The organism is Mixta calida, from assembly GCF_002953215.1.
Classification (GTDB): Bacteria; Pseudomonadota; Gammaproteobacteria; order Enterobacterales; family Enterobacteriaceae; genus Mixta; species Mixta calida.
On record NZ_CP026378.1, the window covers coordinates 2,056,729 to 2,113,007 of the forward strand.

Annotated in this window: 54 protein-coding genes, 3 tRNA genes, 1 other RNA gene and 1 pseudogene (1 of these 59 running past the window's edge); 37 read left to right on the forward strand and 22 right to left on the reverse strand. The window is 56.0% G+C overall.

From position 1 onward, the window contains the following. Nucleotides 1-125: the 3' end of a hypothetical protein gene (locus C2E16_RS09740; RefSeq protein ID WP_104951485.1), read on the forward strand. It extends 130 nt beyond the left edge of the window; only the last 125 of its 255 coding nucleotides appear in the window; the start codon falls outside the window, past its left edge; it ends in the stop codon at nt 123-125. After that, nucleotides 118-273, forward strand: coding sequence for a hypothetical protein (locus C2E16_RS20820; RefSeq protein ID WP_156462397.1), 156 nt, complete (start codon nt 118-120; stop codon nt 271-273). Before C2E16_RS09740 ends, C2E16_RS20820 begins: the two co-directional genes overlap by 8 nt. 498 nt (nt 274-771) lie before the next feature. Here the strand turns inward: C2E16_RS20820 and C2E16_RS09745 are convergent, their stop codons facing one another. Together C2E16_RS09745 and C2E16_RS09750 are read right to left on the reverse strand one after the other, a co-directional pair. Beyond that, the gene (locus C2E16_RS09745) at nt 772-1,764 is read right to left on the reverse strand and encodes a zinc-dependent alcohol dehydrogenase family protein (protein ID WP_038626371.1); all 993 of its coding nucleotides are present in this window, start codon (nt 1,762-1,764) and stop codon (nt 772-774) included. Between the two features lie 138 nt (nt 1,765-1,902). Then, nucleotides 1,903-2,814 (reverse strand): LysR family transcriptional regulator, encoded by a 912-nt coding sequence (locus C2E16_RS09750; protein WP_084970244.1) that lies wholly within the window; start codon nt 2,812-2,814, stop codon nt 1,903-1,905. A 548-nt stretch (nt 2,815-3,362) separates the two neighbouring features. Here C2E16_RS09750 and thrS point away from each other — a divergent pair. The 14 genes from thrS to C2E16_RS09820 all read left to right on the forward strand — a co-directional run bounded on the left by thrS (nt 3,363) and on the right by C2E16_RS09820 (nt 16,757). Beyond that, nucleotides 3,363-5,291: a threonine--tRNA ligase gene (thrS, locus tag C2E16_RS09755; protein WP_038626367.1), complete on the forward strand. Its 1,929-nt coding sequence runs from the start codon at nt 3,363-3,365 to the stop codon at nt 5,289-5,291. A gap of 3 nt (nt 5,292-5,294) precedes the next feature. Beyond that, nucleotides 5,295-5,837, forward strand: coding sequence for a translation initiation factor IF-3 (infC, locus tag C2E16_RS09760; RefSeq protein WP_038626364.1), 543 nt, complete (start codon nt 5,295-5,297; stop codon nt 5,835-5,837). A 97-nt stretch (nt 5,838-5,934) separates the two neighbouring features. Further along, complete coding sequence (rpmI, locus tag C2E16_RS09765; RefSeq protein ID WP_038626362.1) at nt 5,935-6,132, forward strand: 50S ribosomal protein L35; 198 nt, start codon at nt 5,935-5,937, stop codon at nt 6,130-6,132. Between the two features lie 40 nt (nt 6,133-6,172). Beyond that, nucleotides 6,173-6,529: a 50S ribosomal protein L20 gene (gene rplT, locus C2E16_RS09770; protein WP_038626360.1), complete on the forward strand. Its 357-nt coding sequence runs from the start codon at nt 6,173-6,175 to the stop codon at nt 6,527-6,529. Nucleotides 6,530-6,841: 312 nt separating this feature from the next. Then, complete coding sequence (pheS, locus tag C2E16_RS09775; RefSeq protein WP_038626358.1) at nt 6,842-7,825, forward strand: phenylalanine--tRNA ligase subunit alpha; 984 nt, start codon at nt 6,842-6,844, stop codon at nt 7,823-7,825. 14 nt (nt 7,826-7,839) lie between these two features. Beyond that, nucleotides 7,840-10,227, forward strand: a complete 2,388-nt coding sequence (gene pheT / locus C2E16_RS09780; RefSeq protein WP_038626356.1) for a phenylalanine--tRNA ligase subunit beta — start codon at nt 7,840-7,842, stop codon at nt 10,225-10,227. Nucleotides 10,228-10,231: 4 nt separating this feature from the next. After that, entirely contained in the window at nt 10,232-10,531 is a 300-nt protein-coding gene (ihfA, locus tag C2E16_RS09785; protein WP_038626354.1) for an integration host factor subunit alpha, read from the forward strand. Nucleotides 10,532-10,724: 193 nt separating this feature from the next. Next, nucleotides 10,725-11,162: a DUF2502 domain-containing protein gene (locus C2E16_RS09790; protein WP_084970245.1), complete on the forward strand. Its 438-nt coding sequence runs from the start codon at nt 10,725-10,727 to the stop codon at nt 11,160-11,162. A 109-nt stretch (nt 11,163-11,271) separates the two neighbouring features. Further along, a complete protein-coding gene (gene btuC / locus C2E16_RS09795) occupies nt 11,272-12,255 on the forward strand; it encodes a vitamin B12 ABC transporter permease BtuC (protein ID WP_038626352.1) in 984 nt (327 codons plus the stop codon). Between the two features lie 35 nt (nt 12,256-12,290). After that, a complete protein-coding gene (locus C2E16_RS09800; protein WP_038626350.1) occupies nt 12,291-12,836 on the forward strand; it encodes a glutathione peroxidase in 546 nt (181 codons plus the stop codon). Then, the gene (gene btuD / locus C2E16_RS09805) at nt 12,836-13,585 is read left to right on the forward strand and encodes a vitamin B12 ABC transporter ATP-binding protein BtuD (RefSeq protein WP_084970246.1); all 750 of its coding nucleotides are present in this window, start codon (nt 12,836-12,838) and stop codon (nt 13,583-13,585) included. Before C2E16_RS09800 ends, btuD begins: the two co-directional genes overlap by 1 nt. Nucleotides 13,586-13,657: 72 nt before the next feature. Beyond that, a complete protein-coding gene (locus tag C2E16_RS09810) occupies nt 13,658-14,119 on the forward strand; it encodes a C40 family peptidase (RefSeq protein WP_038626349.1) in 462 nt (153 codons plus the stop codon). A 381-nt stretch (nt 14,120-14,500) separates the two neighbouring features. Then, the gene (locus tag C2E16_RS09815) at nt 14,501-15,241 is read left to right on the forward strand and encodes an EAL domain-containing protein (RefSeq protein ID WP_038626347.1); all 741 of its coding nucleotides are present in this window, start codon (nt 14,501-14,503) and stop codon (nt 15,239-15,241) included. 76 nt (nt 15,242-15,317) lie between these two features. Then, nucleotides 15,318-16,757, forward strand: a complete 1,440-nt coding sequence (locus C2E16_RS09820; RefSeq protein ID WP_084970247.1) for a protein adenylyltransferase SelO — start codon at nt 15,318-15,320, stop codon at nt 16,755-16,757. A gap of 144 nt (nt 16,758-16,901) precedes the next feature. Here C2E16_RS09820 and C2E16_RS09825 read toward each other — a convergent pair whose 3' ends face one another. Continuing rightward, entirely contained in the window at nt 16,902-17,948 is a 1,047-nt protein-coding gene (locus tag C2E16_RS09825; protein WP_084970248.1) for a 3-deoxy-7-phosphoheptulonate synthase, read from the reverse strand. Between the two features lie 192 nt (nt 17,949-18,140). Then, on the reverse strand, nt 18,141-18,968 hold the full coding sequence (ppsR, locus tag C2E16_RS09830; RefSeq protein ID WP_081981793.1) for a posphoenolpyruvate synthetase regulatory kinase/phosphorylase PpsR: 828 nt from the start codon (nt 18,966-18,968) through the stop codon (nt 18,141-18,143). Nucleotides 18,969-19,453: 485 nt separating this feature from the next. Here ppsR and ppsA point away from each other — a divergent pair, with 485 nt between their 5' ends. Continuing rightward, on the forward strand, nt 19,454-21,826 hold the full coding sequence (gene ppsA, locus C2E16_RS09835) for a phosphoenolpyruvate synthase (protein WP_084970249.1): 2,373 nt from the start codon (nt 19,454-19,456) through the stop codon (nt 21,824-21,826). 67 nt (nt 21,827-21,893) lie between these two features. On the opposite strand, the gene rprA is transcribed toward ppsA, so the two are convergent. Both rprA and ydiK read right to left on the reverse strand, forming a co-directional pair. Then, nucleotides 21,894-22,003, reverse strand: an RNA gene (gene rprA, locus C2E16_RS09840) — antisense sRNA RprA. Between the two features lie 249 nt (nt 22,004-22,252). Beyond that, nucleotides 22,253-23,383 (reverse strand): AI-2E family transporter YdiK, encoded by a 1,131-nt coding sequence (ydiK, locus tag C2E16_RS09845; RefSeq protein WP_038626336.1) that lies wholly within the window; start codon nt 23,381-23,383, stop codon nt 22,253-22,255. A 218-nt stretch (nt 23,384-23,601) separates the two neighbouring features. On the opposite strand from ydiK, the gene ydiJ reads away from it, so the two are divergent. Together ydiJ and C2E16_RS09855 are read left to right on the forward strand one after the other, a co-directional pair. Beyond that, nucleotides 23,602-26,658 carry a D-2-hydroxyglutarate dehydrogenase YdiJ gene (gene ydiJ, locus C2E16_RS09850; protein WP_084970250.1) on the forward strand — a complete coding sequence of 1,019 codons (3,057 nt, stop codon included), beginning with the start codon at nt 23,602-23,604 and terminating at the stop codon, nt 26,656-26,658. Beyond that, nucleotides 26,655-27,080, forward strand: coding sequence for a hotdog fold thioesterase (locus tag C2E16_RS09855; RefSeq protein WP_038626332.1), 426 nt, complete (start codon nt 26,655-26,657; stop codon nt 27,078-27,080). Before ydiJ ends, C2E16_RS09855 begins: the two co-directional genes overlap by 4 nt. Before the next feature lie 33 nt (nt 27,081-27,113). Here the strand turns inward: C2E16_RS09855 and C2E16_RS09860 are convergent, their stop codons facing one another. After that, nucleotides 27,114-27,518: a hypothetical protein gene (locus C2E16_RS09860; RefSeq protein WP_038626330.1), complete on the reverse strand. Its 405-nt coding sequence runs from the start codon at nt 27,516-27,518 to the stop codon at nt 27,114-27,116. A gap of 391 nt (nt 27,519-27,909) precedes the next feature. On the opposite strand from C2E16_RS09860, the gene sufA reads away from it, so the two are divergent. From sufA to C2E16_RS09895, 7 genes are all read left to right on the forward strand, one after another. After that, the gene (gene sufA / locus C2E16_RS09865; RefSeq protein ID WP_084970251.1) at nt 27,910-28,284 is read left to right on the forward strand and encodes a Fe-S cluster assembly scaffold SufA; all 375 of its coding nucleotides are present in this window, start codon (nt 27,910-27,912) and stop codon (nt 28,282-28,284) included. A gap of 7 nt (nt 28,285-28,291) precedes the next feature. Then, entirely contained in the window at nt 28,292-29,788 is a 1,497-nt protein-coding gene (gene sufB, locus C2E16_RS09870) for a Fe-S cluster assembly protein SufB (protein WP_038626326.1), read from the forward strand. Nucleotides 29,789-29,836: 48 nt separating this feature from the next. Continuing rightward, on the forward strand, nt 29,837-30,583 hold the full coding sequence (sufC, locus tag C2E16_RS09875; RefSeq protein WP_038626323.1) for a Fe-S cluster assembly ATPase SufC: 747 nt from the start codon (nt 29,837-29,839) through the stop codon (nt 30,581-30,583). Then, the gene (sufD, locus tag C2E16_RS09880) at nt 30,558-31,838 is read left to right on the forward strand and encodes a Fe-S cluster assembly protein SufD (RefSeq protein WP_038626321.1); all 1,281 of its coding nucleotides are present in this window, start codon (nt 30,558-30,560) and stop codon (nt 31,836-31,838) included. The genes sufC and sufD overlap by 26 nt, the downstream gene beginning before the upstream one ends. Beyond that, entirely contained in the window at nt 31,835-33,058 is a 1,224-nt protein-coding gene (gene sufS, locus C2E16_RS09885) for a cysteine desulfurase SufS (protein ID WP_038626319.1), read from the forward strand. Before sufD ends, sufS begins: the two co-directional genes overlap by 4 nt. 28 nt (nt 33,059-33,086) lie before the next feature. Further along, nucleotides 33,087-33,503, forward strand: coding sequence for a cysteine desulfuration protein SufE (gene sufE / locus C2E16_RS09890; protein ID WP_038626317.1), 417 nt, complete (start codon nt 33,087-33,089; stop codon nt 33,501-33,503). A gap of 67 nt (nt 33,504-33,570) precedes the next feature. Continuing rightward, a complete protein-coding gene (locus C2E16_RS09895; protein ID WP_038626315.1) occupies nt 33,571-34,605 on the forward strand; it encodes a L,D-transpeptidase family protein in 1,035 nt (344 codons plus the stop codon). Nucleotides 34,606-34,746: 141 nt separating this feature from the next. On the opposite strand, the gene C2E16_RS09900 is transcribed toward C2E16_RS09895, so the two are convergent. The 6 genes and pseudogenes from C2E16_RS09900 to mdtK all read right to left on the reverse strand — a co-directional run bounded on the left by C2E16_RS09900 (nt 34,747) and on the right by mdtK (nt 39,043). Next, on the reverse strand, nt 34,747-34,983 hold the full coding sequence (locus C2E16_RS09900; protein WP_002908860.1) for a major outer membrane lipoprotein: 237 nt from the start codon (nt 34,981-34,983) through the stop codon (nt 34,747-34,749). A gap of 299 nt (nt 34,984-35,282) precedes the next feature. Continuing rightward, nucleotides 35,283-36,694: pseudogene (gene pykF, locus C2E16_RS09905) on the reverse strand (pyruvate kinase PykF). 587 nt (nt 36,695-37,281) lie between these two features. After that, a tRNA-Val gene (locus tag C2E16_RS09910) sits at nt 37,282-37,358 on the reverse strand. A gap of 14 nt (nt 37,359-37,372) precedes the next feature. Beyond that, nucleotides 37,373-37,449, reverse strand: a tRNA-Val gene (locus C2E16_RS09915). Nucleotides 37,450-37,453: 4 nt separating this feature from the next. Continuing rightward, nucleotides 37,454-37,530: transfer RNA gene (locus C2E16_RS09920), tRNA-Val, on the reverse strand. A 139-nt stretch (nt 37,531-37,669) separates the two neighbouring features. Continuing rightward, on the reverse strand, nt 37,670-39,043 hold the full coding sequence (mdtK, locus tag C2E16_RS09925; RefSeq protein WP_038626309.1) for an MdtK family multidrug efflux MATE transporter: 1,374 nt from the start codon (nt 39,041-39,043) through the stop codon (nt 37,670-37,672). Nucleotides 39,044-39,268: 225 nt separating this feature from the next. Here mdtK and C2E16_RS09930 point away from each other — a divergent pair, with 225 nt between their 5' ends. Beyond that, a complete protein-coding gene (locus tag C2E16_RS09930; RefSeq protein ID WP_038626307.1) occupies nt 39,269-39,928 on the forward strand; it encodes a riboflavin synthase in 660 nt (219 codons plus the stop codon). 68 nt (nt 39,929-39,996) lie between these two features. Here the strand turns inward: C2E16_RS09930 and cfa are convergent, their stop codons facing one another. Further along, nucleotides 39,997-41,145 (reverse strand): cyclopropane fatty acyl phospholipid synthase, encoded by a 1,149-nt coding sequence (gene cfa, locus C2E16_RS09935; RefSeq protein WP_038626305.1) that lies wholly within the window; start codon nt 41,143-41,145, stop codon nt 39,997-39,999. A gap of 303 nt (nt 41,146-41,448) precedes the next feature. Further along, on the reverse strand, nt 41,449-42,633 hold the full coding sequence (gene punC / locus C2E16_RS09940; protein ID WP_038626303.1) for a purine nucleoside transporter PunC: 1,185 nt from the start codon (nt 42,631-42,633) through the stop codon (nt 41,449-41,451). A gap of 111 nt (nt 42,634-42,744) precedes the next feature. Here punC and punR point away from each other — a divergent pair, with 111 nt between their 5' ends. Beyond that, nucleotides 42,745-43,680 carry a DNA-binding transcriptional activator PunR gene (gene punR, locus C2E16_RS09945; protein ID WP_038626301.1) on the forward strand — a complete coding sequence of 312 codons (936 nt, stop codon included), beginning with the start codon at nt 42,745-42,747 and terminating at the stop codon, nt 43,678-43,680. Between the two features lie 49 nt (nt 43,681-43,729). Here the strand turns inward: punR and purR are convergent, their stop codons facing one another. Then, nucleotides 43,730-44,755 (reverse strand): HTH-type transcriptional repressor PurR, encoded by a 1,026-nt coding sequence (purR, locus tag C2E16_RS09950; protein WP_038626300.1) that lies wholly within the window; start codon nt 44,753-44,755, stop codon nt 43,730-43,732. Between the two features lie 284 nt (nt 44,756-45,039). On the opposite strand from purR, the gene cydH reads away from it, so the two are divergent. Then, entirely contained in the window at nt 45,040-45,129 is a 90-nt protein-coding gene (cydH, locus tag C2E16_RS21410) for a cytochrome bd-I oxidase subunit CydH (protein WP_103790931.1), read from the forward strand. 60 nt (nt 45,130-45,189) lie between these two features. On the opposite strand, the gene C2E16_RS09960 is transcribed toward cydH, so the two are convergent. Further along, on the reverse strand, nt 45,190-46,011 hold the full coding sequence (locus tag C2E16_RS09960) for a C40 family peptidase (protein ID WP_038626298.1): 822 nt from the start codon (nt 46,009-46,011) through the stop codon (nt 45,190-45,192). 356 nt (nt 46,012-46,367) lie between these two features. Between C2E16_RS09960 and C2E16_RS09965 the strand changes: the two genes are divergently transcribed. Then, the gene (locus tag C2E16_RS09965) at nt 46,368-46,703 is read left to right on the forward strand and encodes a Grx4 family monothiol glutaredoxin (RefSeq protein WP_174705330.1); all 336 of its coding nucleotides are present in this window, start codon (nt 46,368-46,370) and stop codon (nt 46,701-46,703) included. A gap of 64 nt (nt 46,704-46,767) precedes the next feature. Here C2E16_RS09965 and rnt read toward each other — a convergent pair whose 3' ends face one another. The 4 genes from rnt to eptA form a co-directional block, all read right to left on the reverse strand. Further along, entirely contained in the window at nt 46,768-47,448 is a 681-nt protein-coding gene (rnt, locus tag C2E16_RS09970) for a ribonuclease T (RefSeq protein WP_038626294.1), read from the reverse strand. Nucleotides 47,449-47,548: 100 nt separating this feature from the next. Further along, nucleotides 47,549-47,956, reverse strand: a complete 408-nt coding sequence (gloA, locus tag C2E16_RS09975; RefSeq protein WP_038626292.1) for a lactoylglutathione lyase — start codon at nt 47,954-47,956, stop codon at nt 47,549-47,551. A gap of 122 nt (nt 47,957-48,078) precedes the next feature. Further along, nucleotides 48,079-48,672: a TetR/AcrR family transcriptional regulator gene (locus C2E16_RS09980; RefSeq protein WP_038626291.1), complete on the reverse strand. Its 594-nt coding sequence runs from the start codon at nt 48,670-48,672 to the stop codon at nt 48,079-48,081. A gap of 38 nt (nt 48,673-48,710) precedes the next feature. After that, nucleotides 48,711-50,345, reverse strand: coding sequence for a phosphoethanolamine transferase EptA (eptA, locus tag C2E16_RS09985; protein WP_084971204.1), 1,635 nt, complete (start codon nt 50,343-50,345; stop codon nt 48,711-48,713). A gap of 207 nt (nt 50,346-50,552) precedes the next feature. Between eptA and C2E16_RS09990 the strand changes: the two genes are divergently transcribed. The 4 genes from C2E16_RS09990 (at nt 50,553) to slyA (ending at nt 53,282) form a co-directional block, all read left to right on the forward strand. Then, on the forward strand, nt 50,553-50,792 hold the full coding sequence (locus tag C2E16_RS09990) for a DUF1289 domain-containing protein (RefSeq protein WP_038626289.1): 240 nt from the start codon (nt 50,553-50,555) through the stop codon (nt 50,790-50,792). A gap of 72 nt (nt 50,793-50,864) precedes the next feature. Next, nucleotides 50,865-51,761, forward strand: a complete 897-nt coding sequence (locus C2E16_RS09995; protein WP_038626287.1) for an aldo/keto reductase — start codon at nt 50,865-50,867, stop codon at nt 51,759-51,761. An 89-nt stretch (nt 51,762-51,850) separates the two neighbouring features. Beyond that, nucleotides 51,851-52,372 (forward strand): superoxide dismutase family protein, encoded by a 522-nt coding sequence (gene sodC, locus C2E16_RS10000; RefSeq protein ID WP_038626286.1) that lies wholly within the window; start codon nt 51,851-51,853, stop codon nt 52,370-52,372. 466 nt (nt 52,373-52,838) lie between these two features. Beyond that, on the forward strand, nt 52,839-53,282 hold the full coding sequence (slyA, locus tag C2E16_RS10005; RefSeq protein WP_162287233.1) for a transcriptional regulator SlyA: 444 nt from the start codon (nt 52,839-52,841) through the stop codon (nt 53,280-53,282). A gap of 54 nt (nt 53,283-53,336) precedes the next feature. Here slyA and slyB read toward each other — a convergent pair whose 3' ends face one another. Continuing rightward, nucleotides 53,337-53,804 carry an outer membrane lipoprotein SlyB gene (gene slyB / locus C2E16_RS10010; RefSeq protein ID WP_038626284.1) on the reverse strand — a complete coding sequence of 156 codons (468 nt, stop codon included), beginning with the start codon at nt 53,802-53,804 and terminating at the stop codon, nt 53,337-53,339. A 286-nt stretch (nt 53,805-54,090) separates the two neighbouring features. On the opposite strand from slyB, the gene anmK reads away from it, so the two are divergent. The 3 genes from anmK to pdxH all read left to right on the forward strand — a co-directional run bounded on the left by anmK (nt 54,091) and on the right by pdxH (nt 56,263). Continuing rightward, a complete protein-coding gene (anmK, locus tag C2E16_RS10015; RefSeq protein WP_038626282.1) occupies nt 54,091-55,209 on the forward strand; it encodes an anhydro-N-acetylmuramic acid kinase in 1,119 nt (372 codons plus the stop codon). Nucleotides 55,210-55,231: 22 nt separating this feature from the next. Continuing rightward, a complete protein-coding gene (locus tag C2E16_RS10020; RefSeq protein WP_038626280.1) occupies nt 55,232-55,540 on the forward strand; it encodes an MliC family protein in 309 nt (102 codons plus the stop codon). A gap of 66 nt (nt 55,541-55,606) precedes the next feature. Next, the gene (pdxH, locus tag C2E16_RS10025; protein WP_038630001.1) at nt 55,607-56,263 is read left to right on the forward strand and encodes a pyridoxamine 5'-phosphate oxidase; all 657 of its coding nucleotides are present in this window, start codon (nt 55,607-55,609) and stop codon (nt 56,261-56,263) included. Nucleotides 56,264-56,279: the final 16 nt, after the last annotated feature.

Sequence of the window (56,279 nt, forward strand, 5' to 3'; positions counted from 1 at the left end):
CGATAACCAGAAAACAGGCGGATAATATAAAGGTGGCCAAAAATGTGGAAACGTCTAACGCTAATCTTAATGACGCTGCTGCTCGCGACAAGCTGCGCCAGTCGAAATACAACCTCGATGATTGATCGCGCCAGCGTGGACTCGTCCTGCACGCTGTTTCAGCCGATTTACACGCACGGCAACGATGCGCAGGTGATGGACGCGCGTACGGTGCGCGCCATTAATACCCATAACGAACTATGGGATCGGCTGTGCAGCGATAAAAAGCAGTAGGCGATCCTTTACTGAATATTCTGGCGGCCCGCAACAGCGGGCCGTTTTTTTATTATTTTGCTATTTAAATACGAAGACTTCCCTGGCGAGCGGGGCGATGTTATCGGTATCGCCATAGATCGCCACGGTGATGCAGTTCAGTCACTCGTGATAAGAAGGATGACCTCCTCTCGCCTCGTCCTGAGCAATTAAGCGTCAATACCGACCCATCCAGCGCCAAAGTATGAGCCCAGGCGCAAAGCGTAAATCCTAAAAATACGCTTTCCATGATAAGGCAGCGCCTTGTTTAACACTCGGTCTCAGGCTGAATATTGCACCGTGTCATGCTGTAAGTTTGAGTAATGGTGATTTATATGGTTAAGGAGGCGGAGCGTAGAGGATCGGGAGCCGATAATATGGCCGCCGAATCCCGGTCAGGCCATAAAGAGTGTTAAAAAGATCACAAAGCAGATATTCGGAAGAGATCTCTTTCTCGCCAATGAGGCATCAAGAGAAATATTACTCCACGGTTACAATGATTTTTCCTGTCTGTCCATTTGCTTCCATGTAGCGATGCGCTTCTGCAATCTCTTCGAACCTGAAGGTTTTATCGATTACCGGTTTCAGTTTGCCAGAACGCAGGCCTTCTGTGACGAAGGACTTCGCACGCGCCATTTTTTCCACGTCGGTGGTAATTTCGAACAGCTCATAGCCGCGTAGCGTGAGGTGTTTACCGAGAATGTCGAATACCGGCACAAGCATGTCTCGGCTGTCGAGCGCACCATACTGGAAGAATATGCCTTGCGGCGCCATGGTTTGAGTCAACTTCGCCACGTCCGGGCCACCAACAGGATCAAAAACAATGTGGGCACCTTCGCCATTCGTTGCCCGGTTGATTTCAGCCACCATATCCTGTTCCGCAGTAGCAATAACGTGAGCAGCCCCTGCCTTCAGCAGCATGTCGCGTTTTTCGCTGGTACGGGTCAGGGCAACAGGTTTAGCACCCAGCATGTTTGCGATCTGAATGGCGGCCAGGCCAACGCTGCTTGATGCTGCGCGGATAACCACATTCTGACCAGCCTGCAGGTTACCGTACTCAACCAGCGCGCCATAAGCCGTTACGTACATCATCCAGCTTGCGGCGGCTTCTTCAAAAGACAAATTGTCAGGGTGTTTCACCACCGCGTGCACCGGGGCGTTAACCAACTCACCGTACATGGCGTATTCGTTAAACATGAATGAAGGGATCACGCTGACCAGGTCCCCTTTGGCAAAATTTTCGCTATTCTCACCGACAGCTTCAACCACGCCAGCAGCTTCATAACCCAGGCGCGCCGGGAATTCAGGTTCAATCACATACTGGCCATTGCGATACATAATTTCTGCGCGATTAAGACCTATTGCATGTACGCGGATTTGAACTTCTCCAGCAGCCGGTGCCGGCACTTGCACATCAATAATTTCCAGAACCTCCGGGCCACCGGTGCGGTTAAAAGTAACAATTTTAGACATATTTAGACCTCGTCAGTTAGCGGTATACCTTACGATAGCGTAGAAGGTTTACTCGATTCGTCTGCGAATAAACTACGTCGTTGTGACCTGAGTAAAAACAGGCGCAGAGGAACTTCAGTGTTATTCATTTGATAACAATCAGTCGGTTTCAGCCGATTTGCTGGCAAAAATTTCACTGAACCAGTCGATAAAGACGCGTACCTGGGGGGGAAGATAGCGCCTGTCCGGGTACATCACAGAGACGGGTTTGGAAACGGAAGGATACTGCGTCAGGATTTCTTCGAGCTTACCGGAAGCAATATGCGGGGCAAGGGCATGACAGGAGGCCTGAATAATACCCAAACCGGCCAGACCGCAGGACAACAGAACATCTGAGTTATCTACCAGCATGCTGCTGGCAGGGCGTAGGGAAACCACCACACCCTCTTCGATAAACTTCCATTCCATCACATCACGACTGTGATCGCTGAAAAAGTTAACTGCCCGGTGCCGCTCCAGGTCTGCCAGCGTCTCTGGTCGTCCGTACCGTTGAAGATAGGAAGGTGCAGCGCAGGTGACCATTCTGATTTCGCCAAGACGTCTGGAAATAAAGCTTGATTCCTGCAACTCGCCCAGACGCACCACGCAGTCCACACCTTCAGTGATCAGATCGCTTTTTTTATCCGATGAAACCAGCACGACTTCAATATCGGGATAGAGCGACTGGAACTGTGCCAGATGGGGAATAATGATGGCATGAGCCAGCGAAAGCGGAACATCAAGCCGGAGCTGCCCACGCGGTGGTAGAGTCAGTGAAAAGTTGGCCATCATGCCATCAACTTCAGCCAGAACCTGTTTGGCTCGCTGGTAAAATTCGTCACTTTTAGCCGTAATGCTTAGCTTGCGGGTAGTACGGTGAAGGAGTTTTACTCCGAGGTCGTCCTCGAGTTGCTGTATCGCTTTACTCACAGCAGGGCGGTGCAACTGCAGGATATCAGCGGCTTTAGTAAAGCTGCCTTGATCAACAACCTGTATAAAAATATTTATATATTCAATCATGTTAGAACGCATAACACCACCTGATTCCCTAATCTGCCTGCCGCGCGCCGGTCCGTTTTATCATACGGATTTATTTATCACGTGAGTTAGCGACCTTTACGCGATGCCCTGCAGCAGCCAATTTACGCGCCAGATGCGCCGATGTTTCCTGTGCCGATGATGCCAGTCTTTATAATAAACATCTCGCTTATAGGGTATGACACACCGCTTATTCAGGCGCGGGGTGGGAAAGCGCAGTGAGCAACAGATTATTACGGTTGAGGAAGAGGCAACAGAAGGCGATGCGCTAAGCGAAGTAAATATGACCGGGGAAATGACAGGCGTTTACGCTAATGATGCCTTTGTCAGGTATCCGCCTGTTTTACATCCATCTTTAAGCGTGTAAGATGTTCACTCTTCAACAGTTACCCGGCTCGGTCACTTTTGAACAGGTGTACCATGGCGTGTACCAAATTAGCAATTGTGGGTTAGTTTGGTCGGGTAAGCTACTGAAAACTCTCTTAAACCAATGTTTGCATGTAATCTTTCGTGTGGGTTACCACTGCATTTAAGGATATGAAATGCCTGTAATTACTCTTCCTGACGGCAGTCAACGCAGCTACGATCGCGCCATTAGCGTAATGGAGATCGCGCAGGATATCGGTCCGGGTCTGGCGAAAGCCTGCATCGCGGGTCGCGTTAACGGCGAGCTGGTGGACGCGGTCGATCCGATCGCGGAAGATGCGTCCGTCGCGATCATTACCGCTAAAGATGAAGCCGGTCTGGAAATTATTCGCCACTCCTGCGCGCATCTTCTCGGCCATGCGATGAAACAGCTTTGGCCGAACGCCAAAATGGCGATTGGTCCGGTTATCGATAACGGCTTCTATTACGACGTCGACCTCGATCACACCCTGACGCAGGAAGATCTCGATCGCCTGGAAAAGCGTATGCATGAGCTGGCCGAAACCAACTATGACGTCGTCAAGAAAAAGGTCAGCTGGCAGGAAGCGCGCGATGTGTTCGCCGAGCGCGGCGAAAACTACAAAACCACCATTCTGGATGAGAACATCAGCCACGACGATCGTCCCGGCCTCTATCATCATGAAGAATATGTGGATATGTGCCGCGGCCCGCACGTGCCGAACATGCGTTTCTGCCACCATTTTAAGCTGCAGAAAATCGCGGGCGCCTACTGGCGCGGCGACAGCAGCAACAAAATGCTGCAGCGCATCTACGGCACCGCCTGGGCGGACAAAAAGCAGCTGAACGCCTATCTGCAGCGTCTGGAAGAGGCCGCCAAGCGCGACCACCGCAAGATCGGCAAGCAGCTCGATCTTTACCACATGCAGGAAGAAGCGCCAGGTATGGTGTTCTGGCATAACGACGGCTGGACCATCTTCCGCGAGCTGGAAACCTTCGTCCGCAGCAAGCTGAAAGAGTATCAGTACCAGGAAGTGAAAGGTCCGTTCATGATGGACCGCGTGCTGTGGGAAAAAACCGGCCACTGGGAAAACTACAAAGAGGCGATGTTCACCACCGCTTCCGAAAACCGTGAATACTGCATCAAGCCGATGAACTGTCCCGGCCACGTGCAGATTTTCAATCAGGGACTAAAATCATACCGCGACCTGCCGTTACGCATGGCGGAGTTCGGCAGCTGCCACCGTAACGAGCCGTCAGGCGCGTTGCACGGTCTGATGCGCGTACGCGGCTTTACTCAGGACGACGCTCACATCTTCTGTACGGAAGAGCAGGTGCGCGCTGAAGTCAACAGCTGCATCAAAATGGTGTACGACATGTACAGCACCTTCGGTTTCGAGAAAATCGTGGTGAAACTGTCTACCCGTCCTGAAAAACGCATCGGCAGCGATGAGCTATGGGATCGCGCTGAGGCGGATCTCGCCGCCGCGCTGGCGGAGAACGACATTCCGTTCGAGTACCAGCCGGGCGAGGGCGCGTTCTACGGTCCGAAAATTGAGTTTACCCTGCATGACTGCCTGGATCGTCCGTGGCAGTGCGGCACCGTTCAGCTCGACTTCTCTTTGCCGAGCCGTCTGAGCGCTTCGTATGTGGGTGAAAATAACGAACGTCAGGTGCCGGTGATGATTCACCGTGCTATTCTGGGTTCAATGGAACGCTTTATCGGTATTCTCACTGAAGAATACGCCGGTTTTTATCCAACCTGGCTGGCGCCGGTACAAGCGGTGGTGATGAATATCACCGACGGGCAGTCTGATTATGTCAACGAATTAACGCGAAAATTACAGAATGCGGGCATTCGTGTAAAAGCAGACTTGAGAAACGAGAAGATTGGCTTTAAAATTCGCGAGCACACATTGCGTCGCGTCCCTTATATGCTGGTCTGCGGTGATAAAGAGGTAGAAGCCGGTAAAGTGGCTGTACGTACCCGCCGCGGTAAAGACCTCGGGTCCATGGACGTAGATGTGCTGATCGAGAAGCTGCAGCAAGAAATACGCAGCCGCAATCTTCATCAATTGGAGGAATAAGGTATTAAAGGCGGAAAACGAGTTCAACCGACGCGTCCCAACCGTATTAACGGTGAAATCCGTGCTACCGAGGTGCGTCTGACTGGCGTCGAAGGCGAGCAGCTTGGTATTGTTAGTTTACGCGAAGCTATTGAAAAAGCTGAAGAAGCAGGTGTTGATTTAGTTGAAATCAGCCCTAACGCCGAACCGCCGGTTTGTCGTATAATGGATTACGGCAAGTTCCTCTATGAAAAGAGCAAGTCTTCTAAAGAACAGAAGAAGAAGCAGAAAGTTATCCAGGTGAAGGAAATTAAATTCCGCCCTGGTACCGATGAAGGCGACTATCAGGTCAAACTACGCAACCTGATTCGTTTTCTGGAAGAAGGCGATAAAGCCAAAATCACGCTGCGTTTCCGCGGTCGTGAAATGGCGCACCAACAGATCGGTATGGAAGTGCTTAACCGCGTGAAAGAAGATCTGAGTGAACTGGCAGTGGTCGAATCCTTCCCTTCGAAGATCGAAGGCCGCCAGATGATCATGGTGCTCGCACCCAAGAAGAAACAGTAGGCTTTCAAGTAATAGCGTCGCGCAGCGTTCGCGCTGTGCGGCTGTTATTCGCCTGTCTGGTTCATTTTATTAACAATGCGAAGTGGATATTTTATAAATGCCTAAGATTAAAACTGTCCGTGGCGCGGCTAAACGCTTTAAAAAAACCGGTAAAGGTGGATTTAAGCACAAGCACGCTAACCTGCGTCATATCCTGACCAAAAAATCAACCAAGCGTAAACGTCACCTGCGCCCGAAAGCCATGGTGTCTAAAGGCGATCTGGGTCTGGTCATTGCCTGCCTGCCGTACGCATAAGTTATTTTTTTAAATCAGAATATAGAACAGGAGAGCTAACATGGCTCGTGTAAAACGTGGTGTCATTGCTCGCGCACGTCACAAAAAAATCTTAAAACAAGCTAAAGGCTACTACGGTGCGCGTTCACGCGTTTACCGCGTTGCCTTCCAGGCTGTTATCAAAGCTGGTCAGTATGCTTACCGCGACCGTCGTCAGCGTAAGCGTCAGTTCCGTCAGCTGTGGATTGCGCGTATCAACGCAGCAGCGCGTCAGAACGGCATTTCTTACAGCCGTTTCATCAATGGCCTGAAAAAAGCGTCCATTGAAATTGACCGTAAAATCCTGGCTGACATCGCCGTATTCGACAAAGTGGCATTCTCTGCACTGGTTGAAAAAGCGAAATCAGCTCTGGCGTAAGTCAGATGGAAGAGGGAGCTTGCTCCCTCTTTTATTATCTGTAACCACAGCAAAAGATTGACTTTTCCGCCTGCTGGCATTTCAATAGAGCCGTCTGACGCAAGCGACAAGGTAAACCAAGCATGTACGCTATTTTCCGTTTCTTTTTTTACTTTAGCACCTGAATTCCGGGGGCTTGTGCGCAAAGAAAAGAAACGACAAATCGCGCTGAAAGCCTCCCTCGTGGAGGCTTTTTTGTTTTAAGCCGAACTGATATGGACTTCTGGTCCCCACCTGAAACAGCCCGGCCTTAGGCTGGAAGAAGAGGAAACAATGTCCCATCTCGCAGAGCTGGTTGCCAACGCCAGGGCAGCCATTGAACATGCGCAGGACGTTGCGGCGTTAGACAACGTCCGCGTGGAATACCTGGGCAAAAAAGGGCATCTGACCCTGCAGATGACAACCCTGCGCGAACTGCCGGCGGAAGAACGCCCGGCGGCTGGCGCGGTAATCAATGAAGCCAAACAGCAGGTGCAGGAAGCGTTGAACGCGCGTAAGCACGCGCTGGAGTCGGCGGCGCTGAACGCGCGTCTGGCGGCGGAAACCATCGACGTTTCCCTGCCGGGACGCCGCGTGGAAAACGGCGGCCTGCATCCGGTCACCCGCACCATCGACCGTATCGAAGCTTTCTTTGGCGAGCTGGGCTTTGCCGTTGTGACCGGGCCGGAAATTGAAGATGACTATCACAACTTCGACGCGCTGAATATTCCGGGACACCACCCGGCGCGCGCCGATCACGACACCTTCTGGTTCGACGCGACGCGCCTGCTGCGCACGCAGACCTCTGGCGTGCAGATCCGCACCATGAAAAATCAGCAGCCGCCGATTCGCATTATCGCGCCGGGCCGCGTCTACCGTAACGATTACGATCAGACCCACACCCCGATGTTCCATCAGATGGAAGGGCTGATTGTCGATAAGAACATCAGCTTTACCAACCTGAAAGGCACGCTGCACGATTTCCTGCGCAACTTCTTTGAAGAAGATCTGCAGATCCGCTTCCGTCCCTCCTATTTTCCGTTCACCGAGCCGTCCGCGGAAGTGGACGTGATGGGCAAAAACGGCAAATGGCTGGAAGTACTGGGTTGCGGCATGGTGCATCCGAACGTACTGCGCAACGTCGGCATTGATCCAGAAGTCTACTCCGGCTTCGCCTTTGGTATGGGCATGGAGCGTCTGACCATGCTGCGTTACGGCGTGACCGATCTGCGCGCTTTCTTCGAAAACGATCTTCGTTTCCTCAAACAGTTTAAATAAGGGCAGGTTATCCAATGAAATTCAGTGAACTCTGGTTACGCGAATGGGTAAACCCGGCTCTTGACAGCGCGGCCCTGGCGGAACAAATCACCATGGCGGGCCTGGAAGTCGACGGCATCGAGCCTGTCGCAGGCGCGTTCCACGGCGTAGTGGTAGGCGAAGTAGTGGAATGCGGCCAGCATCCTAACGCTGACAAGCTGCGCGTAACCAAAGTCAACGTCGGCGGCGATCGCCTGCTGGATATCGTTTGCGGCGCGCCAAACTGCCGTCAGGGGCTGAAAGTGGCGGTCGCCACCGTCGGCGCGGTGCTGCCGGGCGATTTTAAAATCAAAGCGGCTAAGCTGCGCGGCGAGCCGTCGGAAGGGATGCTTTGCTCCTTCTCTGAACTGGCCATCAGCGACGATCACGACGGCATTATCGAGCTGCCGGCAGATGCGCCGATCGGCGCCGATATCCGTGAATACCTGAAGCTCGACGATAACAGCATTGAAATCAGCATCACGCCGAACCGCGCCGATTGTTTTGGCATTATCGGCGTGGCGCGTGACGTTGCAGTGCTGAACGGCCTGCCGCTCACCGCGCCGGAAATCGCGGCGGTGCCGGCCACTATCAACGATACGCTGCCGGTGCGTGTAGACGCCACCGACGCCTGTCCGCGCTATCTGAGCCGCGTTGTAAAGGGCATCAACGTCAAGGCTGCGACGCCGCTGTGGATGAAAGAGAAGCTGCGTCGCTGCGGCATTCGCTCTATCGATCCGGTGGTTGACGTGACCAACTACGTGCTGCTGGAGCTGGGGCAGCCGATGCACGCCTTCGATCTCGATCGCATCGACGGCGGTATCGTGGTGCGCATGGCGCAGCAGGATGAAACCCTGACGCTGCTGGACGGCAATGAAGTGAAACTTGGCGACGACACGCTGGTGATCGCCGACCATCATAAAGCGCTGGCGATGGGCGGCATTTTCGGCGGCGAGCATTCCGGCGTCAACGAAGAGACCCGCAACGTGCTGCTGGAGTGCGCCTGGTTCGCGCCGCTGGCGATTACCGGTCGTGCCCGTCGTCACGGCCTGCATACCGATGCGTCGCACCGCTACGAGCGCGGCGTCGACCCGGCGCTGCAGCAACTGGCCATGGAGCGCGCGACGCGCCTGCTGCTGGATATTTGCGGCGGCGAAGCGGGCCCGGTAGTGGACAACAGCGTGCAGGAAAAACTGCCGGCGCAGGCGACCATTACGCTGCGTCGTGAAAAGCTGGATCGTCTGATCGGCCACCATATCGACGACCGTCAGGTAACCGACATCTTGCAGCGTCTGGGTTGCGATGTCAGCGTTGGCGAAGGCGAGTGGCGCGCGGTTGCGCCGAGCTGGCGTTTCGATATGGCCATCGAAGAAGATTTGATTGAAGAAGTGGCGCGCGTTTACGGCTACAACAACATTCCTGACGTGCCGGTGAAAGCCGACCTGGTGATGACGCAGCATCGCGAAGCGGATCTCTCCCTGAAGCGCGTAAAGGCGATGCTGGTGGATAAAGGCTATCAGGAAGCGATCACCTACAGCTTTGTCGACCCGAAAGTACAGGCGCTGCTGCATCCGGGCGAAGAGGCGCTGATCCTGCCAAGCCCGATCTCCAGCGATATGTCCGCCATGCGTCTGTCGCTGTGGACCGGCCTGCTCTCTGCGGTGGTCTACAACCAGAACCGTCAGCAGGGCCGTGTGCGCCTGTTTGAAAGCGGCCTGCGCTTTGTGCCGGATACGCAAGCAGATTTGGGCATCCGACAGGATGTTATGCTGGCAGGCGTACTGAGCGGCAACCGCTACGAAGAGCACTGGGACCTGGCGCGTCAGACGGTCGACTTCTATGATTTAAAAGGTGATTTAGAAGCGGTGCTGGAGTTGACCGGCAAGCTGGACGCAATCGAGTTCCGCGCAGAAGCGAATCCAGCTCTGCATCCAGGCCAGAGCGCAGCGATTTATTTACAGGGCGAGCGCATCGGTTACATCGGCGTGGTGCATCCGGAACTGGAGCGCAAGCTGGATCTCAATGGCCGCACCTTAGTATTTGAACTGCTTTGGAATAAGGTCGCAAACCGCGTCCTGCCTGACGCGCGCGAAATTTCTCGCTTCCCGGCGAACCGCCGCGACATCGCCGTTGTGGTGGCTGAAACGGTTCCTGCAGCAGATATCATTGCGGAGTGTAAGAAAGTTGGCGCAAATCAGATAGTTGGCGTAAACTTGTTTGACGTGTACCGCGGTAAGGGTGTAAACGAAGGGTTTAAGAGCCTTGCGATTAGCCTGATTTTGCAAGATACCAGCCGGACACTCGAAGAAGACGAGATTGCTGCAACCGTCGCCAACTGCGTTGCGGCATTAAAAGAGCGATTCCAGGCAACCTTGAGGGATTGAACCTATGGCGCTTACAAAAGCTGATATGTCGGAATACCTGTTTGAAAAGCTGGGGCTGAGTAAACGGGATGCCAAAGAGCTGGTTGAACTGTTTTTCGAAGAGGTGAGAAGGGCTTTGGAAAACGGCGAGCAGGTCAAACTGTCTGGATTTGGCAACTTTGATCTTCGCGATAAAAATCAACGTCCGGGACGCAACCCAAAAACTGGCGAAGATATTCCCATCACTGCACGCCGTGTCGTGACGTTTCGCCCAGGACAAAAGCTGAAAAGCCGCGTCGAAAATGCTTCCCCAAAAAACAGCTGACTTGTCAGCCTGACAAAAGGCCGCCTCTGGCGGCCTTTTTTATTGCCTCTTTTTAGCCACGCTTTTCACGATGGCTTCATAATGTAAGGAAAGCGTAAGTAAGCATGAAATAAGCCGAAAATCGTCCCTGGCTGATAGTGACACCCCGACGGGGGCGGTATAAAAACCGGGTGAGACAATATGAGGTCATCCGATGAAAATAAAAAACGTTGTTCCCGGCATTATCCTGATTCTGTTCTCCGCGCTGCCCGTTGCCGCCAGCGCGGGCATGTCGCTTGATATTACGCCCGCAGGGGTCACCGTTCATATCGGCGATCGCGATCATCGAGGTTACTACTGGGACGGCTATGACTGGCGCGCGCCAAAATGGTGGCGGGAGCATCACGGACGTCATCTGGGAGAGAAAGGGCCGCGCGGCTACTGGAACGGCAACGGCTGGCAGCCACATCCGCCGGCGCATCGCGCCCAGCCGCCTCATCATGAGCCTGCGCATGACCGTCCACTGGCGCAGCGTAACGCGCATCAACACGATCGACCTGCGGCAGAACCGCATGGCAACGCTCGGCTGACCGCTGAGCGCCACGATAACGGCGCGCCTGGCCATCGCCCAGATTTTCAGCCGCACGGCTAATTTTTTGCCGGGCGTCACTGCCGCGTCCGGCCGATCGCTTACCTTAACGCTTTCTTTTTTCCTTTCAGCCACTACAATCAAATCACTGTTTTTCTTATAAAACCACCTTATGTCGCTGTTAAACGAACTCTCACGCCAGGCAGATCGCCGCGCCTGTCGCTGGCTACTGTGGCTGAGCCTGCTGGTGTTGGCGATGACGCTGCTAAGCCTCTGTGCTGGCGAACAGTGGATCTTGCCGACGCGCTGGCTCAGCCCGGAGGGCGAGCTGTTTATCTGGCAGCTGCGCCTGCCGCGCACGTTGAGCGTTCTGCTGGTGGGCGCGTCGCTGGCGATGGCGGGCTGCGTCATGCAGGCGCTGTTTGAAAATCCGCTGGCGGAGCCGGGCCTGCTGGGCGTATCAAACGGCGCGGGCGTCGGGCTGGTGCTGTGCGTCCTGCTGGGCAACGGTGATTTCTGGGCTTTCAGCATGGCGGCCATCGCCGGCGCGCTGCTGGTTACGCTGATCCTGCTGCGCTTTGCGCGGCGGCATCTCTCCAACAGCCGCCTGCTGCTGGCAGGCGTCGCGCTGGGCATTATTTGCAGCGCGGTAATGACCTGGGTGGTCTATTTCAGCAGCAATCTCGATCTGCGCCAGCTAATGTACTGGATGATGGGCGGCTTTAGCGGCATCGACTGGCGCTATCGCTGGCTGATGTTGGCGCTGCTGCCTGCGCTGTGCTGGTTAGGCTCGCAGGCGAAAATTCTGAATTTACTGGCGTTGGGTGAAACCAGCGCGCGCCAGCTGGGGCTGTCTGTTTTTCTGTGGCGCAACCTGCTGGTGGTGGCGATCGGCTGGCTGGTAGGCGTCAGCGTGGCGCTGGCTGGCGCGATCGGCTTTATCGGCCTGGTGGTGCCGCATCTGCTGCGGCTGAAAGGATTGACCGATCACCGGGCGCTGCTGCCTGCCAGCGCGCTGGCGGGGGCCGCCGTCTTGCTGGCGGCGGATATCATTGCCAGACTGGTACTCAGCGCAGCGGAATTACCCATCGGCGTCGTGACCGCCACGCTGGGTTCGCCGCTGTTTATTTGGCTATTACTGACGCAGCGCCGTTAACGGCGCTGTTCCACACACCGAGACAGGAAACGCGCATGAGCATTTACGAAACTGAGCTGGTTATGCTGGATGGCACACGTACCACGCTGGGCCAATGGAAAGGGGATGTGCTGTTGATTGTTAACGTCGCCTCAGAGTGCGGCCTGACGCCGCAGTATGAAGAACTGGAAAACCTGCAGCGCGCCTGGAACAAATCCGGCTTTAACGTGCTGGGCTTTCCCTGCAACGCGTTTCTTGGCCAGGAGCCGGGCAGCAACGAAGAGATCCAGCAGTTTTGCAGCACCCGTTACGGCGTGACCTTTCCGATGTTCAGCAAAATCGAAGTCAACGGCCCCAACCGGCATCCGCTTTACCAGCAGCTGATCGCGGCGCGCCCGGAAGCGGTGGAGCCGGAAAACAGCGGCTTCTATGAGCGCATGATAAGCAAAGGTCGGGGGCCGAAAGAGAAGGGCGACATCCTGTGGAATTTCGAGAAGTTCCTTGTCGGTCGTGACGGCGAAGTGGTGCAGCGCTTTGCGCCGGATATGACGCCGGAAGATCCGATCGTGATGGAAAGCATTAAGCTCGCTCTGGCGAAATAGTGCTGCTCTCAATCGAACAGGCGGCCATCGCCGGCCGCCTGCAACCTTTTAGCGCGCAGGTCGACGGCGGCGAACTGATTCATCTGCTTGGGCCTAACGGCGCGGGTAAGAGCACGCTGCTGGCCTTGATTGCCGGGCTGCTGGCGGGCAGGGGCGAAGTGCGTATCGACGGCAGGCCGCTTGCGACATGGTCGCCAAAGACGCTGGCGCGCCGTCGCGCCTGGCTGCCGCAGCAACAGCCTCAGCCGGGGCAGATGGCTGTGTATCACTATCTGCGTCAGCATGCGGATGCACAGGAGCCGGAAACGCTGCTGCCGCAGCTTCTGCGCGCTTTTCAGCTGGAGGATAAGCTGACGCGGCCGCTGACCTGGCTTTCCGGCGGTGAATGGCAGCGCGTCAGGCTGACAGCGGTGCTGCTGCAGGTCTGGCCGCAGCCCGAGCGGCCGCCCACGCTGCTGCTGCTGGATGAACCTTATAGCGGACTGGATGTGGCGCAGCAGCGCGCGCTGGACGCCCAGCTGGATGCTTTCTGCAAGGCGGGCGGCGCGGTTATCGCCAGCGGACACGATCTCAATCACAGCCTGCGCCACGCGCAGAGCGTCTGGCTGATGCGTCAGGGAAAGGTGGTCAGGCAAGGCAGCGTCGCCGCGGTGATGGAGCCCGCTCTGCTCAGCGAAGTGTATGGCGTGCTTTTTCGTCAATTACAGGCCGGAGAAGAAAGCTGGCTCATTTCTGAAGAGATGCGCTGAGGAGATTGCCAGCGCCTGGCATTTACCGTTACATTTAGCCCCGTTGCGCTCATATCAGGAAGGACTCAGATTATGCGAATCGGCGTGTTGCTTTTACTCAGTGTGTTACTGGCCGGCTGTAGTCATCATGCGCCGCCGCCGGATGCGCGTCTTTCCGACTCGATTACCGTTATCGCCGAGCTTAACGATCAGCTAAACAACTGGCATGGCACGCCTTATCGCTATGGCGGTATGAGCCGCAGCGGCGTCGACTGTTCCGGCTTTGTTTACCTTACCTTCCGCGATCGCTTTAACCTGCAGCTTCCCCGCACGACGCGCGCTCAAACCGATATCGGCACGCGTATCAATAAAGATCAACTGTTGCCCGGCGACCTGGTCTTTTTTAAAACCGGACGCGGCGATAACGGCCTGCACGTGGGCATTTACGACACCGATAACCAATTCATTCATGCCTCCACCAGCCAGGGAGTTATTCGTTCCTCGCTGGATAACAGCTACTGGCAAAAAGTATTCTGGCAGGCGCGGAGAATCTGACGGCAACGCTTTGAAAAATCAGGGCTCGAATCAGATTTTGCTCATTTAACCGGCGTTTAAAATATGAAATGATATCTGCCAATGAAACGCCGGGTAAGAATAAAAAATCCGCTTTACTTAAGCAGTTTTTTTTATTTTACCTTAAGTCAGATGGCCCTGAAGAATCACGAAGAATTATCATGACGCTTTACTGTTTAATGAGATCTTTGTCGCAAAAATATTAGCAGTAATAATGATGATTTTGAGTTATATGCCGTGCGATCAGTGAGTTAACCTGCTGCGCCAAAGAATAGTTATTGTCGCGTAATATTACTGAATCTATTGATTGTATTAATTCCTTAGTATAGGATGCGCAAATTGCCACTTTTTTATGGCTAAAAAATGACAACTCTAAATTTTGCTGATTATTCTATTCACACAGCCTTTAATCCTGTTTATGCATTAAATGGCCGGCTCCTTGCTGTGGATTTACTGTCCAGCTTTATTCATTCTTCTCATAATGTATCGGTGCCGCAAGATATTTTACTGGCGCAGCTTGATGACGATCAGCGCCTGCTGACGCTGCAGAAGCAGATCACGCTTATCGAGCAATACCATGACTTTTTTATTCAGAATAATATTGCGGTGATATTGAGTCTCGATGAAACGATGGCCCGGACCATTTTATCGAGCGAGTTCCTGTTACGTAAATTACGCCCGCTCTCTGCGCTGGAATTAGCGCTTAGTGAAACTTTCCCTGATTTTAAATTGGGCAGGGATAACCCTGTATTAAGCACACTAAGCGATAATTTCACATTAACGCTGAATAATTTCGGCGCCGGCAAAGCGCCGGCAAAAGCGGTATATGATAATCTCTTTACGCGCATTAAGCTGGACCGGCATTTTCTGCAACAGACACTGAAGCGCGCCTCTTTTAGCGCTATTTTAAAAGCGGTAACGCATCAGATTGGCGATCACTGTCGACAGTTTATTGTACAGGGCGTTGATGACCTCACTACGCTGGAAAAAGTGGCGCCTTTTCCTTTTTCCGGTCTTCAGGGCGCGCTGTTTCCACCGGTGCCGGAAAATCAGCTGACGACATTAACCGAGCCGCCGAACGGTTTTTCCGGCGGCCAGTGCTGAGAAAGCCACCCGTTTTCCCTGCCTCCCGCGCCACTTAGGGTTACACTTAAACCTTAATGCGGTAAACGGAGGCAGCATGGAGTTCAATAACACCTGGCATAACGAATTAAGCGGATTTTATACCGCGCTGAATCCCACTCCGCTCGCTAATGCGCGCCTGCTTTATCATAGCGAGGCGCTGGCGCGTGAACTGGAGCTGGACGACAGCTGGTTCACGCCGGAGAAGCAGGGCGTCTGGAGCGGCGAAACGCTGCTGCCCGGCATGCAGCCGCTGGCGCAGGTCTACAGCGGACATCAGTTCGGCGTCTGGGCCGGACAGTTGGGCGACGGGCGCGGCATTCTGTTGGGCGAACAGCAGCTCAGCGACGGACGGAAATTTGACTGGCATCTGAAGGGCGCAGGCCTGACGCCTTATTCACGCATGGGCGACGGACGCGCCGTGCTGCGCTCGACCATCCGCGAGTTTCTCGCTTCCGAGGCGCTGCACTATCTTGGCATTCCCACCAGCCGGGCGTTGACTATCGTCGTCAGCGATGAGCCTGTTTATCGTGAAACCAAAGAGCGCGGCGCGATGCTGCTGCGCGTGGCGGAAAGCCATGCGCGCTTCGGCCATTTTGAACACTTTTTCTATAACGGCCAGCCGGAAAAAGTGCGTCAGCTGGCGGATTACATGATTCGTCATCACTGGCCCGCGCTGGAGCAAGAAGCGGACCGCTATCTTCTCTGGTTTACCGATGTGGTGGAGCGCACTGCGCGGCTTATCGCCGCCTGGCAAAGCGTCGGCTTCGCGCATGGCGTTATGAATACCGATAATATGTCGGTGCTGGGCATGACGCTCGATTACGGCCCCTACGGCTTTCTCGATGAATATCAGCCGGGCTATATCTGCAACCACTCCGATTATCAGGGGCGTTACGCCTTCGACAATCAGCCGATGATCGGCCTGTGGAACCTTAACCGCCTGGCGCATGCGTTATCCGATCTATTAACTACCGAACAGCTTAAGCAGGCGTTAGGCCATTACGAGCCCGCGCTGATGGCGGCCTGGGGCGAGAAGATGCGCGCTAAACTGGGCTTCCTGACGCCGCAGCAGGAGGATAACGAACTTCTGACCGGCCTGCTGGCGTTAATGAGTCAGGAGGGCAGCGACTATACCCACACCTTCCGCATGCTCAGCGAGGTACAGCAGCGGGAGAGCCGTTCGCCGCTGCGCGACGAATTTATCGATCGTGACGCGTTTGACGCCTGGTTCCAGCGCTATCAGCAGCGCCTGCTGAAAGATGAAAGCAGCGACGAGACGCGCCAGCGGCAGATGAAGGCTGCGAATCCAGCGGTGATTTTGCGTAACTACCTGGCGCAGCAGGCGATTGAAGGCGCGGAGCAGGGCGATATCAGCATGCTGAAGCATCTGCATCAGGCGCTTTCAAATCCCTTCAGCGATGCGCCTGAATTTGCCGACTTCACGAAGCGTCCGCCGGACTGGAGTAAAAAAATCTCGGTGAGCTGCTCTAGCTAAGCCGCGCTTCTGCGCAGCGTAAGGCACGAGCGTGACGCAAAAAAGCCGGTCAGCGACCGGCTTTTTTATTCTGCGCGTTACGCGGCATCCGACAAGGATTCGCCTTTTACAGGACGCGCGTCCACAGCAAACGGCGGCTCGCCGTCAGAAACGGCTGTCGACCGCGTCAGCCAGCAGTGCCAGCACGGCTTCGCTGTCTTCCCAGCCGAGGCAGGGATCGGTAATCGACTGACCATAGTTCAGCGGTTGTCCGCTGACTACCGGCTGGTTGCCTTCCTGCAAAAAGCTTTCAATCATCACGCCGCCGATAGCGCGCGATCCGTCGCGGATCTGCTGCGCCACTGACGTCGCTACGTCGCGCTGGCGGCGGTGCTGCTTCAGGCAGTTGCCGTGGCTGAAATCGACTACCAGCTGTTCAGGCAGACCGAATTCGCGCAGGCTGGCCACCGCCGCGGCGATATCCTGCGGATGGTAGTTCGGTGTTTTGCCGCCGCGCATAATAATGTGGCCGGACGGGTTGCCGCTGGTCTGATAGATGGTCATCTGCCCGTTTTTATCCGGCGACAGGAACATATGGCTGACCCTGGCGGCGCGGATCGCGTCGACAGCGATGCGCGTATTGCCGTCGGTGCCGTTTTTGAACCCGACCGGACAGGAGAGCGCCGAGGCCATTTCACGGTGGATCTGACTTTCAGTGGTGCGGGCGCCGATTGCGCCCCAGCTGATTAAATCGGCAATAAACTGGCCGATCACCATATCGAGAAACTCCGTCGCCGTCGGCAGGCCGAGCGCGTTAATATCGAGCAGCAGCTTGCGCGCAATGCCCAGGCCGTCATTAACGCGGAATGAACCATCGAGGCCGGGATCGGAAATCAGTCCCTTCCAGCCCACTACGGTGCGCGGTTTTTCGAAATAGGTGCGCATGACGATTTCCAGCCGGGAGTGATATTTGTCATGCAGAGCTTTGAGTCGGGCGGCGTAATCGAGCGCGGCGCGCGGGTCATGCAGCGAGCAGGGGCCGATTATCACCAGCAAACGCGGATCGTCGCCAGCCAGAATGCGCGCGATGCGCTGGCGGGCAGCGGTAACGTTTTCAACGATGCTATTTGTAATTGGGTATTGCTGCGCCAGCGCGGCAGGCGTCACCAGGCTATCGATGCGCGCGGTGCGCAGTTCGTCAGTTTTGTTCATTGCTGTCTCGGAAATTTGTCTTCGCAGCGGCTGAAGTGCCGGGAAGTGATGACGATCACAATAAACCAATCAGCCGTAAATTCAACCGCCTGTAAGAGGTAAAAGGCGCCGCGCCCCTGGGTTATCGCAACGGCGAAGGCAGCTGAACGCGCGTAGCCAGCGCTCCGATCGCCTTCGCCGCCCGCGCAGGGGTTAATACATGCGACGGGTGAGCCCCATAATGTCGAGAATCTTGGTGGCGATCTCCTCAACCGAATAGTTAGTGCTGTTGAGATAGCGGATCTGATGGGAGCGAAACAGCGCCTCTACTTCACCCACTTCCAGCCGACACTGGCGCATGGAGGCGTAGCGACTATTTTCCGCGCGCTCCTGGCGAATCGCCGCCAGCCGTTCAGGATCGATGGTTAAGCCAAACAGCTTGTGCTGATGAGGTTTAAGCGCTGGCGGCAGCTTCAGGTTATCCATATCATCGGCGATAAAAGGGTAGTTAGCGGCGCGTATGCCGAACTGCATCGCCAGATAGAGGCTGGTGGGCGTTTTACCGCAGCGGGAGACGCCCAGTAAAATCACCTGCGCCTCATCCAGGCCGCGCAGAGAAATGCCGTCATCGTGCGCCAGGGTGTAATCGATCGCTGCGATGCGCGCGTCATATTTGCCGAGATTGCTGGCGGTGAGACCGTGGGTGCGGTGAGCGACCGGCGCAGGCGCCATGCCCAACTCCTGCTGCAAAGGCGCGACCAGCGCCTGAACGATATCCTGACAAAAGCCGTCGCTTTGTAAAATCACTTCGCGCACTTCCGGTTGCACGATAGAAAAAAAGACCAGCGGCCGTACTCCGCTTTGTTGATAAATAGCATTGATTTGCGCTTTTACCGCCTGGGCGCGCTGCACATTTTCCACAAAGGGCAGGGTAAAACTGTTGGTGGCGACCGGAAACTGCGACAGCACCGCATGGCCCAGCACCTCGGCCGTAATAGCGGTTCCATCGGAAATACAAAAAACGCTGCGTTCTGCCGTCATGTTTATTCTCTCTTATGCAGGATGCGTTGAGCCTGGCGGATAACGCCAAAGAAGGCAATCGGCAATCTCCTGACCTGATAAAATTAAAGTTTCATTAATAATTAATTTGAATGTTATGTTTTCAGAAAACTCCGCTGCTGTTAAAACTGAATAAATAAATGAAATGGCGTTTCTGATTTAATTTATTTTCTTCTTTTTACGTCATTGAAAAAAGTAAAAATAGCAGCGATTCGTTGCGCAACAAAATAAACCAGGTAAAACGCTTACATTAATTTAATCTCATGATTTTAAATGAATTTAATAAAATTATTTTTGTTGCGCAAAAGCCGATAAGCGGACGGAGTTTTCTTAAAATAGTTTTTTTCACCTGCTTGAACGATTCAACACTTTCGCTTTTGCGGTGCGCTGTGCCAGGCTGAATAGGCGTTATAAGCGCATTTTTTTGTTCCTTGTGCCCCCTAAATCACGATAAAAGGATTGCCTCAATGTCCGATAAAGAAATGCCGCTAGTGCTCTGGTACAGCCAGTTAGGCATGAACGATGTTGATCGCGTGGGAGGAAAGAACGCCTCTCTCGGTGAAATGATTACTAACCTGTCGTCGCTCGGCGTATCCGTTCCTGACGGTTTTGCGACAACCGCTGATGCATTCAATCTATTTCTCGATCAAAGCGGCGTTAACCAGCGTATCTATACCTTGCTGGATCAGACCGATATTGATGATGTGGACGCGCTGGCGAAAGCGGGCAAACAGATCCGGGAGTGGATTGTCGAAACGCCTTTTCAGCCTGAGCTGGAAGAGGCGATCCGCGAGGCGTATGAGCAGCTGTCGGCGGATGACGCTGACGCTTCTTTCGCCGTGCGCTCGTCGGCCACGGCGGAAGATATGCCTGACGCCTCCTTCGCGGGTCAGCAGGAGACCTTCCTTAACGTACAGGGCTTTGATGCGGTGCTGGTGGCGTTGAAGCATGTTTACGCCTCACTGTTTAACGACCGCGCTATCTCCTATCGCGTGCATCAGGGTTATGACCATCGCGGCGTGGCGCTTTCCGCTGGCGTACAGCGTATGGTGCGCTCCGATCAGGCCTCCTCCGGCGTGATGTTCACTATCGATACCGAATCGGGATTCGATCAGGTGGTATTTATTACCGCCGCCTGGGGACTGGGTGAAATGGTGGTGCAGGGGGCGGTCAACCCTGACGAGTTTTATGTACACAAGCCGACATTGCAGGCAAACCGTCCGGCTATTGTGCGCCGCAATATGGGTTCCAAGAAGATCCGCATGGTTTATGCCGATTCGCAGGCGCACGGCGAACAGGTAAAAATCGAAGATGTGCCGACGGAAGATCGCGATCGCTTCTGCCTCAGCGATGAAGAAGTGCAGGCGCTGGCGCGGCAGGCGGTGCAAATCGAACAGCATTACAAGCGCCCGATGGATATCGAGTGGGCGAAAGATGGACATACCGGCAAACTCTATATCGTTCAGGCGCGTCCCGAAACCGTCCGCTCTAACGGTCAGGTGATGGAGCGTTACACGTTGCAGGGCAAGGGCAGCGTCGTAGTGGAAGGCCGCGCCATCGGTCACCGTATCGGCGCGGGCGAAGTAAAAGTCATCCACGACATCAGCGAAATGAATCGCATCCAGAAAGGGGACGTGTTGGTCACCGATATGACCGATCCGGACTGGGAGCCGATCATGAAGAAAGCGGCGGCGATCGTTACCAACCGCGGCGGACGTACCTGCCATGCGGCGATCATCGCCCGCGAGCTGGGGATCCCGGCAGTGGTTGGCTGCGGCGACGCGACCGATCGCCTGCAGGATGGGCATAAAGTCACGGTCTCCTGCGCTGAAGGGGACACCGGCTATGTCTATGACGACCTGCTCGATTTCGATATAAAAAGCTCGCAGGTTGATGAAATGCCGGCGCTGCCGCTGAAGATTATGATGAACGTCGGCAACCCGGACCGCGCTTTTGATTTCGCCTGTCTGCCGAATGAAGGGGTGGGCCTTGCGCGGCTGGAGTTTATTATCAACCGTATGATCGGCGTGCATCCCAAAGCGCTGCTGGAATTCGATCAGCAGACGCCGGAACTGCAACAGCAGATCCGCGAGCTGATGAAAGGCTTTGACGATCCGGTGGAGTTCTATATCGGCCGCCTGACGGAAGGGATTGCGACGCTGGGTGCGGCGTTTGCGCCGAAGCGCGTGATTGTGCGCCTCTCCGACTTCAAATCCAACGAATATGCCAACCTGGTGGGCGGTGAACGCTACGAGCCGGAAGAGGAGAACCCGATGCTCGGCTTCCGCGGCGCCGGTCGCTACGTAGCGGATCGCTTCCGCGACTGTTTCGCGCTGGAGTGCGAAGCGGTGAAGCGCGTGCGTAATGAGATGGGGCTGACCAACGTCGAAATCATGATTCCGTTTGTGCGCACCGTAGCGCAGGCGGAGGCAGTGATCGAGGAGCTGGCGCGTCAGGGTCTGAAGCGTGGCGAGGATGGCCTGAAAATCATTATGATGTGCGAAATCCCGTCCAATGCGCTGCTGGCGGAGCAGTTCCTTGAACACTTTGACGGCTTCTCTATCGGTTCGAATGATATGACTCAGCTGGCGCTGGGGCTGGACCGCGACTCCGGCGTGGTGTCTGAACTCTTTGACGAACGTAACGAGGCGGTCAAAGCGCTGCTGTCCATGGCGATTCGCGCCGCTAAAAAGCAGGGCAAATATGTCGGCATCTGCGGTCAGGGTCCATCCGATCATCAGGACTTCGCCGCCTGGTTGATGGAGGAGGGCATTGACAGCCTGTCGCTTAACCCGGACACCGTTGTTCAAACCTGGCTGAGCCTGGCAGAGATAAAGTAAAACATCCCTTACTAATGTAACTTAATGATAAAGGCCGGAATTTCCGGCCTTTTTGTTGGGCGTCAGACAAAAAAAAAGCCCATCACATGGGATGGGCAAAGACTACACACAGCAATTCTTCACTTTACTCAGGGGAAAAAGGTTGTTTAAAAATCAGAGGTTTGATCCTAAACATGGCACTCATAGTATTCAGCAAAGGGTTAGCCGTCTTTAAGAATCCTCTTATTAGTTAACGACTCATAATATTTTGTGAGGCTTAAGCCGCTCTTTCAGCGAAAAAACTGTGGCGTATGTAATCAATTTCGCGCTGGCACTACCTAAAAAGATACAGGTAGCAAAGGAAAGTTAAATATCTTTAATAAGAAATTTTATGGCGGCAAGAGGGAAAAAGGCCGAACGGCGAGCGCCGTCCGGCAGCAGGATTGATTAATGCTCGGAGTTGGTTTGCGTTACTTCTTCTTCATGCTCGGCTAATTCCTCCACCACATCTTCAGGATCTTCATCGGGCATTGGCGCCTCATGCATCCAGACTGAGACCAGACGATAGGAGACCGCCAGCACGACCGGGCCGATAAACAGACCAATCATGCCGAAGGCGACCAGCCCGCCGATAACGCCGGAGAGAATCAGGATCATCGGCAAATCGGCGCCCATACGGATCAGCACCGGGCGCAACACGTTATCCAGCGTGCCGACTACGCAGCTCCAGACCAGCAGCACGGTGCCCCAGGTGGTGTCGCCGCTCCAGTAGAGCCAGATCACCGCCGGAATCAACACCGGCAGCGGCCCCGCCTGCACCAGGCAGAACAGGATCATCAGCACCGTCAGCAGCGTAGCGTAAGGAATGCCCGAAATGGCCAGGCCAATGCCGCCCAACACGCCCTGCACCAGCGCGGTGACTACCACGCCCAGCGCCACCGCGCGGATCGCCTGGCTGGCCAGCAGCACCGCCGCGTCGCCGCGACGCGACGCGAGACGAAAAGCGAAGTGGCGAATGCCGTTGCCTACCTGCTCGCCACGCCAGAAAAGCAGGATGCTGAACAGCAGCATCAGGCCCAGATGCAGCAGAAAACGACCGAAATGGCCCGCCTGCGCCACGAAAAAGCCGGTGGTGCGGCCGACATAAGGCTGTACTTTGGCCATCAGCGCGCTGCCGCCGCCATCCAGCAGTAGATGATAGCTGGTGTAAAGCTTGCTGCCGACCAGCGGGATCTGATGCAGCCAGTTGAGCTGCGGCGGATGCAAATTGCCGGAGGTTGCCCAGGCGACGAGCGGCCCCACGTTATCAATCAGGCTGTTAACCAGCAGCGCGACCGGAATAATAAACAGCAGCAGCAGGATTAACGTCATGGCGATGATCGCCAGCGTACGTCGCCCCCAGAGCAGCGCCTGCAGCTTCAGCATCAGCGGCCAAGTGGCGATCACCACCATGCTCGCCCACGCGAATCCGAGGATAAAAGGTTGTACCACCCAGAAACAGGCGACAATCATCAGCAGGATGAACATCAGTGAGAAAAGAATTTGAGTTAAATCCATTTCCTGTTGCAGTTTTCTCATACGAAAAAAAGATCCTTAATTTATGCCTTGCCATCGTCAGCGGCCCATTGCCGCCTGGCCTTTAATAATGCGGGATTTCCTCACGTTGCGACAGTGGCGCACGGCGGAAGTTGTTACGTTTCCTGAAAAAACAGCACCCCATAAAAAAATGTGATACAACGAGAATCAGCAACAAAAACAGCAAGCGCAAACGATACACAACATTTGGTCACCCGATAATGATCCCACAGATTTCTCAGGCGCCGGGCCTCGTGCAGCTGGTGCTTTCATTTCTGGACGCGCTGAAACAGCGTGGTTTCACCGGTGATACGGCCACCAGCTACGCTGACCGTCTTACCATGTCCACAGATAACAGTATTTACCAGCTTTTGCCGGACGCGGTGCTTTTTCCGCGATCCACCGCCGACGTGGCGCTGATCGCCAGCGTCGCCGCCAGCCCGCCGTTCTCCAGCCTGACCTTCACCCCGCGCGGCGGCGGCACCGGCACTAACGGCCAGGCGCTGAATCAGGGCATCGTGGTGGATATGTCGCGCTATATGAACCGCATTCTGGACGTTAACCTGGAGCAAGGCTGGGTGCGCGTCGAGGCGGGCGTGATAAAAGATCAGCTTAATGCGTATCTTAAGCCGCTGGGCTACTTCTTTTCGCCGGAACTTTCCACCAGCAACCGCGCCACGCTGGGCGGCATGATCAATACCGACGCCTCCGGGCAGGGTTCGCTGGTCTACGGCAAAACCTCCGATCACGTGCTGGGGCTGCGCGCGGTGCTGCTGGGCGGCGACATTCTCGACACCCGCCCCATGCCGGTAGAATTGGCGGAACAGCTGGCGCAGGAGCAGACGCCGGAAGGACGCATCTATCACACCGTCCTTTCCCGCTGCCGCGAACAGCGCGAACTGATTACCGAGAAGTTCCCGCCCCTTAACCGCTTTCTCACCGGCTACGATCTGCGCCATGTGCTGAGCGACGATCTGCAAACGTTCGACTTAACCCGCATTCTTTGCGGTGCTGAAGGCACGCTGGCCTTTATCAGCGAAGCGCGCCTGAATATTACACCGCTGCCTGCGGTGCGCAGGCTGGTCAATATTAAATATGATTCGTTCGATTCGGCGCTGCGCAACGCGCCGCTGATGGTGGAAGCGAAAGCGCTGTCGGTCGAGACGGTCGATTCAAAAGTGTTGAACCTGGCGCGCGAAGATATCGTCTGGCATTCGGTGCGTGAACTGATCACCGACGTGCCGGACAAAGAGATGCTCGGCATCAATATCGTCGAGTTCGCCGGTGACGATCGTCAGCTGATCGATGCGCGGGTCGCCGCACTCTGCGAACGTCTTGATGCGCTGATGGCGCAGCAGCAGGGCGGCATTATTGGCTATCAGCTCTGTAACGATATCGGCGCTATTGAGCGCATCTATAACATGCGTAAAAAGGCGGTAGGTCTGCTGGGCAACGCCAAAGGGCGCGCCAAACCGATTCCCTTTGTCGAAGATACGGCGGTGCCGCCGGAGCGGCTGGCGGACTATATCGTCGAGTTCCGCGCGCTGCTTGACGGGCATGGACTGAACTACGGCATGTTCGGCCACGTCGACGCCGGGGTGCTGCATGTGCGTCCAGCGCTGGATATGTGCGATCCGCAGCAGGAGATGCTGATGAAGCAGATTTCCGATGAGGTGGTGGCGCTGACGGCGCGCTACGGCGGCCTGCTATGGGGTGAGCATGGCAAAGGCTTCCGCGCCCAGTACAGCCCGGCCTTTTTCGGCGAGGCGCTCTATCAGGAGCTGCGTCGCATTAAGGCCGCTTTCGATCCTGACAACCGGCTGAATCCCGGCAAAATATGTACGCCGCTCGGCGTTGACGACCCGATGATGCAAATAGACAGCGTGACGCGCGGCTACTATGACCGCCAGATCCCACTCGACGTGCGTAACGAGTGGCGCGGCGCGCTGGAATGCAACGGCAACGGCCTCTGCTTTAACTTCGACGCGCGCAGTCCGATGTGTCCGTCGATGAAAATTACCCGCAACCGCATCCATTCGCCGAAAGGGCGCGCCACGCTGACGCGTGAATGGCTGCGCCTGCTGGCGGAGAAGGGCATCGATCCGCTGGCGCTGGAGCGGCAGATCCCGGAATCGGCCATCAGCCTGCGCGGGCTGATCGCGCGCACCCGCAACAGCTGGTATGCGCGCAAAGGGGAATATGACTTCTCCCATGAGGTGAAAGAGGCGATGTCCGGCTGCCTGGCTTGTAAAGCCTGTTCGACGCAGTGCCCGATTAAAATCGACGTGCCGGCGTTTCGCTCGCGTTTCCTGCAGCTCTACCATACCCGCTATCTGCGTCCGGTCAGCGATCATCTGGTGGCGGCGGTGGAAAGCTACGCGCCGGTGATGGCGCGCGCGCCGCGCGCGTTTAACTTCTTTCTGAAGCAGCCCTGGGTGCGCAATCTCAGCCAGCGTCATATCGGCATGGTCGATCTGCCGCTGCTCTCCACGCCGACGCTGAAACAGCAGCTGGCAGGCCATCCGGCGTCGGCGACCACGCTGGAACAGCTGGAGCGCCTCGACGCTGCGCAGCGCGAAAAAACGGTGCTGGTGGTGCAGGATCCTTTTACCAGCTACTACGAAGCGCAGCTGGTGGCGGACTTTGTGCGTCTGATTGAAAAGCTGGGCTACCGGCCGGTGCTGCTGCCGTTTTCCCCCAACGGCAAGGCACAGCATATTAAAGGCTTCCTGAAGCGGTTCGCCCGCACCGCGCAAAAAACGGCGGATTTCCTTAACCGGCTGGCGCAGCTGGGGATGCCGATGGTCGGCGTCGATCCGGCGCTGGTGCTCTGCTACCGCGATGAGTATAAGCAGACGCTGGGCGATCGGCGCGGCGACTTCCACGTTCAGCTGGTGCACGAGTGGCTGCATCAGGCGCTGGCGACGCGCGAGATCAAGCAGCCGGCCGGCGAATCCTGGTATCTGTTCGCGCACTGCACCGAGGTGACGGCGCTGCCCGCCACCCCTGAGCAATGGGCGGCGATCTTCGCCCGCTTCGGCGCGCGGCTGGAGAATATCAACGTCGGCTGCTGCGGCATGGCGGGCACCTACGGCCATGAGGTGAAAAATCTCGACAACTCGCTGGGGATCTATGAGCTTTCCTGGCATCCGCAGATGCAGAGGCTGCCGCGGCAGCGCTGTCTGGCGACCGGCTACTCCTGCCGCAGCCAGGTGAAGCGGATTGAGGGCAACGGCATGCGCCATCCGCTGCAGGCGCTGCTGGAGCTGATGCCATGAGCATCTGGAAGCGCCAGGCGACGCTGGCGGAGATCAACGCGCGCAGCGCTGATAATCTGGTTGGGCATTTAGGCATCCGCTTTACCGCGCTGCTGGAGGATGGGCTGGAAGCGGTGATGCCGGTAGATGAACGCACGCGCCAGCCGTTTGGCCTGCTGCACGGCGGCGCGTCGGCTGTGCTGGCGGAGACGCTCGGTTCGATGGCGGGCTATCTCTGTACCGAAGGGGACGAGGCGCTGGTTGGGCTGGAGATCAACGCCAGCCATCTGCGCGCGGTGCGCGAAGGGGAAGTCCGCGGACGCTGCCGTCCTTTGCAGCTTGGCCGCACGCATCAGGTCTGGCAGATTGATATTTTCGACGGTCAGGATCGTCTCTGCTGCAGCGCGCGGCTTTCGACGGCGATCAGGCGGCCCGTCTCCTGATAAGGCGGACGCCGTCTGGAAAAGGCGTAAAAGCTACCAGATCCAGGCGGCGTGCTTGACGAAATCGCTCTGCAACGCGGTGGCTTTTTCCCAGTCGCCGCTCATCGCCAGCTGGTGGCAGAGCTTGCTCAAAGAGTGTCGCGCCAGCTGGCAGGCCTGCATGCGGAACAGCCGTTCGCGCTGTTTATTGTTGATCTCGTGCAGCAGTCGGTGGTGCAACTTGCCAAGCGCATGAAGATAACTTTGCTCATCGCCATTGAGCTGGCACAGTTCGGCCATATCTAAACAGGTGTCGTTAAAATTACGCAGCTGATCGAGCGAACAGTCGGGACGATTCAGCTTTGCCTGCGCCAGGTAAAAATCGACCGTGATATCGCGCACGGCAAACTTATATTCATCAATTTTGTACTGTAGCCAGGCATTGATGGAAACGTTCATGCTTCACCTGTGGCATGTTAATGATAATCATTATCATAATAAAAATGCGCCAGGTTGCAATGGTGTTGCGGGATAATTTATCCATTAATGCTGCCTGTCGATAAAATCGGCAATAACAATCCTCTTTATGACCAGGAAGCGTAAAATAACGACAGGGTTGATTTAGCGCATTAGGCGCTTTTTAACTTGTTGATTTTATACTATTATTCTCCGCCCCCGCGGGCATCGTCGCTGTAAAAGCAAACTGCTTCGCAGAGACTATCCTTAATAAAACGGCACGAAAAAAGGCGGTTTGCGCTTATCCCTGCAAAACAAGAGGTTGAAGCAATTACCATTATCACTACCATAGTGGACCAGGACCGCCAGGCATCGCATCGCGAGGTAATAAACTATGCAATCTGCAAATCCGGCATCTTTCTCTCCAGATGATTTCATCTGGAAGGGTTTGACCTTAACTGACAGCGCGGCGCAGCAAATTAAAACGCTTGCCGCCAACGATCCGCATGTAAAAGGGCTGCGACTGGGCATAAAACAGTCGGGCTGTGCGGGCTTCGGCTACACGATGGACCTGGTGAAAGAACCGGCGGAAGACGATCTGCTGTTTACTCATCAGGGCGCAACGCTTTACGTGCCGCTGCAGGCGATGCCGTTTATTGACGGCACGCAGGTTGATTTCGTGCGCGAAGGCCTGAATCAGGTATTTAAATTTAATAACCCTAAAGCTCAGCACGCCTGCGGTTGCGGCGAGAGCTTTGGCGTCGAGTAACATTGCTATGTCCCGAAACAGTGAAGCATCAGATGACGTACAAATCTGGGAAGGCGGCCGACAGAATTATAAGGAAGGCTTCTTTACCCAATTACAGACCGACGAGCTGGCGCACGGCATCAGCGAAGAGGTAGTGCGCGCCATTTCCGCCAAGCGCAACGAGCCTGAATGGATGCTCAACTTCCGCCTGAAGGCTTATGAAGCCTGGCTGCAAATGGAAGAGCCCCACTGGCTGAAAGCCCATTACGATAAGCTGGACTATCAGGATTACAGCTACTATTCAGCGCCTTCGTGCGGCAACTGCGACGACAGTTGCGCCTCAGAGCCGGGCGCGACGCAAACCTCCGGCGCGCAGGCGAGCAGCAGCTACCTGACGCAGGAAGTGGAAAAGGCGTTCGACCAGCTGGGCGTACCGGTGCGCGAAGGCAAAGAGGTGGCGGTGGACGCCATTTTCGATTCCGTTTCCGTCGCCACCACCTATCGTCACAAGCTGGCGGAGCAGGGGATTATTTTCTGTTCCTTCGGCGAAGCGATTCAGGAACATCCTGAGCTGGTGCAGAAGTATCTCGGCACCGTAGTGCCGCATAACGATAACTTCTTTGCCGCGCTTAATTCGGCGGTCGCGTCGGACGGCACCTTTGTCTATATCCCGAAAGGGGTGCGCTGCCCGATGGAGCTCTCTACCTATTTCCGCATCAACGCAGCGAAAACCGGTCAGTTTGAACGCACTATCCTGATCGCCGACGAAGACAGCTACGTCAGCTATATCGAAGGCTGCTCTGCGCCAGTGCGCGACAGCTATCAGCTGCACGCGGCGGTGGTGGAAGTGATCATCCATAAAAACGCCGAAGTGAAATATTCTACAGTGCAGAACTGGTTCCCCGGCGGAGAAGGCCAGGGCGGTATCCTGAACTTCGTGACCAAGCGCGCGCTGTGCGAAGGCGAAAACAGCAAAATGTCCTGGACGCAGTCGGAAACCGGTTCGGCCATCACCTGGAAATATCCCAGCGTGATCCTGCGCGGCGACAACTCCATCGGCGAGTTCTACTCCGTGGCGCTGACCAGCGGCCGCCAGCAGGCGGACACCGGCACCAAGATGATCCATATCGGTAAAAACACGAAGTCGACCATTATTTCGAAAGGGATTTCCGCCGGTAAAAGTCAGAACACCTATCGCGGCCTGGTGAAAATCATGCCGACGGCGACCAACGCCCGTAACTTTACCCAATGCGACTCTATGCTGATCGGCCCGGACTGCGGCGCGCATACTTTCCCGTACGTGGAGACGCGCAACAACACCGCGCAGCTGGAGCACGAAGCGACCACCTCGCGCATCGGCGAAGATCAGCTGTTCTATTGCCTGCAGCGTGGCATCAGCGAAGAGGACGCCATTTCGATGATCGTTAACGGTTTCTGTAAGGATGTCTTCTCTGAGTTGCCGCTGGAATTCGCCGTTGAGGCGCAAAAGCTGCTGGCCATCAGTCTGGAACACAGCGTCGGCTAACGTCGGCGTTATCTGCATCGTTGCCTGCGGGCAAGCGAAGGACAAAACATGTTAAGCATTAAAGATTTACAGGTAAGTATTGAAGATAAGGCCATTCTGCGCGGACTGGATTTAGAGATCAAGCCGGGCGAAGTGCACGCCATCATGGGACCGAATGGCTCCGGTAAAAGTACGCTTTCCGCCACGCTGGCGGGCCGCGAGGAGTATGAAGTCGTCGGCGGTTCGGTGGCGTTCAAAGGCAAAGATCTGCTGGAGCTGTCGCCTGAAGAGCGCGCCGGCGAAGGCATCTTCATGGCTTTCCAGTATCCGGTAGAAATCCCCGGCGTCAGCAACCAGTTTTTCCTGCAAACCGCGGTTAACGCGGTGCGTAAATATCGCGGACAGGGCGAGCTGGATCGTTTCGACTTCCAGGACTTTATCGAAGAGAAGATCGACATGCTGAAGATGCCGGAAGATTTGCTGACCCGTTCAGTGAACGTCGGCTTCTCCGGCGGCGAGAAAAAGCGTAACGACATTCTGCAAATGGCGGCGCTGGAGCCGGATCTCTGCATTCTCGATGAAACCGATTCCGGTCTCGATATCGACGCGCTGAAAATCGTCTCCCACGGCGTGAACTCGCTGCGCGACGGCAAGCGAGCCTTTATTATCGTGACGCACTATCAGCGCATCCTCGACTACATCAAACCTGATTATGTACACGTGCTGTATCAGGGCAAAATCGTGAAATCTGGCGACTTTACGCTGGTGAAACAGCTGGAGGAGCAAGGCTATGGCTGGCTTACCGACCAGGAGTGAGAACGCGCTGCAACAGTGGCATCATCTGTTTGAGTCGCGCGGCGACGATCGTTCGCTACAGGCGCAGCAGCACTGGCAGCAGCTGATGCGGCTGGGTCTGCCGACCCGCAAGCATGAAAACTGGAAATATACGCCGCTGGACGAACTGTTCAGCCACCGTTTCGTACTGCCTGCGGAAGCGGCGCTGACGGCGGAGCAGGTCGCCTCGCTGGCGCTGCCGCTGGATGCGGTGCGTCTGGTGTTTGTTGACGGGCACTTTAGCGCCAGCCTCAGCGACGCTGATTTCGATCAGTTTGAAGTGCAGGTCGCCAGCGCGGCGGAGCGCCGCAATCTGTCCGCGCCGGTTCAGCCGGAGGTGTTTCTGCACCTGACCGAAAGTCTGGCGGAACAGGCGACCACACTGCGCCTGGCGCGTGGCAAAGCGGCGGCGCGTCCGCTCTATCTGCTGCATATCAGCAGCGGCCGGAACGAAGAGGCGCTGAATACCGTTCATTATCGCCACCACATGCAGATTGAAGCGGGCGCGCAGGCGCAGGTTATCGAGCACTATGTCAGCCTGAACGACCAGCCGCACTTTACCGGCGCGCGCCTGACAATGGCGGTAGGCGACAATGCGCAGCTGACCCACACCAAACTCGCATTTGAAAACGTCGGCAGCTACCATTTCGCGCACAATGATATCGTCGTCGGTCGCGATGCGAACGTCAGCAGCCACAGCTTCCTGCTGGGGGCGGGCCTGAGCCGCCATAACACCAGCGCGCAGCTTAACGGCGAAAACAGCAACCTCTCCATCAACAGCCTGGTGCTGCCGGTGGATAAAGAGGTATGCGATACCCGCACCTTCCTGGAGCACAACAAAGGCTACTGCCAGAGCCGTCAGCTTCATAAGACCATCGTGCGCGATCGCGCGCGCGCCGTCTTCAACGGCATGATCAAGGTGGCGCCGCATGCGCTGAAAACCGACGGTCAGATGACTAACAACAACCTGTTGCTCGGTCGCCTGGCGGAAGTGGACACCAAACCGCAGCTCGAAATCTACGCCGATGATGTGAAATGCAGCCACGGCGCGACGGTTGGCCGTATCGACGAAGAACAGATGTTCTATCTGCGCGCGCGCGGCATCAGCGAAGAAGCGGCGCAGCGCATGATTGTCTACGCCTTCGCCGCTGAGCTGACCGAGGCCATCGACAATGAAACGCTGAAGGCGACGGTGCTGCAGCGTATCGAGCAGCGTTTCCCCGGAGGCATTCAATGAGTTTTGATCTCGCACGCGTCAGGGCTGACTTCCCGATCCTGTCGCGCGAGGTCAACGGCCAGCCGTTGGCCTACCTGGACAGCGCGGCCAGCGCGCAAAAACCGCTGGCGGTCATCAACGCGGAAAGCCACTTTTATCAGCACGGCTACGCCGCGGTACATCGCGGCATTCACTCGCTGAGCGCCGCCGCCACCACCGATATGGAAAACGTGCGCGCCCAGGCGGCGCGTTTTCTTAATGCCGCCTCGCCGGAAGAGATTGTTTTCGTTAAAGGCACCACCGAAGGCATTAACCTGGTGGCGAACAGCTGGGGCGGCACCCAGCTCCGTCAGGGCGATAACATCATTATCACCGAGATGGAGCATCACGCGAACATCGTGCCGTGGCAGATGGTGGCGGCGCGCACCGGCGCGACCCTCCGCGTGCTGCCGCTGACCGCTGAAGGCGAACTGGACGTCGGACGTCTGGCGTCGCTGATTGACGATCGCACCCGGCTGCTGGCGGTGACGCACGTTTCCAACGTGCTGGGCACCGTCAACCCGGTCAAAGCGCTGGTGGCGCAGGCGAAAGCGGCGGGGCTGGTGACGCTGGTGGACGGCGCGCAGGCGGTAATGCATCAGCGCGTCGACGTGCAGGATATCGGCTGTGATTTCTATGTCTTCTCCGGGCATAAGATCTACGGACCGACCGGCATTGGCGTGCTCTATGGCCGTCAGGCGCTGCTGGCGGATATGCCGCCCTGGGAAGGCGGCGGCTCGATGATCGAAACGGTCATGTTGCCGGAAGGCACCACCTACGCGAAAGCGCCGTGGAGCCTCGAAGCGGGTACGCCGAATACCGGCGGCATCATCGGCCTTGGCGCTGCGCTGGCCTACGTTGAGTCGCTTGGTCTGGACAACATTCAGGCCTGGGAGCACTCGCTGATGGGCTATGCGCTGGACAAGCTTGCTTCGGTGCCCGATCTGGCGATCTACGGACCGCAGACGCGCGCCGGCGTTATCGCCTTTAATCTCGGCAAGCATCACGCCTATGACGTCGGCAGTTTTCTGGATCAATACGGCATCGCCATCCGTACCGGCCACCACTGCGCCATGCCGCTGATGAAGCACTACGGCGTACCTGCCATGTGCCGCGCCTCTTTCGCCATGTATAATAGCGAGGAAGAGGCCGATCGGCTTGCTGCGGGGCTGACACGTATACACCGCCTGCTGGGAGGCTAACGCCGTCCGGCTGGCAAGGGAGGAAGGAATGGCGACACTGCCAGAAAAAGAGAAGCTGGTGCGTAACTTTAATCGCTGCGCCAACTGGGAAGAAAAGTATCTGTATGTGATTGAGCTGGGCGGAAAGCTGCCGGAATTGTCCGATTCCTTCCGCCAGGCGCAAAACAGTGTTTCCGGCTGTCAGAGCCAGGTCTGGATTGTGATGGATCAGGCTGAGGACGGCACCATTCAGTTACAGGGCGACAGCGACGCCGCTATCGTTAAAGGATTGATTGCAGTGGTATTTAGCCTCTATCAGGGGATGACGCCGCAGCAGATCGTCGAGTTTGACGTCCGTCCCTGGTTTGAACAGCTGGCGCTGACCCAGCACCTCACGCCGTCCCGTTCTCAGGGACTGGAAGCGATGATTCGCACTATTCGCGCCCGCGCCCAGGCGCTCTGCTAAGCTACACTTCTCTCACACCCCGCTACGGTTAGCGGGGTGCGTTTTACTGACGACGAGAGAAGCCTTCATGAAAGTATCATTTCCCTTCGCCCTTTTACTGACAGGCGCCGCGCTGCTGGCGCCGTTGCTGGTGAGCGCGACCGAATATCCGCTCCCTGCTGAAAACAGCCGGCTGATCGGCGAAAACAGCACGACGATTGTGCCTGCCGATAACCGGCCGCTGGAGGCTATCGCCGCACGCTACAAAATCGGCTTGCTGAATATGCTGGAAGCCAATCCCGGTACCGATCCCTGGTTGCCGAAGGCGGGTAGCGAATTGATTATTCCCCAGCAGATGCTGCTGCCCGATACCAAACGCGAGGGCATCGTGGTTAATCTGGCGGAGCTGCGCCTCTATTATTATCCGAAAGGGGAAAATAAGGTGATTGTCTATCCGGTTGGAATTGGCCAGCTGGGCGCAATGACGCCGTCAATGGTGACCAGTATCAGCCAGAAAATTCCTAACCCAACCTGGACGCCGACTGAGAATATTCGCAAGCGTTATGCTAAAGAAGGCGTCACGCTGCCGCCAATGGTGCCGGCCGGGCCGGATAATCCGATGGGGTTGTTTGCCATGCGCCTCGCGTATGGCAGCGGCCACTATTTGATCCACGGCACGAATGCTGATTTCGGCATCGGCATGCGCGTCAGTTCCGGCTGTATTCGTCTGCGGCCAGATGATATCGAAGCGCTGTTCAGCAGCGTGCCGAAGGGAACGCGCGTACAGATTATCAACCAGCCGGTGAAATATGCCGTCGAACCCGACGGTAAACGCTATATCGAAGTACACCAGCCGCTGTCGCGCAATGAGAAAGACGATCCGCAAACCATGCCGCTGCCGTTGACCGGCGCGCTGAAGCGCTTTATCAAAAGCAAAGAGAGCGACAGCGCATTAATCGAGGCGGCGCTAAAACGACGCTCCGGCATGCCGATTTTGGTTAACCTGGGCGAGGCGGTAAGCGGAGGCGAGACGCAAACCGCGGAAAAAGCGCCTCAGCGTGACGCAGCGCCTTCGGAGAAGCAAAAGGCTGGGGTGACTCAGGCGAAGCCGGAAAAAGCGTGAGAACGCTGAATGGCGCGTTTAGCGAGACGGTTGAAAAGGATTAAGAGAAGGGAAGAAGGTCTTAGCGGAAGAGATTAGCAGGAAAGAAAAATGAGCAAAAAAAATGGCGCCCGACAGGCGCCATTTTTATTACCAGAACTCTTACTTACGGTAAGAGTGAGCCTGGTTGTCCAGACGCTGGTTAGCACGAGCTGCGTCATCTTTAGCAGCCTGAACGTCAGAACGCATTGCGTTCACGTCGTTGCTCAGCTGGTCAACTTTAGCGTTCAGAGTCTGAACGTCGCTTGACAGCTGGTCGATTTTAGCGTTGCTGGAGCAACCAGCCAGCAGAGTTGAACCCAGAATTACCGCGCCCAGTACCAGTTTAGTACGATTCATTATTTATACCCTCTAGATTGAGTTAATCTCCATGTAGCGTTACAAGTATTACACAAAGTTTTTTGGTATGAGAATAAATTTTTGATGAGAACATGCTTAATTTTGCTCGTTCGCTCAAAGAAACATCTGTTGGGGCGTTTATTGGGAAAAAATAAATGAAAACAGGCAGATTTAATTGATTTTATCTTCGGTGAAAGGCAGATTTTATCGTTATTTTCAATTGGAATTTTTAGCGATTGCGTTTACCGCAAAATAAAAAAAAGCGCCCGTAGGCGCTTTTTCATCATGGCTGTAATTATTTACAGTACATGAACAGATGCGGTATTTGTCGTACCACTTGGCACCAGCGCGCCGGAAACCATTACTACGACGTCGCCTTTTTGCGCATAGCCGCTTTCCAGCGCGATTTCTTTACCAATACGGTAGAAATCGTCGGTAGAGGCGATTTCATTCACGACGCGCGCTTCAATGCCTTTGCTCAGCAGCAGCTGACGCGCGGTGATTTGATTGGTAGTCAGAGCCAGAATGGTGGCGTCCGGGAAATATTTACGTACGGACTTCGCCGATTTGCCGCCTTCGGTGGCGACGACGATCAGCGGCGCTTCCAGTTTCTCAGCGGTCTCTACCGCGCCGCGGCATACCGCTTCGGTGATCCGCAGCTTGCGGCTGTCGTTCAGCGAATCGATGCGGGATTTCATTACGCGATCGGTACGTTCGCAGATGGTCGCCATAATGGTGACCGACTCCAGCGGATATTTCCCTTTGGCGCTTTCGCCAGAGAGCATGACCGCATCGGTGCCGTCCAGAATGGCGTTCGCCACGTCGCCGGCTTCAGCGCGGGTAGGGCGGGGGTTTTGATCATAGAATCCAGCATCTGAGTGGCGGTAATCACCACCTTACGCGCTTTATTACATTTCTTGATCATCATCTTCTGCGCGAAAATCACTTCTTCTACCGGGATTTCCACGCCAAGGTCGCCGCGGGCGACCATGATGCCGTCAGAGGCGTCCAGGATCTCATCAAAGTTGTTGAGGCCTTCCTGGTTCTCGATTTTAGAGATGATCTGAATGTGTTCGCCGCCGTGCTTTTTCAGGTGCTCACGGATTTCCAGCACGTCAGAGCGTTTACGGATAAAGGAAGCGGCAACGAAGTCGACGCCTTGCTCGCAACCGAAAATCAGGTCGCGTTTGTCTTTTTCCGCCAGCGCCGGCAGCTGGATGGAAACGCCCGGCAGGTTAACGCCTTTGTTTTCGCCCAGGTCGCCGTTGTTCAGCACCTTACAGACAACGCTGTTTTCGGTGACTTCGGTCACTTCCATACCGATCAGGCCATCATCAACCAGTACGGTATTGCCGATTTTCAGGTCGGCGGCGAAGCCTGCGTAGGTTACCGCTACGCGCTCGCTGTTGCCGATCACTGACTGATCGGTGGTGAAGGTAAAAGTCTGACCCGCTTTCAGCGACACGTCATTGCCGCCTTCCAGTTTCATGGTGCGGATTTCAGGGCCTTTGGTATCCAGCAGAATCGCCGCCTGACGACCGGTTTTCTCCATAACCGCGCGGATATTGGCGATACGACGACCGTGTTCTTCGTAATCGCCGTGGGAAAAGTTAAGACGCATAACGTTCATGCCCGCTTCCAGCAGGTTGGTCAGCATCTCTTCGGATTCAGTTTTAGGGCCGATAGTACAAACGATCTTGGTCTTTTTCATGACAAGTTATCTGTAAGTTGTGATGGATGATAAAGGTTTGAGGTCGATGCCTGGCGCACCGGGGAAATATTCATGCTCAGCGAGCGGACTGCGATACAAACTAAGAATAGGTGACAGATATGAAGCGTGCAGAGGAAGTTGTGCGGTGATGTTCCATGGCCCGCGGGGGCGAGTTGCGCAACCTGTTGTGAGTGTAGGTAAGGGCACGTCAATTGGCTGAAACCATTCAAGTGAAACACCGGCCATAGTATAGACGCTAAGTATACGAAAACCAATCAAAAAGCATAAAGACAGGCGGGGCGAGATCAAGGAAAAGCCTGTTGCCGCAACCGCGTAGAGACGATGCAGGTTGGTGGGACCCTGACAGCGCGCACTTTATCAGCGGGGCGTCATTTGCCGTTGACGCGCGGCGAAACGCGGAAAAGGTGCGGCTGAGCCGGATGCGTATTTGTCTTAAAAGCGAGTGTCGACGTCGGCTGGCAAGTAATCGGGCCTCGGCATCGCCTGGCAGAAAAAAGCGTGGTAAGCGACGACACAAGAAACAAAAGGATTTAAAGGAGCGAAACGTAAGGAGATACAGAAGAGAGTGGTGCGTTCTAATGGACTCGAACCATCGACCCCCACCATGTCAAGGTGGTGCTCTAACCAACTGAGCTAAGAACGCATCGAAAAACTGTTTGGTGCGTCCGAGTGGACTCGAACCACCGACCCCCACCATGTCAAGGTGGTGCTCTAACCAACTGAGCTACGGACGCACTTTGGTGCGTTCTAATGGACTCGAACCATCGACCCCCACCATGTCAAGGTGGTGCTCTAACCAACTGAGCTAAGAACGCATCTGCCGTCTTGGGTGACAGCGGGGACGAATATTAGCGACACTGTTCACCGCTGGCAAGTGGAAACATGCAAATTTCTGCGCAACTGCCCAGCATCTGTGCGACCCGCCGTTTTTTTAAGCGCGGCGGGCCTTTAACTTCAGCGCGAGGCGTGTTGCAGAATCCGCTCAGCCGGCAATCTTTGCAATCGACGTATACGCCAGATCATCATTATGGCGGCGGAGGTCAGCCCCAGAATAAAACCGCACCAGAAACCGGCTGGCCCCATTGCCGGCACCAGCCAGTCGGTTAACGCCAGCAGATAGCCGCTCGGCAGGCCAATCACCCAGTAGGCGACCAGGGTAATGAAGAAAATCGAGCGGGTATCTTTATAGCCGCGCAGAATGCCGCTGCCGATCACCTGAATCGAATCGGAAAACTGATAAACCGCCGCCAGCAGCATCAGTTGCGCCGCCAGCGCGACCACCTGCGGGTTATCGTTGTAAAGCAGGGCGATCTGCTCGCGGAAGGTGACGGTAAACAGCGCAGTGCAGGCCGCCATCATAATCCCGACGCCCTGACCGGTCCAGGCGGCGACCTTCGCCGCCTCCACCGATCTCTGGCCGAGGCGAAAGCCGACCCGAATGGTGGTCGCCACGCCGAGCGACAGCGGCAGTACGAACATCAGCGAACTGAAGTTCAGCGCGATCTGGTGACCGGCGACGTCGACGATGCCCAGCGGCGACACCAGCAGGGCGACGACGGCGAACAGCGTCACTTCGAAAAAGAGCGCCAGCGCTACCGGCAGGCCGAGCAGCGTCAGGCGCTTAAGCACCGTCCAGTCGGGCGCGCTGAAGTAGCCCGGCAAGGTGATGTCGCGCATCGAACGCGCCCGTTTGATCCACAGGCGCATCACGATAAACATCACCCAGTAGACCGACGCTGTCGCCACGCCGCAGCCGACGCCGCCCAGCGCCGGCATGCCGAAATGGCCATAGATAAAGATGTAGTTAACCGGAATATTGACCAGCAGACCGATAAAGCCCATCACCATGCCGGGTTTGGTTTTTGACAGGCCTTCGCACTGATTGCGCGCCACCTGAAAAAAGAGATAGCCTGGCGCGCCCCATAACAGCGCGCGCAGATAGCCGACCGCTTTATCGGTCAGCGCCGGATCGATATTGTGCATGGCGCGGATCATATAGCCGGCGTTCCACAGCACCGCCATAATCAGCACCGCCACCAGCGCGGCAAGCCAGTAAGCCTGACGCACCTGCCGGGCGATGCGATCGCGCCGCCCGGAGCCGTTGAGCTGCGCCACCACCGGCGTCAGCGCCAGTATCAAACCGTGGCCGAATAAAATTGCGGGCAGCCACACCGAGGTGCCCACTGCGACGGCTGCCATATCCGTGGCGCTCACCGCGCCGGCCATAATGGTATCAACAAAGCCCATCGCCGTTTGCGCAACCTGCGCCAGGATAACGGGAATAGCCAGCGCTAAGAGCTGCCGCGCTTCTGTCAGATACTTCTGCACGTAAACACCTTTTTATGGTTATAAGAATGAATAAGCGTTCGCCCTGACGGGCAGGATAATAAAGAGTAGAAGAGACGCTTGTTGCTGGCGAAAGATCATAGCGGCAACGCGGCCGCAAAGAAACCGCATTTTATAGCTCCCCACCGCGGGCTCTTCATCTGTTAGCTTGCCTGGTCTGCAACGGAGAGTATGTTAATATCAGCAAAAACAGACTGAGGCTAACTTATGTTTACCGGAATTGTGCAGGGCACCGCAGAAGTGGTCGCCATTGAAGAGAAAACCAACTTTCGCACCCATATCGTTAAAATGCCGCCAGCGTTATTGCCGGGCCTGGAGCTGGGCGCATCGGTGGCGCATAACGGCTGCTGCCTGACCGTAACGGAAATTAACGGCGACCGCGTCAGTTTCGATCTGGTAAAAGAGACGCTGCGCATTACTAATCTTGGCGATTTGCAGCCGGGCGACGTGGTGAATATTGAACGCGCGGCGAAATTCAGCGATGAAATCGGCGGACATTTAATGTCCGGCCATATTATGACCACCGCGGAGATCTGTAAGATAATAAACGCGGAAAATAACCGTGAAATCTGGTTTAAGCCGCAGGACAGCTCGCTGTTGAAATATATCCTGCATAAAGGTTTTATCGGCATTGACGGCATCAGCCTGACCGTCGGCGACGTGACGAAAACCAAATTCTGCGTACATTTAATTCCCGAAACGCTGGCGCGCACTACGCTCGGCGCGAAAAAGCTGGGACATCGCGTCAATATTGAGATCGATCCGCATACCCAGGCGATTGTCGATACCGTTGAACGCGTACTGGCGCAGCGCGAAGCGGCCCAGGCTGCGAGTAGGGCTGACGACGCCACCGACGCGGACGCGTAACGCCAGACGAAAAAAAAAACAGGCAATCGGATTGCCTGTTTTTTTATGCATTGCGCAGAGGCTGGCAATTAGTGCGGCACGCGCAGGCCGCCTTCCACGCCACGGCTAAAGACCACCTGCCAGAGCTGAATATCGCGCGCGCGGAAGGCCCCGGCACAGGCGTTCAGATAATAGGTGAACATACGCTTAAAGCGCTCGCCATATTTCGCTTCCAGCTGCGGCCAGGCCTGTAGAAAACGCTCATACCACGCCATCAGCGTCGTATCGTAATCGGCGCCGAAATTGTGCCAGTCTTCCATAATAAAGTGAGGTTCGCTGGCTACGGCGATATGGCGCACCGACGGCAGGCAGCCGTTGGGGAAAATATATTTATCGATCCAGGGATCGACGTTCATATCGGTTTTTATCGCGCCGATGGTATGCAGCAGGAACAGGCCGTCAGGCTTGAGGTTGCGGTCGACCACGTCGAAATAGGTGGCGTAGTTTTTAGGGCCGACGTGCTCGAACATGCCTACCGAAACGATACGGTCATACTGATCGTTCAGGTCGCGGTAATCCTGCAACAAAATATTGACGTCCAGCCCTTCGCAGCGCTGCTGCGCCATTTTTTGCTGTTCCGCGGAGATGGTGACGCCATCCACCGTTACGCCGTAATGACGTGCGGCGAACTCCGCAAGGCCGCCCCAACCGCAGCCGATATCAAGCAGACGCATACCCGGCTTCAGCTGCAGCTTTTCGCAAATCATTTTTAGCTTAGCCTGTTGCGCGTCTTCCAGCGTGCCTGCTTCTTTCCAATAGGCGCAGGAATATTGCATGAAGGGATCAAGCATAAGCGAAAAAAGATCGTTGCCTAAATCGTAATGCTCTTTGCCTACCATCCAGGCGCGTTTTTTTGACTGCAGATTAGTCAGACGCGCGGCGGCGATGCGTAAAGTATCTTTGAAATGATGAGGGAGCTGTTGATCCAGTTTGTGCTTCAGCACGCGATGAAAAAACATATCAAGCCGGTCGCATTCCCACCAGCCATCCATGTAACTCTCGCCCAGACCGAGGGATCCCTCCTGTAAGACGCGTTTAAAAAAGTCAGGGTTTTTCACCTGAATATCCCAGGGGCGATTGCCATTGACTTCGATATCAGCCACTTCCAACATCTCATGGGCGATACGATACCAATGGTTTTCCTCCAGGTTCACTTCTTCTATGCACGATGAACTCATAGCTTCTCCATCACCTGTGTGATACGAACCTGAGAAACAGAATAGTCAATTTCTACAGGGTTGTGAGAAATCTCACGGAAAACCGTGTGCCAGATATCCGACGTTTAACAGAGGATTGAAACTGAATGAACAGGCCGGTCAGACGGGCCCGTAATAAAGCGGACCGACCCGACCGGAAAAACGCACTGGTTATTATAAGTAACTGCCTTGCAAGGAGTATATGCTCACGGCAGGGAATATACAACGGCTAACAGTTAGTGTGCTAACCAATCACTGCGCGCGGTGGCGCACAGGTGTATGCGTTCAGGCCGCGTTTTCTGATTCCGTCTGCGCCTCGCGCGTCAGCTGCAGAAAATAGCCCAGCACGGCAAGCAGTACGGTAAACAGCATCACTGCGCTGGTGGTCAGCAACGGATGGCTGAGCCAGCCGGAAACGGCCAGGCTGGCGAAAAAGCAGAGGCCCAGTTGCAGGCAGTTCTGCAGCGCGGCGGCCTTGCCGGTATCCTGCGGGAACGGCAGCAGCGCGTTCGCCACCACAATAGGGTAAATGGCGCCGTTGGCCAGCGCCATGCCGCAGAACGGCGCCAGCAGGCCCCACAGCGTCGCTTTTCCGCTCATCGCCACCATAAACAGCGACACGACGCTGATTGCATAGAAGATCAGCAGCGCAGGCAACAGCGTCCTGCCGCTGCGACGCTGCAACGCGGTGCGACAGCCGAATCCGCCCGCCAGAAAAGCGACGGTTTGCGGCATATAGCTCAGGCCAATATCCGCCGGACTTAAACCGAGATCGTGCAGGATAAAGGGTGAGCCGGTCAGCCAGGCGAAAAAGCTGGCGGAGCAGGCGGCATAGATCAGTACGTTGCCGCCGTAGACGCGCGAGGTCAGCATGGTGAAAAAGCCGGCGCGCGGACGCGAATCGTGCGCGGCCGCCGCCGGCGCTTTTTTCAGCCTGGCTGTAGCGAACAGTAGTGGCAGGGTCACCAGCAGCAGCGTCAGGAAAATAGCCCGCCATGAAAAGTGGCTCAGCACCCAGGCGCCCAGCAACGGCGCCAGCGCCGGAGAAAGCGCGACCAGCGGCATAATGGTGGCGAACACGCGGTTAGCCTGCGCGCCGCGATAGCGATCGACCACCAGCGCCTGCCAGCTTACCGTGGCGGAACAGACGCCCACCGCCTGGATAAAGCGCAAGGTCAACATCTGCCAGGTCTCATTCGCCCACAGCATGCCCGCACAGCCGAGGGCAAACAGCGCCAGGCCGAACAGCAGGACCGGCTTACGGCCGAAGCGGTCGGAAAGGGGGCCCCATATCAGCTGCGCGCAGGCGAAGCCGCCAAGAAATACCGTCAGGCTGGCGCTGATGACGCCTGCGGAGGTGTGGAAGCTTTCCTGCATGGCGGTGAACGCCGGCAGATACATATCAGTGGCGAGAAAACCCAGCGTACTGAGCAGCGCCAGATAAAGCATAAATCCTTTTGAACCAGACATCTCTTTCTCATTAATTAGCAGGTGAACAGACGGCGCGAGGGTAAAGGATGTTTTTCTGAATGTGAAACGCTAAAATTTGCCGGTTGATTTCAAAATTTTTGCAGGCAAAAAATGTGGTCAGAACATGCCCTTGAAGTGGTCGACGCCGTCGCCCGCACCGGCAGCTTTTCCGCTGCCGCCGCGGAGCTGCATCGCGTGCCTTCCGCCATCAGCTATACCGTGCGCCAGCTGGAGTCCTGGCTGGCGGTGCCGCTGTTTGAACGTCGTCATCGCGATGTGGTATTAACCGAGGCGGGCGAGCTTTTTATTCGTGAAGGCCGCGCTGTTATCAAAAAAATGCTCGCCACGCGTCGGCAGTGTCAGCAGGTGGCGAACGGCTGGCGCGGCCAGCTGAGCATCGCCGTCGATCGCATTGTAAAACCGCAGCGCACGCGTCAGCTGGTGCTCGATTTTTATCGCCATTTTCCCGATATGGAACTGTTAATCACCCCGGAGGTGTTTAACGGCGTCTGGGACGCGCTGGCGGACGGGCGTGTCGATGTGGCAATCGGCGCGACGCAGGCTATCCCCGTCGGCGGCCGCTTCGCCTTCCGTGATATGGGCGCGCTCAACTGGCGCTGCGTGGTTAACGCCAGCCATCCGCTGGCCGCAGCGACCGGCGGCCTGCAGGATGATGATATCCGTCCCTGGCCTTCACTGGTGCTGGAGGATACCTCGCGCGCGCTGCCGCGCCGCACCACCTGGACACTGGATAATCAGCGACGGCTGGTGGTGCCTGACTGGGAGAGCGCTTTCGACTGCCTGCGCGCCGGTCTCTGCGTTGGCATGGTGCCCGGCCATTTCGCCGCGCCGCTGCTGGCGACGCAGGAACTGACGGAGTTGCCGCTGCCGGTGCCTTTTCCCGACAGCCACTGCTGCGTCAGCTGGTCGGAACAGAGCGGTTCGCCGGCGCTGAGCTGGCTGCTGGATTATCTGGGCGATACGGAGACGCTGAATCGGGAGTGGCTGCGTGAGGAAGAGAGCACTCAGGATAGCGCATTATCCTGAGCGGCAAGGCAAAGGTCGCGGCAGGGATAAGCCGCGATGACGTAAAGCATTAACGACGATAGTCGCGGAACGGGCCGTCAGCCACCGAGCGGCGTTCAATAAGCGTCGGATGCACCTCAATCGTTTGCGATTCTTCGCGCTTATTGATAATGCGATCCAGCAGCATATCGAAGGCGGTTTCGCCTAGTTGCTCTTTCGGCTGATGAACGGTTGTCAGCGCTGGCGTAAAATAGCGCGCGTTGCGCACGTTATCATAACCGATCACCGAAATATCCTGCGGCACGCGCAGGCCCATCTCATCCGCCGCACAAATAGCGCCCATCGCCATAATGTCGCCGCCGCAGAAGACGGCGGTAGGGCGTTGCTTCTGCGCCAGGATCTGCTGCATGGCGCGGTAGCCCGACTCCGGCTCGAAATCGCCCTGCACGATCCACTCTTCGCGCACCGGTATATTCGCCTCGTTCAGCGCCTTCATAAAGCCGGCAAGACGGCCGCCGCCGGTGTTGCGCTCCATCTGTCCGGGAATCACGCCGATATCGCGATGGCCGCGTTCAATCAGATAGCGGCCTGCGATGTAGCCGCCTTCAAAAGCGTTATCCAGCACGGTATCGGTAAAGTCGCCGCGCGACTCGCCCCAGTCCATCACCACCATCGGGATATTGCGGTTCTCCTCAAGCATCTTCAGCAGCGCTTCAGGATATTCAGAACACATTACCAGCAGACCGTCGACGCGCTTTTGCGCCATCATCGACAGATATGCCTGCTGCTTTTGCAGATCGTTATGGGCGTTGCCCAGAATCAGGGTATAGCCGCGGGCGAAGCAGCGCGTTTCCACCGCTTCGATGATTTCCGCAAAATAGGGCGCTTCGCTGGAGGTCGCCAGCAGGCCGATCGACTTGGTGTGGTTCACCTTCAGGCTGCGCGCGACCGCGCTGGGCGAATAGTGTAGTTCTTTGATGGCCGCCCACACCGCCTCGCGCGTCTCTTCCGCGACAAAGCGGGTTTTATTGATGACGTGTGACACCGTCGTCGTAGACACGCCGGCACGCTTCGCGACATCTTTGATTGTTGCCATTAAAAAGATACTCCTGCGCTTATCATAAGGGTTTGATAAGGCTAATGTTAAACGTTTGCGTCCTCGCGGCCTGCTTCAGCGTGCTTATCCATTGTCATTGTGCTGGCTGAGATACGTCTGGCAGGCGGGACGTCTTTAAAAAAGGGCCAACAGCGACGGTTTGCCGGTGTTGCGCAACGCAAGGCGGGGATTCTATCAAGCTGACGCAAAGAAAACGAGATTTTTACCGGTGAGTATGGGAAAATCTATACCGTTATTGTTTGTGTGGTTAAAGGAGAGGCCGGGTGAGCACCGATTTAAAGCTGTCGTTAAGCACCACTGTCGCAGCATTGCTGATGATCATCGCTTTCAGCTTAACCGCTGTCATGCATTGATCGGATGATGCGTATAAAAAAAGCCTGTCGCAAGACAGGCTTTTTTGTTGCGCAACGCGCTTAGCGGATGGTTTTTGGCGTCATTACGCGACGCGCGCCGACATAATGGCGCTCCCAGTAATCATCGCTGAGCTGGCTGATTTGAATATCTTTACCGGTGCGCGGCGACTGAATAAAACGACCGTTGCCAAGATAAACGCCAACGTGATCGGCGGCGCCGCGGTTATTAATGCGGAAAAAGACCAGATCGCCTTTTTCCAGCGACTGACGGTTGACCGGCGCGGCGTCACGCAAGTGATACATCTCATTGGCGGTGCGGGGAATTTTAAATTTCACCACATCCTTATAGGCGTACCAGACCAGACCGCTGCAGTCGAAGCCGGTGTGAGGCGAGGTGCCGCCCCACAGGTAAGGTTTGCCCAGCTGACCCATCAGCTTGTTCATCGCCGTTTCACGCGCTTTCTGATAACGCTCGCGGTGCGCCTTACTCATTTCGAGCGGGCCACGGGCCTTGGTCTGCTTTTTATCGCCGCGCTGATGGCCATAGCGCGCCTTCGCCGTCCTGGCCATACTTTTTTTCTTTGCGCTGTTCTCTTTTGCCGTTTTAACCGGTGAGCGGCCTTTTTTCGTGGTTAACGCTGGGGATACCGCGACGGTTGCCGTTTTGCCTTTCTTTTTGACTTTGCTTTTTTCCGCCGTCGCCGTACGCGTTTTTTTACTGGTGGTTTTTAAGGGGCGACGCTTGCGCCGTTCATCTTCACGGGCGCTTTTCTTATCAATCTTATGCTGACTGGCCTTAACCGGCGCCTGCGGAGAGGCCTGCGCAACGTTAAAGAACAGCTGAGCAAAAGCCAGCATAAAAAGCGTAATCAATAAACGCATAGTGTGGTTACAGTAATAGCGCGATAACGGCGCGAAGTTGATCCTATTTCTGCCATAAGGCAGACCCCTGAAGGCCGATTCTAATCTAACTTTTTCCGAAAAGATAAAGCCTTTTGCAATTGAATGGCCTTTAATTGCATAAAGATGTAAAAATAAACCGAAACAGGCGCTTATCTCGACAGAATTATTACTATTTATTAATCGCCGGGCGTAATGATGAAGAAGCGGACGTTATTTTATCAGCAGCATTTGGCATAATGCGCTAAATCATTTATCCCTACAGAAAATGTCGTTTTCAGTGACCCGCTACAGTCGCTACAATCAATAGACACGAAGCAAGCTATTTAAGGAAGGCAATTATGAGTACTGTTGAAAAAATTCAGCGCCAGATCGCAGAAAACCCGATCCTGCTGTACATGAAAGGCTCGCCGAAGCTGCCAAGCTGTGGTTTTTCTGCTCAGACGGTTCAGGCTCTCTCTGCCTGCGGCGAGCGCTTCGCCTATGTGGATATCCTGCAAAACCCGGATATCCGCGCTGAACTGCCTAAATATGCCAACTGGCCGACCTTCCCGCAGTTGTGGGTGGATGGCGAACTGGTCGGCGGCTGCGATATCGTTGTCGAAATGTTCCAGCGCGGCGAGCTGCAAACGCTGATCAAAGAGACGGCGGAAAAATATAAAGCGGCGGAATAAGTTTTAGCCAGCTGCTAAAAAATAAAAGGGCGCATCGGCGCCCTTTTTTACTGGCGTGCGGCGGCTACTCCTCCAGCTTCAGCGCTTCTTCGACCGGCTCCTCATCTTCTACCGGCAGCGGCGGCCAGCCGCCTAAACGTTTCCAGCGGTTCACCAGCTCGCAAAAAAGTTCTGCGGTGCGCTCGGTATCGTAAAGCGCAGAGTGCGCCTGACTGGCGTCAAAGGCGATGCCGGCCGCTTTACAGGCTTTCGCCAGCACCGTCTGGCCGACGACCAGGCCGCTAAGCGCCGCGGTGTCGAAAGTGGCGAAGGGGTGAAACGGGTTACGCTTCAGACCAGCGCGTTCGGCGGCGGCCATCATAAAGCTGTGATCGAAGTTGGCATTATGCGCCACCATAATGGCGCGATTGCAGCCGCGATCCTTCAGCCCTTTGCGCACCTGCTTAAAAATTTCATGCAGCGCGTCATATTCGCTGACGGCGCCGCGCAGGGGATTATGGGGATCGATGCCGTTGAACGCCAGCGCCTCCGGTTGCAGAACCGCGCCTTCGAAAGGCTCGACGTGAAAATGCAGGGTCTGGTCAAGCTGCAGCCAGCCTTCTTCATCCATTTTCAACGTGACGGCGGCGATTTCCAGCAGCGCATCGGTCTTCGCATTGAACCCGGCGGTTTCCACATCAATCACCACCGGATAAAAGCCGCGAAAGCGGTCGGATAAGGCGTTCAGTTGTTTCGGTTCAGACATCAGGATCTCATTGGCGAAAAAATGCAGCGCGCATTATGGCAAATTTCGTCGCCGCTTGCAGCAGCGCAAAAAAGAAGGGCGCCCGCAGGCGCCCTGAAACTTAGTGGCCGAGGCCTTGTCCGGCCTGCTTGTTTTCAATCAGCTCGATTTTGTAGCCGTCCGGGTCTTCCACGAAAGCGATAACGGTGGTGCCGCCTTTTACAGGGCCCGCTTCACGCGTCACGTTGCCGCCCGCCTGGCGAATTTTTTCGCAGGTCGCCGCAACATCGTCCACGCCCAGCGCGATATGGCCGTAAGCGTTGCCGAGGTCGTACTTATCCACGCCCCAGTTGTAGGTCAGTTCGATGACCGCGCCTTCGCTTTCGTCGGTATAACCTACAAACGCCAGGCTGTATTTGTACTCCTGGTTTTCGCTTTCACGCAGCAGACGCATGCCGAGAACACGCGTATAAAAATCGAGGGAGCGCTGCATATCGCCAACGCGCAGCATAGTGTGAAGTAAGCGCATAATATTCTCCAAAAGGGTGTCATCATCCGATGACGGTCAAAAAAGCTTAGTATAGCCGCCGATTTGCAACGGCACTGCCGCCAGGTTGAGTAGACCAGTCGACTTGAAATGGGCGTTTTTATTTAACGCGCCGCCAACAGCTGCAAAATTGCCTGTAGCGCCTGGGTTAACGCGCTGCCGTCGCGACGGATTTTGCTTTGCAAGCTGGCGCCCAGCCAGAGCGAGTAGAGCGTTTGAGCCATTACCTCCGGCGTCCAGCCTGGCTGAAGCTCGCCCTGCGCAGCGGCCTGGCGCAGCGTGCTCGTTAGAATCGCTATCTGCGCGGCGGCGCCATGCGCCAGCGTTAGTCTCATCTCCTCTGAGAGATCGCAGACTTCCGCAGAGATTTTTACGGCCAGACAGTTTTCGATATGGCCCGTCGCGCGAAAGCGCTGCTCCGCCTGCTGGTAATAGTCCAGTAGCTTCTGGCGCGGCGCCGACGGCCGATCATCAAACCAGCTCTGCATCGCGTGGCTTACGCTACTGAAGTAACGCTCCAGCATCGCCACGCCAAAGGCTTCCTTCGAACGAAAATAGTGATAAAACGATCCTTTCGGCACGCCCGCCTGACTTAACAGCTCGCTCAGGCCCATGCCGGTAAAGCCGCGCTGTAAACAAAGCTGCTCGCCGGTGGCGAGCAGCTGTTCGCGGGTATCATGTCGTGTCGTTTTATTCATGTCCCTCAGGGTAATAGACCAGTTGGTCTAATGCAACCCTAATGCGCCTGGCAGCGTTTCAACAGGTCAAGGCCTGGCTTATAGACCGAGGTCTGGATATTCATCATGCCCAGCAGAGTATGGAACACGTTATCCTGCGACACCTCATCCTGCTGCGCGCGCTGGCGCATACAGCTCTCGTTAACGCCGAAGGTGTGAGCGTAATCGGGTGAAAGCCACATCAGGAACGGTATATGCGTCTGCTGGCTCGGCGCAAACAGCCAGGGCGCGCCGTGCAGATACATGCCGCGCTCGCCCAGCGATTCGCCGTGATCGGAGAGATAGATCAGCGCTACGTTAAAGCGATCGCTATAGCGTTTCAGCAGATCAATCGTGTCGCTCACCATCGAATCGGTATAGAGCAGCGTATTATCATAGGTGTTGACCAGCGCCTGATGATCGCAATCCTGAATCTGGTTGCTGTCGCAGGTCGGCGTAAACTGACGCATCGCCGGCGGATAGCGCCGATAGTAAGCGGGGCCATGGCTGCCCATCTGATGCAGCACAATCACCGAATCATCCTTCACGCTGTCGATGTAGTTTGACAGACGGTGCAGCAGCACGTCATCCAGACAGTAGTCGCTCTGACAATACTCTTTCAGCTTCCACTGCGTCATATCGGTGTGCGGAATACGGTTACAGGCGCCTTTACAGCCGCCATCGTTTTCACGCCACATCACATTGACGCCGGCATGCGCCAGCACATCCATTAACCCTTCCTGATGGCGCGCCAGATTCGCGTCATAATCGGCGCGCGTCATGCCTGAGAACATGCAGGGCACGGAAACCGCCGTTTCGGTCCCGCAGGACGTGGCGTGCTGATAGTAGATCACCTGCTGCTGCTTCAGCTTCGGGTTGGTCTCGCGCGCATAGCCGCCGAGAGAGAAATTTTCCGCGCGCGCCGTTTCGCCCAGCACAAACACCACCAGCGTTTTTTTCTGCGCCGCCTTAATCAGCGGGCCCTTTTGCGCATCCTGCCCGATACGCACCAGCTCTTTACTGCCCTGCAGCCAGCGGTTATCGACATAGTGAATGACTCCGCTGACCACGTTGGGCGGCGTCACCATTTTCACCAGGCCTTTGTTATTACGGAACAGCGAGGCGTAATCCTTATACATCAGCGCCGCTATCAGCAGAATCATCAGCAGGGAGCCGATGCACCACAGCGCGCGCATCGCCAGCGCAAACCACCAGGGACGCGTCTGCCTGACGCTTACCATAAGAATGATGAGGGAAGGCAGTACGCCCATCAACAGCATCCACAGTATATAGCGAGGGCTGAGCAGGGCGGTCGCCTCTTGCAGGTCCGTTTCGAAAACGTTTTGCACCATATTGGTGTCGATAACGGTGCCGAAACTGTACATAAAATAGTTCGCCCCCGCGCCGCACAGTAGCAAAATAATTAACAGCGGCTTACCTATCCACGGCAACACCAGCAGATTAAACACCAGCATAAAGGCGCAAAACAGCACCAGCGGAATCGTGGCGATAAACAGATAATCATGTAGATGGCTCAGCGGCGTTCGTTCGGCGGCGCGTACGATAAACATGCCGTTTAGAATAAAGGTGAAAAACAGCGCGCAGCCGGTCAGAAACAGGGATTCACTACAGCGTATTTTTTTCAGTCGTTGCATAATTAATTAAAATTAAAGGATTTCTTTGTAGCTTAGCTGAAAAACCTTAGCGAAACCTTAACCCGACGCCAATAAAGGAATCGCTAACCGTTTGGTTAAGCTGCGATTAAACGCCGTTTGTGCGCGCTGAACGATTTTTAGACGTTAAACTTGCGTACAGGGCGGATGCTGTCTTCAATAAAAGATGCGGTTTAAACAGGAGGCGATGTGGCTGAGCAACTTGAATTTTTCCCGGTGCCAAGCCCGTGCCGGGGCATCTGTCAGTCAGACGAGCGCGGTTACTGCCGTGGCTGTTTACGCACCCGCGAAGAACGCTTCAACTGGATGAGCTATAGCGACGCGCACAAGCGTGAAGTGCTGAGGCTCTGTCGCCAGCGCTACCTGCGCCAGCGCCGCAGCGAGAAAGCGCCGCAGCCGGAAGAACCGCAACAGCCGTCACTCTTTTGATATTTCCCGCTTTTTTTCCCTGGCGTCGGCGTATACTGCCGTTCCTGACACTGAGCTGCAAAGGTAAATAAAATGATTGAACGCGTACGTATTGCGCCCCAGGGCCCGGAATTCTCCCGTATGGTGATGGGCTACTGGCGGCTAATGGAATGGCAGATGGCGCCGCAGCAGCTGGTGGGCTTTATTGAACAGCATCTTGATCTGGGCGTCACCACCGTCGATCATGCGGATATTTATGGCGACTACCAATGTGAAGCCGCCTTCGGCGCCGCGTTGCGGCTGGCCCCTGCGCTGCGCGCGCGTATGGAGCTGGTCACCAAGTGCGGCATCGCCACCACCGCCAAACCGGAAAACGCGCTTGGTCACTATATTACCGATGGCGCGCATATCATCCGCAGCGCGGAAAATTCCCTGCGGCACTTCGGTACCGACTATCTCGATCTGCTGCTGATCCACCGCCCCGATCCGCTGATGGATGCGGATGAGGTGGCGGAAGCCTTTACCGCGCTGCATCAGAGCGGCAAGGTGCGACATTTCGGCGTCTCTAACTTTACGCCGGCGCAGTTTGCGCTGTTACAGTCAAGGCTGCCGTTTACGCTCGCCACCAACCAGGTGGAGATTTCGCCGCTGCGTCAGGACACGCTGCTGGACGGCACGCTCGATCAGTGTCAACAGCTGCGCATTAAACCGATGGCCTGGTCCTGCCTGGGCGGTGGCCAGCTGTTCAGCGCGGAGCGTTTCTCGCCACTGCGCGCTGAACTGCGCGCGATCGCCGAAGAGACGGGCGCCGCCTCGATAGAGCAGGTGGTTTATGCCTGGGTAATGCGTTTACCGTCGGCGCCGCTGCCGATTATCGGCTCCGGTAAAATCGAACGCGTGCGCGCCGCGCTGGATGCGCTGTCGCTTCAGCTGAATCGTCAGCAGTGGTTTCGCATTCGCAAAGCGGCGCTGGGCTACGACGTGCCGTAAAGAAACGCAAAAAAAAACGCCGCCGTTCGATCAAATGTGAAAATCCGTCCAGGCTTTAGGTAGAACCCCGACATACCTCAGGAGGCTGGATGAAACACTACGGTTTAGCGGCGCTGACGCTGCTGATAGCTGGCTATGCGCAGGCGGCGAGCCAGGAGGTCACGTTACATAACCTGACCAAAGAAGGCATCGGCGAATCGGTGGGAACGGTCAAAATCGATGAAACCGCGTATGGGCTGACCTTTACGCCAGCGCTCTCCCATCTGCCGGCGGGCATTCATGGCTTCCATGTCCATGCGAACGGCAGCTGCGAACCTGCTGTCACCGACGGAAAAACCGTACCGGGCGGCGCGGCGGGCGGGCACTTCGATCCGCAAAACAGCGGTAAGCATCTTGGCCCCTGGGCTGAAGGACACTTAGGCGATCTGCCGGCGCTCTACGTCACACAGGATGGCCGTGCCGACTATCCCGTTCTGGCGCCGCGTTTGAAAAAAATCAGTGAGATTTCTGGCCGGGCGCTGATGGTGCATATGGGCGGCGATAATCACAGCGACCATCCCAAACCGTTGGGCGGCGGCGGCGATCGTTACGCCTGTGGTGTGATTAAATAGGGCAATGGCGCTTCGCGTTGCGATCGTTCTCGCACAAATAACAGTGGGACGACCGCAGCGCATAATATTTTGCCGCATGAGGCCAATTCTTTGTTTATTATCAGCATATTTCAACCATCTCGACGCTACTCTTTTCTTTGCGCTGTTGCACCACTGGCGGGCAGTGAGATGAGCGGGGCACGGCGTTGCGCTTTAAGACGATGCCCATTGTTGTCATGCGCATGTCGGAGATGATGGTCGTGGCGAAGGCGGTTTATGCCGTTTCTGGACGTAAGGAAGAAAATCAGAGAAGTGCGTAGAAGCGGGGAGTGAAAGGAGAAGAAACCGCCGCTGCCGCCCGATTGCAGGGCGTCAATCATCAGGAATAACGGCCTTTAGCAGGGCGTGCTGAATTTGTATTTTGCATTGTAAACTCGCAAAATAGGCTAAAATCATGCTTGATTGCTAGCAAGCTAATTATAAGGAGATGAAATTGGATACGCCATTAGGAACGGATTTGGCACGTTTAGTGCGCATCTGGCGTGCGCTAATCGATCAACGACTTAAACCGCTGGAACTTACACAGACGCACTGGGTCACTCTGCATAACATCCATCAGTTGCCTCCTCATCAGTCACAGATTCAGCTGGCTAAAGCTATCGGCATTGAACAGCCTTCTCTGGTGCGCACGCTCGACCAACTCGAAGAGAAAGGGCTGATTGTCCGCTGCACCTGCGCTAACGACCGGCGGGCGAAACGCATCAAGCTGACCAAAGCGGCGGAACCCATTATCCAGCAGGTCGAACATGTCATTGACGCGACGCGCGACGATATCCTGGCGGGCATCTCAAAACGGGAAGTGGATCAGTTAATTACGCTGATCGCGCGGCTGGAAAAAAATATTGTCGAACTGCAGAAAAAGAGCGAATAGCCGCCATAAAAAAACCGACGCGCGGCGTCGGTTTTTCAAGCCAGACAGCTAAGATTAACGGGGAGAAACGGTTACCTGGCTGCCATTTGACGCCAGCATTACGCGTTGACCGACGGAGTAGCGGCTGGCTGCCTGCTTCTGCACCACGAGAATGGTGTTGCCGTCGTCCTTACGGATCTCCAGTTCTACGCCGTCCGTTTTATTCATCGCGCCCTGAACGCCCTGGCCCGCTACGCCGCCAAGCACCGCGCCGCCCGCCGTCGCCAGACTGCGGCCCGTGCCGCCGCCGACGGTATTGCCCAGGAAGCCGCCCAGTACCGCACCGCCGATAGCGCCGATCACGTTATTCTCATCTCCGCCCTGGATTTTTACCGGACGTACGGAAACCAGCGTACCGTAGCTTACGCTCTGCACCTGCTTGGCTTCGTTGGCGCTGTATACGTCGCCGGAAAGCGTATCCGTATTGGTACAGCCTGCCAGCGTGATGCCAGCCAGCGCCACGACACATAAACGCTTAATCATATAAAACTCCTTTCATGACTGTCGGCTGCATCGAAAAGGCAGCCATAGATAATTCATTATATGGCATAACCTTCGTCTGTCTCGCTCTCCTGCGAACCAAACGATGGCTGAGCATAGACCGCGATGTATAAACAAAAATTCAATAATGCCAGGAAAAAATACTCCCTGAGTGTAAAAGCGTCGAGCTGTCTATGAAAACTAACAATTAATCATAGAATTAACGGGTCTTTTTTGCCAGGCTGAAAATAATCTGAATGCTCTTCCATTAAGGAAGTAAGGTAAGACAATGAAATCGGGACGCTATATTGGCGTGATGTCCGGCACCAGCCTGGATGGCGTGGATGTGGTGTTGGCGGCGATTGACGATCGCATGGTGGCGCAGCAGGCCAGCTACTGCCATCCGGTGCCGCAGGCACTGCGCCAGGAACTGCTGGCAATCAATCAGGGACAGAGCCTGACGTTGTCGCAGCTGGGGCAGCTGGACACGCGCCTGGGGCGCCTGTTCGCCGAGGCGGTGCTGACGTTGATGAAGCAGCAAAACCTGAGCGCAGAGGATATCACCGCTATCGGCTGCCACGGGCAGACCGTCTGGCATGAGCCCTGGGGCGAGGCGCCCTGTACCATGCAGATCGGCGACAATAATCAGATAGCCGCCGCGACCGGCGTGACGGTCGTGGGCGATTTTCGTCGACGCGATATGGCGCTGGGCGGACAGGGGGCGCCGCTGGTGCCCGCTTTTCATCAGGCGCTGCTGATGCACCCGCAGGAGCGGCGCATGGTGCTGAATATCGGCGGCATCGCCAATCTCTCGCTGCTGATCCCCGGCAGGGCGCCAGGCGGTTACGACACCGGTCCCGGCAATATGCTGATGGACGCCTGGATCTGGCGCCATCGCGGGCAGCCCTATGACAAGGACGGCGCCTGGGCCGCCAGCGGCACCGTCATCCTGCCGCTGCTGAAGCAGATGCTGAGCGACGCCTGGTTCGCTTTGCCGGCGCCGAAAAGTACCGGCAGGGAATATTTTAATTTCGGTTGGGTGGAACAACAGCTGCGCCGCTTTCCTGGCCTGGCGCCGCAGGATGTGCAGGCGACGCTGCTGGAGCTGACGGCGGTGACCATCAGCGAGCAGGTGCTGCTGAGCGGCGGCTGCGATCGACTGCTGGTGTGCGGTGGCGGCGCGCGTAATCCGCTGCTGATGGCGCGGCTGGCGGCGCAGCTGGCCGGCACGGAAGTGTTGACGACCGACGAGGTGGGCATTAACGGCGACGATATGGAAGGGCTGGCGTTTGCCTGGCTCGCCTGGCGCACGCTGTCCGGGCTGCCCGGCAATCTGCCTTCGGTCACCGGCGCGCGCGAAGCAACTATCCTGGGGGCGATCTATCCCGCCAACCGTCCGCCGCTGTAAATATCGCAATGAGAGAAAAAACATGAAAAAGAGCCTGACGTTAACGATCGCGCTTCTGTTGACCGGCTGCGGGCTGGCCGGCAAGCAGCAGGATGAGGCGCAGGTGCTGCACTATCGCTGCGGCACGCTGCCGCTGACGGTCACTCTGACGCAGCAGCAGGCGCAGCTGGTGATGAACGGCCAGTCGCTGACGCTGCGGCAGGAGGCTTCCGCCTCCGGCGCCAGCTACAGCGACGACACCTGGCGCCTTCGCACCGAAGGCGACAGCGCGACGATAGAGCGCAACCAGCGCATAATCGTTAATGACTGCCAGCGCGAGGGCATGCGCTAACGCGTTGAATTTCATCAAGGGGAGTAGCACAATGCATTCACCCTTTCGCTATGGTTGAATCCGGTTATGAGTGACAACGAGAGTTTGCAACAGATTGCCCACCTGCGGCGCGAATATACCCGCGGCGGCTTGCGTCGTAAGGATCTTCCCGATCGGCCGCTGGTGCTGTTTGAACAGTGGCTGCGTCAGGCGTGCGACGCCCAGCTCCCCGATCCCACCGCGATGTGTGTCGCTACGGTGGACGCACAGGGGCAGCCATACCAGCGCATCGTGCTGTTGAAGCACTTTGATGAGCGCGGCATGGTGTTTTACACCAATCTGGGCAGCCGTAAGGCGCAGCAGCTGGCGGATAACCCGCGCGTCAGCCTGCTGTTTCCCTGGCACTTTCTTGAGCGTCAGGTGATGGTGCTGGGGCAGGTGGAAAAGCTCTCGACGCTGGAGGTGGTGAAATATTTCCACAGCCGTCCGCGCGACAGCCAGATCGGCGCCTGGGTATCGCAGCAGTCGAGCCGCATTTCGGCGCGGGGCGTGCTGGAGGGCAAATTCCTCGAACTGAAGCAAAAGTTCAGTCAGGGCGATGTGCCGCTGCCCAGTTTCTGGGGCGGCTTCCGCGTCAAATTCGATGCGATGGAGTTCTGGCAGGGCGGCGAAAACCGGCTGCACGATCGCTTTTTCTATCAGCGTGAAGGCGACAGCTGGAAAATCGATCGGCTGGCGCCCTGAATTCAGCAAATATCGT

What these genes read in the sequence shown, in the direction of transcription:
- C2E16_RS20820 (WP_156462397.1), top strand. Translation starts at nt 118, where the DNA reads ATGATTGATCGCGCCAGCGTGGACTCGTCCTGCACGCTGTTTCAGCCG.
- C2E16_RS09745 (WP_038626371.1), bottom strand. Translation starts at nt 1,764, where the DNA reads ATGTCTAAAATTGTTACTTTTAACCGCACCGGTGGCCCGGAGGTTCTG.
- C2E16_RS09750 (WP_084970244.1), bottom strand. Translation starts at nt 2,814, where the DNA reads ATGCGTTCTAACATGATTGAATATATAAATATTTTTATACAGGTTGTT.
- thrS (WP_038626367.1), top strand. Translation starts at nt 3,363, where the DNA reads ATGCCTGTAATTACTCTTCCTGACGGCAGTCAACGCAGCTACGATCGC.
- rpmI (WP_038626362.1), top strand. Translation starts at nt 5,935, where the DNA reads ATGCCTAAGATTAAAACTGTCCGTGGCGCGGCTAAACGCTTTAAAAAA.
- rplT (WP_038626360.1), top strand. Translation starts at nt 6,173, where the DNA reads ATGGCTCGTGTAAAACGTGGTGTCATTGCTCGCGCACGTCACAAAAAA.
- pheS (WP_038626358.1), top strand. Translation starts at nt 6,842, where the DNA reads ATGTCCCATCTCGCAGAGCTGGTTGCCAACGCCAGGGCAGCCATTGAA.
- pheT (WP_038626356.1), top strand. Translation starts at nt 7,840, where the DNA reads ATGAAATTCAGTGAACTCTGGTTACGCGAATGGGTAAACCCGGCTCTT.
- ihfA (WP_038626354.1), top strand. Translation starts at nt 10,232, where the DNA reads ATGGCGCTTACAAAAGCTGATATGTCGGAATACCTGTTTGAAAAGCTG.
- C2E16_RS09790 (WP_084970245.1), top strand. Translation starts at nt 10,725, where the DNA reads ATGAAAATAAAAAACGTTGTTCCCGGCATTATCCTGATTCTGTTCTCC.
- btuC (WP_038626352.1), top strand. Translation starts at nt 11,272, where the DNA reads ATGTCGCTGTTAAACGAACTCTCACGCCAGGCAGATCGCCGCGCCTGT.
- C2E16_RS09800 (WP_038626350.1), top strand. Translation starts at nt 12,291, where the DNA reads ATGAGCATTTACGAAACTGAGCTGGTTATGCTGGATGGCACACGTACC.
- C2E16_RS09810 (WP_038626349.1), top strand. Translation starts at nt 13,658, where the DNA reads ATGCGAATCGGCGTGTTGCTTTTACTCAGTGTGTTACTGGCCGGCTGT.
- C2E16_RS09815 (WP_038626347.1), top strand. Translation starts at nt 14,501, where the DNA reads ATGACAACTCTAAATTTTGCTGATTATTCTATTCACACAGCCTTTAAT.
- C2E16_RS09820 (WP_084970247.1), top strand. Translation starts at nt 15,318, where the DNA reads ATGGAGTTCAATAACACCTGGCATAACGAATTAAGCGGATTTTATACC.
- C2E16_RS09825 (WP_084970248.1), bottom strand. Translation starts at nt 17,948, where the DNA reads ATGAACAAAACTGACGAACTGCGCACCGCGCGCATCGATAGCCTGGTG.
- ppsR (WP_081981793.1), bottom strand. Translation starts at nt 18,968, where the DNA reads ATGACGGCAGAACGCAGCGTTTTTTGTATTTCCGATGGAACCGCTATT.
- ppsA (WP_084970249.1), top strand. Translation starts at nt 19,454, where the DNA reads ATGTCCGATAAAGAAATGCCGCTAGTGCTCTGGTACAGCCAGTTAGGC.
- ydiK (WP_038626336.1), bottom strand. Translation starts at nt 23,383, where the DNA reads ATGAGAAAACTGCAACAGGAAATGGATTTAACTCAAATTCTTTTCTCA.
- ydiJ (WP_084970250.1), top strand. Translation starts at nt 23,602, where the DNA reads ATGATCCCACAGATTTCTCAGGCGCCGGGCCTCGTGCAGCTGGTGCTT.
- C2E16_RS09855 (WP_038626332.1), top strand. Translation starts at nt 26,655, where the DNA reads ATGAGCATCTGGAAGCGCCAGGCGACGCTGGCGGAGATCAACGCGCGC.
- C2E16_RS09860 (WP_038626330.1), bottom strand. Translation starts at nt 27,518, where the DNA reads ATGAACGTTTCCATCAATGCCTGGCTACAGTACAAAATTGATGAATAT.
- sufA (WP_084970251.1), top strand. Translation starts at nt 27,910, where the DNA reads ATGCAATCTGCAAATCCGGCATCTTTCTCTCCAGATGATTTCATCTGG.
- sufB (WP_038626326.1), top strand. Translation starts at nt 28,292, where the DNA reads ATGTCCCGAAACAGTGAAGCATCAGATGACGTACAAATCTGGGAAGGC.
- sufC (WP_038626323.1), top strand. Translation starts at nt 29,837, where the DNA reads ATGTTAAGCATTAAAGATTTACAGGTAAGTATTGAAGATAAGGCCATT.
- sufD (WP_038626321.1), top strand. Translation starts at nt 30,558, where the DNA reads ATGGCTGGCTTACCGACCAGGAGTGAGAACGCGCTGCAACAGTGGCAT.
- sufS (WP_038626319.1), top strand. Translation starts at nt 31,835, where the DNA reads ATGAGTTTTGATCTCGCACGCGTCAGGGCTGACTTCCCGATCCTGTCG.
- sufE (WP_038626317.1), top strand. Translation starts at nt 33,087, where the DNA reads ATGGCGACACTGCCAGAAAAAGAGAAGCTGGTGCGTAACTTTAATCGC.
- C2E16_RS09895 (WP_038626315.1), top strand. Translation starts at nt 33,571, where the DNA reads ATGAAAGTATCATTTCCCTTCGCCCTTTTACTGACAGGCGCCGCGCTG.
- C2E16_RS09900 (WP_002908860.1), bottom strand. Translation starts at nt 34,983, where the DNA reads ATGAATCGTACTAAACTGGTACTGGGCGCGGTAATTCTGGGTTCAACT.
- C2E16_RS09930 (WP_038626307.1), top strand. Translation starts at nt 39,269, where the DNA reads ATGTTTACCGGAATTGTGCAGGGCACCGCAGAAGTGGTCGCCATTGAA.
- cfa (WP_038626305.1), bottom strand. Translation starts at nt 41,145, where the DNA reads ATGAGTTCATCGTGCATAGAAGAAGTGAACCTGGAGGAAAACCATTGG.
- punC (WP_038626303.1), bottom strand. Translation starts at nt 42,633, where the DNA reads ATGTCTGGTTCAAAAGGATTTATGCTTTATCTGGCGCTGCTCAGTACG.
- punR (WP_038626301.1), top strand. Translation starts at nt 42,745, where the DNA reads ATGTGGTCAGAACATGCCCTTGAAGTGGTCGACGCCGTCGCCCGCACC.
- purR (WP_038626300.1), bottom strand. Translation starts at nt 44,755, where the DNA reads ATGGCAACAATCAAAGATGTCGCGAAGCGTGCCGGCGTGTCTACGACG.
- C2E16_RS09960 (WP_038626298.1), bottom strand. Translation starts at nt 46,011, where the DNA reads ATGCGTTTATTGATTACGCTTTTTATGCTGGCTTTTGCTCAGCTGTTC.
- rnt (WP_038626294.1), bottom strand. Translation starts at nt 47,448, where the DNA reads ATGTCTGAACCGAAACAACTGAACGCCTTATCCGACCGCTTTCGCGGC.
- gloA (WP_038626292.1), bottom strand. Translation starts at nt 47,956, where the DNA reads ATGCGCTTACTTCACACTATGCTGCGCGTTGGCGATATGCAGCGCTCC.
- C2E16_RS09980 (WP_038626291.1), bottom strand. Translation starts at nt 48,672, where the DNA reads ATGAATAAAACGACACGACATGATACCCGCGAACAGCTGCTCGCCACC.
- eptA (WP_084971204.1), bottom strand. Translation starts at nt 50,345, where the DNA reads ATGCAACGACTGAAAAAAATACGCTGTAGTGAATCCCTGTTTCTGACC.
- C2E16_RS09995 (WP_038626287.1), top strand. Translation starts at nt 50,865, where the DNA reads ATGATTGAACGCGTACGTATTGCGCCCCAGGGCCCGGAATTCTCCCGT.
- sodC (WP_038626286.1), top strand. Translation starts at nt 51,851, where the DNA reads ATGAAACACTACGGTTTAGCGGCGCTGACGCTGCTGATAGCTGGCTAT.
- slyA (WP_162287233.1), top strand. Translation starts at nt 52,839, where the DNA reads ATGAAATTGGATACGCCATTAGGAACGGATTTGGCACGTTTAGTGCGC.
- slyB (WP_038626284.1), bottom strand. Translation starts at nt 53,804, where the DNA reads ATGATTAAGCGTTTATGTGTCGTGGCGCTGGCTGGCATCACGCTGGCA.
- anmK (WP_038626282.1), top strand. Translation starts at nt 54,091, where the DNA reads ATGAAATCGGGACGCTATATTGGCGTGATGTCCGGCACCAGCCTGGAT.
- C2E16_RS10020 (WP_038626280.1), top strand. Translation starts at nt 55,232, where the DNA reads ATGAAAAAGAGCCTGACGTTAACGATCGCGCTTCTGTTGACCGGCTGC.
- pdxH (WP_038630001.1), top strand. Translation starts at nt 55,607, where the DNA reads ATGAGTGACAACGAGAGTTTGCAACAGATTGCCCACCTGCGGCGCGAA.